Genomic DNA, 57671 nt, shown 5'->3' with positions numbered 1-57671 from the left:
CACCGAAGACAAGGGAGCACCCCGCATGGACGTCGTCGACGCACACTGCCACATCATCTCCGAGGACCCGACCGCATACCCGAAGACCCCGCTCGGGGGAAAGCAGTCGGAGTGGGCCGCGACCCGGCCCGTGACCGCCGAGGGCATGGTCAGTCGCATGGACGAGACCGGCATCGCTCAGGCCGTCCTGGTCCAGGCCACCACGAACTACGGCTACGACAACGCGTACGTCCTCGACAGCAGTCGGCGCCTGCCGGGGCGCTTCGTCGCCGTGGGCACGGTCGACCCGCTGCGGCCGGACGCCGCCACGAACCTCAAGGCCGCGGTCGGCGAGGGTGGTCTGGCCGGTGTGCGGCTGTTCACCAGCGGCAGCACCGTACCCACGCAGGGCGAGTGGTTCGTCGCCCCGGAGACGTTCCCCTTCTGGGAGCAGGCCGGTGAACTGGACCTGCCGGTCTGCCTCCAGATGCGCCTCGGGTCGGCCACCGGACAACTGGTGGAACTCCTGAAACGGTTCCCGGGCGTGAAGGTGCTCCTCGACCACATCGGCTACCCCGACATCGCCGCCTCGCCCGCCCGCGCCGGCGCCGAGGTCGCGGAACTCGCGGCCCACCCGGGCCTGCACCTCAAGCTCACCCATCGCAACCTTGAGCGGCTCCAGGACGCCGGAGAGCGAGCCGGGGACTTCCTCGGACCGGTCGTCGAGGCGTTCGGCGCCGAGCGGATCGCCTGGGGGTCGAACTGTCCGGCGGCCGAGCAGTCGCTGCCGGAACTCCTCGCCCTCGCCCAGGAGGTCCTCGCAGGGCTGCCGGAGCGCGACCGGCAGGAGATCTTCGCGGGTACGGCCCGGCGTCTGTACGCGTTCCCGGGCGGAAGCGGGAGCTGACCTGCCATGACGTCAGCTACTGTTCCCGCCTCGGTTCTCATTTTCACGGAAGGCAGAGGCGGTCGAGGTGGACAGCGAAAGCATTGGTGCCGAACCCGGGACGAAAACACCTGGCACCCGCTACAGCCATGCCTACGAGGGACTGCGCTCCCTGCTGCTGTCGGGGAGCATCGCACCCGACACGCGGCTGACCGAGGCGGACCTGACGCGGATGTTCGACGTGTCGCGGAGCACCATGCGCACCGCGCTGGCGCGGCTGACGCAGGAGGGCTACGTCACCGGCGAGGTCAACCGCGGGGTGCGCACCAGGAGCTTCTCCGTCGAGGAGGCTGCGGACATCCTGGAGGCCCGCGAAATTCTGGAGGCCGCGCTCGCGGGCAAGGCGGCGGAACGGGCCACGGCCCAGGAGGTCGAAGAACTGCGCACCACCCTTCAGGAGATGGAGGAGGCGCAGTCCCGTGGCGATCAGGACGCCTACTCGCGCGGCAACCGCAGCTTCCACCAGCAGATCAAGCAGGCCTCGCACCAGACGACCCTGGCCCGCGCCTACGACACGCTGCTCTACCCACTGGTGATGCGCCAGTACCGCAACCTCTCCGCGCAGCACCCGCGGACGGGGTCGTTCGAGGAACACCAGACCATCTTCCTCGCCATCGTCACCCGCAACCCCGACGCGGCGAACGCGGCGATGCGCCATCACGTCGGCTCCGCCCGCCGGGCGTTGCTGCTCGACAAGACCCCACACCCGCCCGGCAGCTGACGGGCGGCCGGGGCGGAAAGGACCACATGGGCCGCCCCACCGCGCTCACCGAAGCGGGACCCGTCGAAGGCATCCTCTGCCGGGACCGCACCGTCACCGCCTTCCGAGGCATCCCCTACGCCGCCCCGCCCGTCGGCGACCTGCGCTGGCGGTCGCCGCAGCCGCCACCGGCCTGGGAGGGGACCCGGCCGGCCGACCGGTTCGGCCCCATGTGCCCGCAGTCACCGACCGAGGCGGCCGCGACCGGCGTCGACGCGCCCATGAGCGAGGACTGCCTGAGCCTCAACATCTGGACGGGCGCGGCCCACCGTGAGGAGCGGCGCCCGGTCCTCGTCTGGATCTACGGTGGCGGCTTCCGCGAGGGCACCGGGGCGAACCCACGCTACGACGGTGAGAACCTTGCCCGCGACGGCCTCACCGTGGTCACCTTCAACTACCGCCTGGGTGCCTTCGGTTTCCTGGCCACACCCGAGCTGAGCGACGAGCCGGTACACCGGTCCTCCGGAAACTACGGGCTGCTCGACTGTGTCGCCGCCCTGCGCTGGGTGCGGGACAACATCGCGCACTTCGGCGGCGACCCGGACCGCGTCACCATCGCGGGCCAGTCCGCGGGCGCCGGCATGGTCAACTTCCTGGCCATGTCCCCGCTCGCCGAGGGCCTGTTCCACCGTGCGATCGCGCAGAGCCACGCCCGGCACGCACGTGATCCCGAACTCCGCCATCTGTCCACCTCCTACCGCCTGCCCGCCGACGCCGAGACCGCCGGTGACCGCTACGCACGGGCGCACGGCGCGAGTACGGCCCATCACCTACGGTCCCTGCACTGGCGGAAGCTGATCGACGGCAACCATCCGGTCGACACGAACGTCGACACCGGAGGCCTCACATCACCGCCGCTGTTCCGTCCTGTCCTCGACGGCTGGGCGCTGCCCGCCGGCTACGACGAGACGTACGCCAAGGGCCTGCAGAACGACGTCGACTACCTCACCGGCAACAACCTCGACGAGAGCGGTGCGGTACCGGAGACCATGGTCTCGGCCCTGCGCGGCGGGCGCAGGACCGTCCGGCCGGGCTCGCCCGCGGTCAACCTGACCCTTGAGCAGCACGTCACCGCCGCACACAGGAAGTTCGGCACGCTCGCGGAGGAGTTCCTGCGGCTGTACCCGGCCGCCACGGACGACGAGGCGGCACGGGCGAGCAGCCGCGCGGTACGCGACAACTCCCGCATCTCGACCTGCTTGTGGGGCGAGGACTGGTCCCGCCACGCCACCGGCACGTTGCACACCTACTTCTGGACCCACCGCACCCCGGCGCGGGACGGCGGCCCGAGACGGGCCGGCCACGGGTCGGAGATCGACTACGTCTTCCGCAACCCCGTCGGAGGCACCGGGGCGTGGACCGAGGAGGACCACACCATCGCGCGGACCGTCTCCGCGTACTGGACCAACTTCGTCGCCACCGGCGACCCCAACGGCAACGGCCTGCCGAGCTGGCCGGCCTTCTCGCCGGATGCCGCCGCCGTCATGGAGATCGGCGCGCACTTCCGGACGATCCCCGTCTCGGACCCGGCCCGCACCGATTTCTGGATCCGCTTCTTCAGTACTCAGCAAGCCTGGTGAACAAAGGAGTTCCCATGAACCACCGCATGAACCGCCCGTACCTGGTCCTGGCTGTCACCCTGTTGAGCGGTGCCGCATGCCTGACCGGCTGTAGTGGCGACGGCTCGACGTCGGTCGGCTCGGACGGCAAGACCACTGTCTCGGTGGGCGTGAGCGGCAACGTCTTCGACATGTCGATCCGCCTGGCGGAGGAGAACGGCTACTTCGACAAGCAGAACATCAAGATCAAGTATGTGACGCTGACCGCCGCCACCGGCACCTCGGCTCTGCAGTCGAATTCTGTGCAGTTCCTCAACTCCAGCCCGACCAGCTATCTGGCCGGCCTTTCCAAGGGCCTCCCGGAGCTGTCGGTCGCCACGAACGGAGGAGGCAACCCACTCGGCATCGCCGTCAGCACCGAGTTCGCGAAGAAGCACGGCCTGACCGCCGAGACCCCGGCGGCCCAGGTCGCCAAGGCCCTGGCCGACTCGACGGCCGGCGCCAGCTCCGCCAACACCAAGGCCGAGGCGGGAATTTTCCTCAAGGCCCACGGTGTCGACCCGGGCAAGCTGAAGTGGGTCTCACTGCCGAGCCCGGCCGCCGACAAGGCTGCCCTCACCAAGGGCGAGGTCGACTGGTTCATCACCTCAGAGCCGATTCCGCTGCAGGTTCAGCACGAGGGTGACGGCATCGTGGTGGCCGACCCGAGCAAGGTGCCCGAGTGGGCCTACGAGCAGGCGGGATACGGCCAGGTCGTGGTCGTGAAGGAGAGCTATGCGAAAGGCAATTCCGCCACGGTGAAGGGATTCGCCACCGCCGTACAGCAGGCCACCACCTATCTCGACACCCACGCCGCCGACGACAAGGCCGTCCTGGCCGCGGCGCGCGCGAGCCTGCCGGGCATTCCGGACGACGTGCTGAGCGAATCCGTCAAGCAGGTGGACTGGCCCGAGACCGCCGAGCAGGACGCCGCCGGATGGAAGAAGACCGTCGCCTTCGTGAAGGACGGCATCGGCGCGGTGCCGGACGCCAGCGTGTCCTCCGACAACTGGACCAACAAGTACCTGCCGTGACAGGGCCGACGCCGGACGGAAAGGAGCAGACCATGACAACGGTCACCGACAAGACCGTGACCAAGCCCGAGCCCGCCGCGGCGGGACGGCCCGCCAGGAAGGCGCACGCCGGCTGGCAGAGCACGCCCTCCGTCATCGCGCTGCGCATGCTGGTGATCGTCGCCGCCCTGCTTCTGTGGCAGGTGATGAGCGGCCCTGTCGTCCCCGAGTACGCGGTCAGCAAACCCACGGAGGTGTATGACGCGCTCACCACGATGCTCGGCTCCGCCGCCGGGTGGAACGACATCAAGGTGACCGCCGTCGAGGTGCTGGCCGGCTTCGGTCTCGGCGTCGCCGCCGGCACGGTGATGGGCTTGTTCCTGGGCTCCTTCCCGCTCCTGGGGCGGGTGCTCGAACCGCTGGTCGCAGCCGTCAACGGCATCCCGAAGATCGCACTTGCCCCGCTGTTCCTGCTGTTCTTCGGCATCGGACCCTGGTCGAAGATCACGATTGCCATGACCGGTGTCGCCTTCGTCGTCTTCTACAACATCTATCTGGGACTGCGGCTGCGGGAACGCGAACTCGTCGAGGTCGTCCAGGTGATGGGCGGGCGCAGGCACCACGTCCTGGGCTATGTGACGATACCGACGCTCGCCGCCCCGTTCTTCGCCGCCCTCAAGACGGGCGGACCCCTGGCGATCCTCGGCGTCATCGGCGGTGAGTTCATCGCCTCCTCCGAGGGCGTGGGGCACGAGCTGTTCACAGCGGCCCAGAACCTCGACGCGGCCTCCGAGTTCGCCGGCCTCATCGTCCTGGTGGCACTGACACTCAGCCTCAACGGTGTGCTGACCGCCCTGGACTCGTACGCCCTGAAGCGGCTCGGCCTCGCGGCCCGCCGTCGGCCCCAGCCCAAGAAATGAACCACGACCGCCCGGCCGGAAGACCGGAAGACCGGAAGACCGGAAGACCGGAAGAGAGGACAGTGCCCTCGATGAACGAACCGCCGTACGCCGCCGTGGGTGATGGGCCACCGTCACCCAGGACACCTACCCGCAGGACCGTGCTGGCAGCCGTCACCGCGTCGACCGCGGCAGCGGTGCCCCTGTTCGCCGCGACGTCGGCTCACGCCGCGCCGGCCCGGTCCAACGACCTGCTCTACCTCGGCACCTGGGGCCGGAGCCAGGTGCACGCCGTACGGTTCGACCCCGTCCACGGCACCATGACGCCCCTCGGGTCCATGGCCGAGGTCAGTTCGAACTGGGTCGCGGTCCACCCGACCCGACCGGTCCTCTACGTCGCGGCCGGCCAGCAGGGTGGCACCATCCGCGTCTTCCACATCGACGACGCCTCGGGGAGCCTCCGGCAGACCGGCGAGGTCGAGACACAGGTGGCCCCCGGCGCCGACGGCGGACTGTCGTACATCGGCTTGAACGAGGACGCGGACACGCTGCTGGTCGCCGACTTCTCGACCGGCTCCGCCGTGACGGTGCCGGTCGGCAGGCAGGGCGGGCTCGGAGCGGTCGCCTCCCGGGTCCACGGCACCGGGTCCGGCCCTCATCCGCGACAGACGGGGCCGCACCCGCACCACGTCGTCGTCGACCCGAGCCGTGGATTCGCTCTGATCGCGGACTTCGGCGCCGACCGGGTGTTCATCCACGACTACGACCGGGCGACGCACCGGATGTCCGCCGGCACCCCGGAGGAACCCCGGGCGTACGCGACAGCAGCCGGATCGGGCCCTCGGCGGCTGGCTTTCCATCCGAGCGGGCGTACGGTCTACCTGCTGAACGAGCTGACCGCGGACATCCAGGTCCTGCGGTGGGACCCGAGGGCGGGCACGCTGACGCCACGCCAGCTCCTGACGACGAACGCGCCGGGCCACACCGGCACCACGAGCGCCGCCGAACTGGCCGTCAGCCACGACGGCCGCCACGTCTACACCTCGAACCGCGGTGACAACGCGCTGGTCGTCTTCTCGGTCGACCCCGGGACCGGCCTGCTCACCGAGGCGCAGCGCCTGCCCTGCGGCGGCGTCACCCCGTGGAGCTTCACCCTGCACCCCGGGGGGCGATGGCTGTTCGTCGCGAACGAGGCCAGCAGTACGGTCGACCTCTTCCGTGTGGACCCGCGATCCGGGCGCCTCACGGACACCGGTACCTCCGTAGCCGTCCCCAACCCCGACTGCATCAGTGTCCGCTCTTCGCACGGTACGGCAGGTGCCACCCGCTCCTGAACACGTGACTCTGCCGGGCCGGACCGGTCACCCCCGGCCGGCCCCGGTGAGGTCGCGCCGCTTGGAGGACAGCGGCAGAGCGAGCATGGTGAGTCCGACAGCCACATCGTGACGGTACGCAGTCTCGCCAGGACGGCCCCGTCACCCGAGCTCTCGGCCGTCGCCCTCCCTCGCATGCCTCGAACACCCGGTTCCGCTCGGTTCGATTGTCTGACAAGAAGTGGCAATCCGCAGCGAGGCATCGCTGTGTGCGCCGCGTTTTTGCAGGATCTCTTGTGGGCGGATTTCCCCGGTGTTACGGTCACGCCCAACTTGTTCGACAATCCATACGGTGGACGTATGTGATCCGCGAACCGAGCGTCTCCCTGAAAGCCGAACTGAGCCGCAGCCGGCAGGGCTCCCACTCCTCCTGGGGCCGACGATCCCGTAGCGCGCGGTGGTTCTCCGGAGCGGTCGTACGTCCGTCGCCGATGAAAGGACCCAGACAGCGATGTCACCCGACATGAAGCGTCGAGCACTTCTCGCAGCCGGCGCGGGCGTCGCCGGCGCCGCGCTGCTGCCCAGGCCGTTCGCCGTGGCCGCGGCGGCCTCAGGCAAGAAGGGGGTGATGCTGATGAACCGTATCGGCCCCTCCTCGTCCGCCCTGTACCTCGCGAACGCCGACGGCTCCGACGAACGCGCGCTGCTGCAGAACGCGGCGTTCGACTACCACGCGACCTTCTCCGCCGACGGCGCCTCGGTGTTCTTCACGTCGGAACGGACGGGCGACGGCAACTCCTGCCTCTACCGGGTCGGAACAGATGGTTCGGGCGTTCAGCCCCTGGTGGTCAACTCGGCGATGAACGACTGGGCCGTGCCGTCGCCCGACGGCACGAAGGCGGCCTTCGTCACCACGAGCGGAGACCACAGAACACGGATCTGGTTGATCGACCTCACCACGAAGAAACTGACCAACCTGACAGGCACCGCGGCGCTCGCCGGCGACCCCGCGAGCCCGGACGGCCACTTCCGGCCCGCCTGGTCGCCCGACAGCCGGTGGATCGCCTTCTCCAGCGACCGCAACACCACCTGGCGCGGGCACGGCAACGGCACCGGCTGGGAGCACACACAGGAGCTGAGCGTCTACATCATCCGGCCGAACGGCACGGGCTTCCGCCAGGTCGCGACCCGGGACGGATACTGCCTCGGCTCACCGAAGTGGTCGCTCGACGGTTCCCGGATCGTCTTCTACGAGATATCCGTCGAAGGAACCTGGGGCGCGCACCGCCCGGAGGCCATCGGGACCGTGGAGTCCCAGATCGTCTCGGTCGACGTGGCTACCGGCGCGCGCGTCGAGCACACCTCCGGCCCCCACCTGAAGGTGGCACCCCAGTATGTGGGCGCGACGGAGATCGGTTACCTCGTCAAGGGTGGAGCCGACGAAGGGCTGGCCTATGTCTCGGGCACGCGGCCGTCCGTCAAGCGGGCGCTGCGCTCTCCGGTCTGGTCGCCGGACGGGGAATCGGTGATCTACGAGAAGCTCGACCACACGACGCGCGCACTCGACGCTCCGCTCCACAGCTGGAACGCGGACTGGGACTACCGCTTCTGCGACGTGTTCCCCGCGCTGTCCAAGGACGGGCGCCTCGCGATCACCGACAAGCAGCTCGGCAACTCCTCGATCGTCACCATGCGCGCGGACGGTTCGGACCAGAGGGTCGTATTCGACAGCTCGACCTCGGGCCTTGACCCGGCGATGGTCGCCAAGGGGCTGGCCGGCGCGTTCCGGCCCGCCTGGTCGCACGACGGCAAATGGATCGCGTTCGGCGTGGGCGGCTGGTTCCAGACACGGGCGACGAGCAGCGCCGTACTGGTGCGGGTGCCCAGCGACGGTTCCTCGCACCAGGTGCTCACGGACGGCACGGGCAACGCGGGCTTCCCGAGCTATTCGCAGGACGGCAACCGGATCGTCTACCGCGTGTGGGGCCAGGAAATGGGCCTGCGCATCCTCGACCTCAAGACCGGCGCGACGACCGTCCTCACCACCGAGTCCGACAACCTGCCCGACTGGTCCCGGGACGGCAAGCTCATCCTCTTCACCCGGAGGACGAGCTCCACCAACTTCGACGTATGCACCGTCAAACCTGACGGAAGCGGCCTGAAGGTCCTGACGAGCAGCGGCGCCAACGACGGTCACGCCGTCTGGAACTACGACGGCCGAATTCTGTACAGCAGCGGTATGTACGGCTTCCGGGAAGAAGCGGCGCTGTACGACGACACGTTCCAGCCCTACGGCCAGATCTTCAGCATGAACGCGGACGGTTCCGGCAAACAGATGCTGACCGACAGCCAGTGGGAGGACTCGATGCCGCTCTTCCTCACACAGGATGTTCTGTCCCAATGACCTGAGTGGCTGAGGTGGAACGCCCAGGGTGCCGGCACGGGTGGACGGTGGACGGTGCGGCACCGGGGAGCGGGTCTGCCGAACGAGCGGTGTGATGTGGCGACACCGTGGACATCGTCGCCCGGGCGGTGCTCCCGACTCCAATGGGCAGACTTGCGACCGATCTTCGTCGGTGAGTGCGGGGACATGGAGACCGCCTCGCGAGTTGCCCGGTGCGTGAAGAGCAAACAGGTCCGCGCTGCCATCCGTGGGTGCGCCGTCCCCGACCGGCCCGGCATTCGGCCGCGGACCCTGGAAAATGTGTTCGCCTATGCCGCGTGGCCGGGCAGCGGACCGGGCGCGGCGCCGGTCAGTGGTAGGCGTGGACGACGGCGTGTCCCTTGCCGCGGCCGATCATCCACTTGTTGACCGGGGTGGTGATCACGAAGGCGATGGCGAGTCCGCCCAGCAGGGTCGCCCAGAACAGTCCCTCGGACAGGTGGGCGTCCATGGCACCCGGGACGACGGCGACGATGCCGTTGTCGACGAGTTCCATGACGGCGATCGAGACGGTGTCGGCGGCCAGGGCCACCTTGAATGCCGCCTTGAGGTTGAGGCCGGCCCGGACCACCGCGAACAGGGTGAAGGAGTAGCCGAACAGGAACGCCAGCGCGATGGCCAGGATCATGGTGGGCACGTTGCCCCACATCAGGGCGGTGCCGATCACCATGCCGAGGATCTCGCCGATGGCACAGCCGGTCAGACAGTGCAGCGTCGCCTGCACGGCCATGGACCAGGACGCACCGCCGTGCGGGTGCTCGTGATGGTCGTCGTGATGGTCATCGGGGCGGCCGTGCTCATGGCCCTGGGCGGTGCCGGTGTGGTGCGGACTGTGTTCCATGTCGGTCATCCCGTGTCCCGTTCCGGTGTGCGACTGTTCCCTGCCGCGTACCCACAACGGAGCGGGTGGGACGACTCCGGGTGGCGGTCAGTCGGTGTCGAGCGGGTGTGCCGGTTCCGTTACGCCCGCCAAGGCGTCGCGCACGGTGAACCGTCCGAGCGCGGTCGCCACCGCGTCGGCGACCGTTCGGTCGAGCGCGGTCAGGGTCTTCTGCACGCTGCGGCCCGTCGCGCAGGCAGGGTCGGGGCCGTGCAGGCCCAGTACCGGAGTGTCGCCCTGGAGCAGCAGCCAGACCTGTTCGAGCGTGATGTCCGCGGGGTCGGCCGTCAGTTCCCATCCTCCGTGGACGCCTGAACGTGATCGGACCAGCCGCGCACCGCGCAGCGGTCCTAGTACGCGGCGTACGTAGACGGGATTGACGTTGGCACTCTTGGAGAGTTCCTCCGAGCTGACGGTGCGGCCCTCGGTGACGCCGGCCAAGTAGGTCAGTACGTGCACGGCGACGGCGAACTGGGTGTTGGTGGACCGGGCCATGCCACCATCCTGCCCTTCCGTAGCCGCCATGGCTACGTTTACTCGACCGCAGTCGCTCTGATCGCAGTCGGTGATCTCTCGTTCAGGCTCTCGTTCCGGCGCAGTAGAGGACATTTCCTGGCCGCTACCCGTGGAAAGTTGGTTTCCGAGCCGCCGAGGGACATCGCACCAGGTCCCGGGGCCGCGCCGGGCGCGAGGTTCGTTGCAGCGGCGCTCATTCGTCGAATCGAAGGCAAGGAGCAGACATGTCTGTCACGACCACCACCCATCTGAACTTCCGGGGTGCCGCGCGCGAGGCGCTGGACTTCTATCAGTGGGTCTTCGGCGGACGCACCGTCGCCGTCACCTACAAGGACGCCGGCAACGTACAGAACGAGAACGAGGTGGACTGGGTGATGTGGGGCGAGGTGGTCGCGGACAACGGCTTCCACATCATGGCCTACGACGTGCCCTCGCAACTGCCCTGGAACCAGGGCCAGAACCCGTTCTTCGTCTCCGTGCGCGGTGACGCCGCCGATGAGATCAGCGCCTTGTGGCACAAGCTCGCCGAGGGCTCGACGGTCGTGCGGCCGCTGGAGCCGGCGCAGTGGGCGCCGCTCTACGGCATGCTCACCGACCGGTTCGGCGTGACCTGGGTCCTGGACGTCACCGCCCCGTACAACGGCTGATCCGGCCGCCTGACATCGGACCCGCGTCCGGGCCGCCGCCGCAGCCACGCGTCGGCCCGGACCGCGTGCAGAACACGCAGAACGTGTAGAGAAGACGTTTGCACCATGATGTTCGGCAGGATGGGCAACCCGGACCACGACGACTGCGGGCGCATGATCCACCGGGCGTTGGGCGCGGGCGTCAACCTCGTCGACACCGCCGACGTGTACGGCTACAGCGAGACCGAAGAGATCGTCGGCAAAGCCCTCAAGGGGCGCCGCGACGAGGTGGTGCTGGCCACCAAGTTCAACGGGCCGATGGGCGAGGGCCCCAACCGCAGCGCAAGCTCGGCGCCGTCGAACAACTCCTGCCCGTCGCCGAACAGGCCGGCATGCCCCTCACCCACCTGGCCGTGGCCTTCGCCACCGCCCACCCGGACGTCACCTCCGCCATCATCGGACCCCGCACCATGGACCAACTGGAGGACCTCCTCAGGGGCGCCGGCACCACTCTAATCAAGCCAACGGGTGGCCGACGGGGGCAGGTTGGGCGCGGCAGACGTGCCCGAGCCGGGGCGTGAGGAATAACGTGGGCGCCCACGACCGGTGTTCGACGGTTTCGCGTTTCTCCCACTACGTACGCACAGGAGCGTCCATGACTGATGAGGCAGAGAACTCCGGGCCGGAGACGATCTCCAAGATCGACACCTCCGTACCGCAGTCGGCCCGGATCTGGAACTACTGGCTGGGCGGGAAGGACAACTACGAGGTCGACCGGCAGGCCGGCGACGCGTTCCGCGCCACCTTCCCAGGTATCGAGACCGGCGCGCGTGCCGCCCGGTACTTCCTCGCCCGCGCCGTTCGCCATCTGGCCGCCGAAGAGGGCATCCGGCAGTTCCTGGACATCGGCACCGGACTGCCCAACGTGGACAACACCCATCAGATCGCCCAACGGGTGGCCCCCGAGAGCCGGATCGTCTACGTCGACAACGATCCGCTGGTGCTGGCGCACGCCCGCGCGCTGCTCACCAGCACACCGGAAGGTGTCACCAACTACGTCGACGCCGACCTGCGCGAGCCGAGTGCGATCGTGCGGGAAGCCGCGAAGACGCTGGACTTCGACCGGCCGGTCGCTCTCATGCTGATGGGCATCCTGGGCCACATCGAGGACTACGACCAGGCACGCGCCATCGTGCGGCAACTGGTGGACGCGCTGCCGCCCGGCAGTTACCTCGTGCAGTACGACAGCACCGACACCAGTGAGGCCTACGTCGAGGCCATCCAGCAGTACAACGAGGGTGGCTCGATCCCGTACATCCTTCGCAGCCCCGAGCGGATCGAGGGTTACTTCGACGGTCTGGAGCTGCTCGAACCGGGTGTGGCGTCGTGCTCGCGCTGGCGTCCCGACACCGAGGCCCTGGGGCTGCCCGCCGAGGTGCACCAGTACGGCGGTGTCGCCCTCAAGCGCTGAGGCCGCCGGCGCACCCCCCGGCCGGGATCAGCTTTCCGGGATCAGGTTTCCTGGAGGATGCGGTGGAGGATCGTGGGTGTCTCCTCGGGTGCATCGGCTGCGAGGACCAGCTGGTCCATGGCATGGCGGTAGCGCTCGATCTCGGCCGGCTTGCCGGGATAGAGGGCGGTGGCGAGCTGTTCGAGGTGGACCACGTCGGGCAGCTGACCACCGGGCAGGCGCAGGATGGTGAACGGGCCGCCTTCGGCCGCGTAGCCGCCGGCGTCGAACGGGATGATCTGGACGCTGACCTGCGGGAGCCTGCTGATCTTGATGAGATGCCTGAGCTGGGCGCGCATCGTGTCGGAGCCGCCCACCGGGCGACGCAGCGCCGCCTCGTCGATCACGGCCCAGAGCTGGGCGGCCGTCGGCTGCCGGTGCAGGATCAGCTGACGCGTCATCCGCAGTCTGACGCGTCGGTCGAGTTCGTTCGGTTTGGCGTCCGGGTGGGCGAGCAGGATGGAGGCGCGCGCGTAGGCGGGGGTCTGCAGGAGGCCGGGAACGCGTTGGACCTCGAAGCAGCGGACGACATCCGCCGCCTGTTCGGCCCCGAGGTAGATGTGCATCCAGGCGGGCACCACGTCGCCGTAGTACCGCCACCAGGCGGAGGCGTTGGTCTCTTCGGCCAGCGTCAGCAAGGTGGCGCGCTCGGCGTCGTCCGTGACTTCGTAGAGCGTGAGCAGGTCGGCCACGTCACGCGGTTTGAACCCGTGGCGGCCGGCCTCCAGTCGGCTGATCTTGGACCGGGAGGCGCGGATGACATGCCCCGCGGTCTCGCGGGAGATCCCCTTCTCCTCCCGCAGTACGCGCAGCCGTGCGCCCAATATCAGACGCGGCACCACAGGACCGGCCGACCGGCCGGCCTGAATCCCGCTGTCGGACAGTGAATGGTCGGCCTCTGCGGTGCCCATGGGCATTCTCCCTGCGGTGAACGCAACTCTGCGCATCCGAATACTGTGCCACGTCATCATAAGGCGGCCGGTGTTCTTCCTGAGCGCCTCCGGATGAGCACCTCCGGTCCCACCGGCCGAAGTCCGGGGCCAGGCGCGCCCGGGTCAGGCCAGCCGCTCGAATCCGTCCAGCATGGCCGTGAGGCCGATGCCGAAGTGCTCGTCGATCTCCGTGTCGTCCGCCGCCCGGGCGAGGATGTTGTACGCGGCCGAGTCGGGCGACGGCTTCCTGCTGCGGCTCCGCGAACCGAGCCGCACCACCGCGAGGCTCTGGGCGTGGCCGATGGTGAACTCGCGCAGGCAGCGGGCGATCTGCAGGGCGTGCGCCGGAGAGAAGCCCGCGGCCCGGAGCAGCTCGATGAGCCGTACCCCCGTGTCGATGGACGCGCGGGAGCGCACCGGTCGGGTCGCGAAGACCGAGACGGCCTGCGGATGGGCGAGCAGGGTGTCCCGCAGCCGCAGGCAGTACTGCTCGGTGACGTCGCGCCAGGTGGAGTCCCAGGGCAGCGACTCCATGTCGAGTTCGTCGAAGAGCGCCTCGGCGACACCGTCGAAGAGTTCCTCCTGGTCCCTGAAGTGGCGGTACACCGCCATGGGATCGACCCCGAGACCCGAACCGAGCTTGCGCATCGAGAACTTGCCCAGGCCGTTGGCGTCGATGAGCGCCAGTGCCGCCGCGGCGATGTACGTCCGGTTCAGCGTCGGTCTGGCAGCGGGGGACGGCCGACTGCCCCCCGCGGTGTTCTTGTCGGTCGTCATGACGGGAGTGCGTCCAGAATCGTGGTCAGCCGCTGGGTGAATTCCGCCGGAAGCTGCTGGTAGACCGTATGGCCGCCGGGGAACTCCTCGCATGCTACGCCGAGCAGGCCGCTCAGGACGTGAGCGGGCCGGTGGTAGGGGCGCCCTTGACTGTCCCGGCCCGTGGCCAGGCACCAGGGGACGTCGACGTGTCGCAACGCCTCCAGGTCGGGCTGGTACGCGAAGCAGAAGTCGGGCAGTTCCCGCTCGATGAGCAGAGCGGAGTTCCCGAGCATCCGCGTCATCGTGTCGGGCTCGCGTCCGGTCGCCCGGCGCACGGGTCCGCCCGCGGCCAACAGCACGCGGGACGCCGCGGCGATCACGGCCTGCCCCCGCGGGGACACGAACATCCGCGGTGGCCGCGACAGCGTCATCGCGCCGAAAGCGGCCGACGCACGCAACGGGCCCTTCTCCCGGCCGAGCCGTTCGATGTCCTCAAGGGCCTTGCGCTCCGGGCTGTCGCAGGGCAGCACCTGGATGAGCGGTGGCTCGTGGACGACCGCGCCGAGCAGCCGTCCGGCGTGGTGCGCCAGCAGTTCCAGCGTGATGATGGCGCCCCCGCTGTTGCCGAAGACGTACGCCCGCTCGATGCCGTAGTGGTCCAGGATCGCGATCACGTCGTCCGCCTGCCGGGCCACGGCCACGGGCGCCGCCGGGTCGGCGAGCGGGCTGCGCGAGTTGCCGCGCCGGTCGAAGGTGATCACCGTGAACCGCTCGGCGAGCAGCGGTACGACGTCCTCGTACATCCCGGCGTCACCGCCGCCACCCGAGATGAGTACCAGCGCGGGGCCCTGCCCGAGCCGCTCCGTGTGCAGTCGCGCGCGGGAGACCAGCACGGTGCCCGTCCTCGCGGCCACCGCTCGTCCACGAGGCGGCTCGTGCTCGCTCATCCGACTTCTCATTTCGCTTGAGGCCCATGGCCTGACTCTGACTCTGTCTCTATATCTGTCTACGGCGTAGTTTTCATTTAGTCTACGATGTAGTTCGGCTACTTCGTGAGCGGGGGAATTCCAGTCATGAGTGCGGAAGCGGCGGACGGGAAGACTGTGCCGTCGGCGCCGGCAACGGGGGCCCGCAGGAGGCGGTTGTACGGGCGCGTGTACGCGGTGCTGATGTACACCGTCGCCGCGGCCTGTTTCGGGCAGGCGGTCCTGGCCGGCCAGTTCATGTCGGGCAGCTACGACGCCCTGCGGTGGCATCAGTACGGCGCGACGTTCACCGACGTACTCCTGGTCTGCGCGCTCGTCCCGGCCGCCCTGCTGCGGTGGCGTGGCAAGGGACGGATGTGGCCGTTCCTGTCGGCCCTCGGGCTGTTCGGGGCCGCCCAGGTGCTGAACAGCGCGGGCGCCGCCCGGCTGCTGTCCCTGCACATTCCGCTCGGCGTCGCGGTGATCGCGGGTGCCTTCGTGGTCGCCCTACGGGTCGGACGCGCCGGCGAGCCCGCCGGCACAGGGGCCTCCTCATGAGCGGTCGCCTCTCGCGGCGCTCCGTCCTTCTGGGCACCGGCGCCGCCGCGCTGGCCGTCGGCGGGGGCGGCGTGCTCGGCTTCGCCTTCCGCGGCACGGACTCCACCGGCACCCTGCTGACCAGCGAGGTCCCGCTGCCCGAGGCCTTCCGGAAGCCGCTGACCGTACCGCCCGTGCTGAGGCCGACCAGTACCACCGGCGGCACGGACACCTACGACATCACCCAGCGCCGGTCGACCGCCGAGATCATCGACGGAGTGCGCACCCCCATCTGGGGATACGACGGCATTCTCCCCGGCCCGACCCTGGTCACCCGGCGCGGCCGGAGAACCGTCGTGCGCCACCGCAACGAACTGCCCGTGCCCACCGTCGTCCACCTGCACGGCGGCCACAACGCGCCCCGGCACGACGGCTACCCGACCGACCAGATCCTGCCGACGAGCGGTGCTCACCACGGCCCGCACCACGGCGACGGCGACCTCAGCCGTGGCACCCGCAGCTACACGTACGACACCGACCAGCGCGCCGCCACCCTCTGGTACCACGACCACCGGATGGACTTCACCGGGCCGAGCGTCTGGCGCGGCCTCGCCGGGCTGCACCTGATCACCGACGACGAGGAGCGGGCCCTGCCGTTCCCGGACGGCGACCGCGACCTGCCCCTGGTCATCATGGACCGGTCCTTCGACCAGGACGGCGGGTTGCGCTACCCCAGCGTCGACGCAGACCTGACCGCCACCCCCGGCGTCACGACCCCCTACGAGGCGGGCGTCCTCGGCGACGTGATCCTCGTCAACGGAACCGCTTGGCCGTACAGGGAAGTCGACGCCGTACGCCACCGGCTGAGGCTGCTCAACGCCTCCAACGCCCGCCGCTACCGGCTGCGCCTGGACCCGGCCCCGGACGGCGTGGACGAGCCCCTGGTCCAGGTGGCCTCGGACGGCGGCCTGCTGGCCAGGCCGCTCACCCACCCGTACGTCGACCTTGCCTCGGCCGAGCGCCAGGAGGTCGTCGTGGACTTCTCCCGCTACCGCGTCGGCCAGCGGGTCCGGCTGGTCAACGACTTCGGCGAGGGACCGACGCGCCAGGTCATGGAGTTCCGTATCGCCCGCAGAGCCAAGGACGAGAGCCACGTGCCGTCCGAACTCTCGGTGATCGAGCCCCTGGACGCCGGACGAGCCGTCAGGGAACGGGACATGGTCTTCCGGTCCGAGGCCATCGGCGACCGGCACGGCTGGACCATCAACGGCGAGCCGTTCTCCGTCGACCACATCCACGCCGCGCCCCGCCTCGGCGACACCGAGATCTGGAACCTCTACGCGGACTTCCACCATCCGATCCATCTGCACCTGGTGCACTTCCAGGTGCTGGGACGCGGCACGAAGAAACCAGGACGCTTCGACCACGGCTGGAAGGACACCCTGGACCTGCGGCCCACGGAACAGGCCCGGATCATCACGCGGTTCGACGGCCACCGCGGCAAGTACGTCTTCCACTGTCACAACCTGGAGCACGAGGACATGATGATGATGGGCAACTTCGAGGTCCGCTGACCGGGACCCGCCCGGGACGCGAGGTGCGCGCCGAGCGGCAGTCGAGCAGTGCTCCAGGCCCGTTCATGGCGGCGCGCATACGTTCGGCGTGCCGCTCCGAGCGCAGGCTGTCCGCCGCCGGCCGCACCGGGCGGTCGAGGAAGAGCCACGGGCCCGCGGCGGCCGTCGTGATCACCCACCGTCTGGAGAGGCGATGACCATCAAAGAGTGCCGCGTCTGCGGCAACCGCACGCTGCTGCCGATACTCGACCTCGGCGCGCAGGCCCTCACCGGCGTCTTTCCGCGCACCCGCGACGAGGCTGTCCCCACCGTCCCTCTCGAACTCGTCCGGTGCTCCCCGGACGGCTGCGGCCTCGCCCAGCTGCGGCACACCGCCGACTTCGGGCTGATGTACGGCGAGGGCTACGGATACCGGTCCGGCCTCGGCGAGTTCATGATCCGGCACCTGGGCGGCAGGGCCGCCCTGCTCACCGAACTCGTCGGCCCGGGCCCGGGCGACCTCGTCCTGGACATCGGCAGCAACGACTCCACCCTGCTGCGCGCCTACCCGAGCGACGGGCCCACCCTGGTCGGCATCGACCCGACGGGTGACAACTTCCGCGAGTACTACCCCGAACACGTCACGCTGATCCCGGAGTTCTTCTCCCGTGACGTGTTCACCGGTCACTTCGGCCGGCGCAAGGCCAGGGTCGTCACGTCCATCGCCATGTTCTACGACCTGCCGCGGCCCCTGGAGTTCATGCGGGACGTCCACGACATCCTCGACGACGACGGAGTGTGGCTGCTGGAACAGAGCTACCTGCCGGCGATGCTCGAAGCCACCGCCTATGACGTCGTGTGCCACGAACACCTTGAGTACTACGCCCTGCGCCAGATCGAGTGGATGGCCGAACGCGCCGGACTCACCGTCCTCCGCGCGGAGCTGAACGAGGTGTACGGCGGCAGCCTCTGCGTCGTCCTCGCCAAGAAGGGCACACGCCACCACGTCGACGAGGCGGGCGTCGCCGCCATCCGCGCCCGCGAGTCCGCACTCGGCCTGGACACCATGGCGCCCTTCGAGGCCTTCGCACGGCGGGCCGCCCGATACCGCGACGGACTGCGGGACTTCCTCGACACCTCCCGCGCGGCGGGAAAGCTGACCGTCGGATACGGCGCGTCCACGAAGGGCAACGTGATCCTGCAGTACTGCGGGATCACCGAACGGGACCTGCCGTGCATCGGTGAGGTCAACAAGGACAAGGACGGCTGCTTCACACCCGGCACCGGTATCCCCGTCGTCACCGAGGCCGAGGCCAAGTCACGCCGCCCCGACCAGTTGCTCGTGCTGCCCTGGATCTATCGCGACGGATTCGTCGAGCGGGAACAGGCGTACCGGGACGGCGGTGGCAAGCTCGTCTTCCCGCTGCCGGAACTCAGCGTCGTCTGACACCTCCTGACACCTCCTGATGCCTGATTGTCCGGTGGCTCCTCGCACGGAGGTGATCGGCGACCGGGGCCGGCGCGAGGTTCCTGCGGCACAATGAACGCATGTCAGCCGGTGCGGTCGTCAGCGTCCTCGGACCGCTGCGGATACGGGCCACGGACGGCGCTGCCGCCGAGGTGCGCGGAGCCCGGCTGCAGACGCTCGTCGCGGTCCTCGCGCTGGCCGCGGGCCGGGAGGTGGCCCGCTCCGACCTCCTCGAAGCACTGTGGGACGACGACCTGCCGTCCGCCCCGGACAACGCGCTCCAGGCACTGGTCTCCCGGCTGCGGCGGACCCTTCCGGGCCTTGCCGTCGAGTCGAGCCCGACCGGCTACCGGCTCCTCGTGCGGCGGGACGACGTCGACGCGCTCCGCTTCGAATCGCTCGTCTCGGCCGTCGGCGCGGTGCGGGGCGACCCGGAGCGGCGCGCGGCCCTGCTGCGCGACGCACTGGCCCTGTGGCGCGGTCCGGCCCTGGCCGGACTGACCACCACCGGGGTCGTACGCGCCCACGCGACGCGGCTCGAAGAGCTGCGCAGACGGGCGCGGGAGGAGCGGATCGACGCGGACCTCGCGCGGGGCGGCGCCGCCGGACTCGTCGCCGAACTCGCGGGCCTGGTCTCCGAGGACCCGCTCCGCGAGACGTCACGGGTCCAGCTGATGCGCGCGTTGCACGCGGCGGGCCGGCGGACCGAGGCGCTCGCCGTCTACGAGGACGCGAGGACCCAGCTGGTCGAGGCCTACGGGATCGACCCCTCCGCGGAACTCCACCAGGCCTACCTGGACGTCCTGCGCGGCGACCGGCCGCCTCCGAAGCCCCGAAGGACCGTGCCCGGGCGGCGCCTGCCCGTGCCGCTCACCGAACTCGTCGGCCGGGAGGCCGATGTCGAGCGGATCCAGGAGCTGCTCGGGCGTGCCCGGCTGGTCACCGTGGCCGGTCCCGGTGGCGTCGGCAAGACCCGGGTGGCCCTGGAGTCGGCCCGCCGTATCGGCGAATCCGGCACCGGCCACCACGTCTTCCTGGCCGAACTCGCGACCGTCACCGATCCGGTGAACGTGCCCCGCGCGATCCTGGACGCCACGGGAGCCGGAGAGGCCGGACTGCTTTCCGCACCGGGATTCGAGACCGTTCGGGGCGCCGTGCTGCGTCGGCTGACCGGTCTGCTCGCCGAGGAACGGGCGCTGCTCGTCCTCGACAACTGCGAACACGTCGTCGGCGCCGTCAGCGAGACAGCCACCGCGCTGCTCGCCCAGTGCCCCGACCTGCGTGTCCTCGCCACGAGCCGGCAGCCGCTCGGCGTCAGCGGCGAGCGGCTGCACCACCTCCACGGGCTCGCGCTGCCCCGGCGGACCGCCGACGCCGCCGACAGCCCCGCGGTACGGCTCTTCGCCGACCGCGCCACCGCCGTACGCCCCGCGTTCGCGCTGGACGAGCGCACCGTGGAACCGGTCGTCGCGATCTGCCGGGCGCTCGACGGGCAGCCGCTGGCCCTGGAACTCGCCGCCGCCCGGCTGCTGTCCTTGTCCGTCGGGCAGATCCGCGACCGGCTCGACGACCGATTCCGGCTGCTGGGATCCGAGGGAGCCACCACCGACGTCCGACAGCGCACTCTGCGGGCCGTCATGGACTGGACCTGGGACCTGCTGGACGACGCCGAGCGCACACTGGCCCGTCGGCTCGCGGTCTTCGTGGGCCGCGTCGACCTCACGCTGATCGAGCGGGTGTGTGCCGGAGAAGGACTCGACGCCGCCGACCTCGACCCGCTGCTCTCCGCCCTGGTCGCCAAGTCCGTCGTGCAGACCGAGGAGACGGCGGAGGCGGACGGGCGGATCGGCTACCGCATGCCCGAGACCGTACGGCTGTACGCCGCCGAACAGCTCGCCGCGGCGGGCGACGAGACGGCGCTGCGGCTTCGCCACGCCCGGACGCTGCTGTCGATCGCCGAGAGCGCCGAACCGAAGCTGCGCCGCATCGGACAGGGCACCGAACTCGCCGCGCTGACCGGGCTGTTGGACGACTTCCACGCGGCCCTGCGCTGGTCCGTGGACGCCGCGCCACCGGAACTCGCGCTGCGACTCGTCGCCTCGCTGGAGTGGTTCTGGCTGCTGAGCGGACGCCGCGCCGAAAGCATGGAGTGGACACGTCGCGCACTCGCCGTGCCCTGCGGGACCCGGCCCGTCGAACGGGCGATCGTCTGTGCCGTCGGGGGACTGCGGGGCGGGGCACTGCTCGGGCAGCAGGAAGGTGTCGGGCACCTTTTCGAGGCGCTGGCGCTGATCCAGGACCTCAACGAGCGGAACCGGGAAGGGGCGGACCACCCCGTTCTGGTGCTTGCCGCGGTCCTCGGCCCGCTCGCCTCCGGGGCGCCGGAGCTCGTACGGGAACAACTGCGCGCCCTCAACGGCCATCGTGACCCGTGGATCGCTTCCTTCGCCCGGATGCTCGGTGCCCGGATGCTCGCCAACGCCGGGCAGCCGCACGCCGCGCGGGACGAACTGCGTGGCGCGCTCGACGGGTTCCGCACCATCGGCGAGCGCCTCGGGCTGACGTACACGCTCTCCGCGCTCGCCGAGGCGGAGAGTGCCCGGGGCGACCACGTGGCCGCGATCGGCGCGATCGAGGAGGCGCTGCGCGCCGTGACCGAGCTGGGTGTCGCCGAGGACCGGCCGATGCTCATGGTCCGGCTCGCGGTCGAACACGCCCGTGCCGTCGCCTCGGACCGGGCCGAGGCAGATCCGGCGGAGCTCGGCCCGGCGGAGATGGGCCCGGCGGAGGCCGGTCTGGTGGAAGCCGCCGCGGAGGCCTCCCGGCTCGGCCTCGGTGAGGTCCTGGGCGTCGCCTATCTCGCGCTGGGTGACCTGCACCGCACCGGCGGCAGCCTCGTCGAGGCCCGCCGAGTGCTTGACCGGGCCCTCGCCGAGGTCACGGCGCACGGGACGGGAATCGGCTACCGCCCGGCCGTTCTCACCAGCCGGGGGCACCTGGCGGTCGCCGAAGGCCGGCTTCCCGCCGCGCTGGAAGCCTGCACGACCGCACTGGAACTCGCCCGGCAGGTCGACGAGGCCCAGCTCACCGCCCGTGTGCTCGTCCTCGCCGCGGACATCGCACTCGCCCGGGCCGAGCCCGAGTCCGCCGCCGTCCTCCTGCGGACCGCGGCCGCCGTCCGGGGCCAGCGGCTCGACGCCGACCCGGACGTCCGCCGGATCGCCCGAACGACCCGGGCGGCCCTGGGCGACGACCGGTACGAGGCCGCGAGACCCGTGGCCCTCGACGGGATCGAGCCGCTGGTCGTGGGCCTCAGCGCCCGACCGGTGCTGCCGCCAGTTCCGTGAGCAGGGGTACCACCGCGCTCGGCGCCGGCAGCCGGGACATCTCCTCGGCCAGCGACTCGGCGGCCGACCGGTGACCGGGAGAGGACAGCACCTCCTCCAGCGCCACCCGCAGCCCACTCGGGGATTCCTCGCGCAGGGCGATGTCCGGATCGAGTACGACACCGGCGCCGCGCGCGGCAACCCGCTCGCCGACCGCCGCCCACGAAGGGTTGGGCTGGGCGACGATCAGCTGCGGCACCCCGAACGCGAGACCCGTCAGGGCGGTTCCGGCGCCGCCGTGGTGCAGGAGCGCGTCGCAGCCCCCGAGGAACAGGTCCAGCGGCACCGGGCCCGGGACGCGAACGGCGGCGGGCAGGCCGGCCGCGTCCCGCGGAACGGCCGTGACGACCGACTCCAGGTCACGTACGGCCGCCAGTTCACGCATCAGGGACTCCCAGACGACGGGCCGGGTCAGCATCGACGTCTCACCGCCGAAGGAGACGCAGAGCCGGCGGCCGGTGCGCGGCCGGGCCGCCCAGTCGGGCGGCGAACCCGCCCCGTTGAACGGCACGAACCGTATCGGCTGGGAGGCCGACGCCTCCGGGCACTGCAGAGTCGGCGGGCACGGGTCCAGCACCAGCGAGGGCAGCGCCGGGCCCTCTTCGACGCCGCGCCGGGCCGCCACCCCGGCAAGCGCCTCGATGGCTCGTGGAACGGACTGGGAACTGATGCGGTCCGGCCCCCAGCGGTGCAGCACCGCCGGGACACGCAGCGCCGCCGCCACGATCAGACCGCTGAACTCGATCGGGTCCACGAGGAGCAGATCGGGCCGCCAGTTGCGGGCGACGGCCAGGTGTTCGTCCAGGACGCCGTCCACACGCTGCCGCCAGCGTTCCTGAAGGAGCGTCCAGTCCGGCCCCGTACCGGCGAGCCCCGAGGGCGCCGCCGACCTCCGCACCCGCCTGCCCGGAGGTTCGCTCACGGCGGCTCCCGAGAGTCCGGCAGCCGCGGCGCGCTCCACCACCGGAGCACCACCGGCGACCAGGACCTCGTGCCCGGCCGCCCGAAGGGCCCAGGCGACCGGGACCATGGACATCAGATGGCTCGGCACCAGTGCGACGATGAGCACTCTCATACCTGAACTCCCTTACCGCTCACGGTGATAGGCGCGCAGGGCCAGCGGGGCGAAGACCACGAACAGGACCGCAGAGGCGATCAGCGTCCTGGTCACCGGTTCCGCCACGGGTCCGCCGACCAGGAGACCGCGGATCGAATCGGCCAGCATGGACACCGGATTGACCTTGACGACCGCCTGGAGCCAACCCGGCATGGTCTCCACCCGCACGAAGGCATCGCTGATGAAGGTCAGCGGCAGCATCAGGCCGAAGGCGAGAGCCTGCACGTTCTCCGGGTCCTTGGCGAGCAGCCCGGCCAGCACCGAGGCCCACGACAGCGCGAAGGAGAACACCAGGAGGAGCAGGAACATCGGAATCAGCCGGTTCCAGCTCGTCTCGATCCGGAAACTCAGCAGCATCCCGCAAGCGAGCAACAGCACCACCGACCACACGAGCATGACGTAGTCCGCGAGGATCCGGCCGATCAGCGGTGCCGTACGGGAGATCGGCAGACTGCGGAAGCGGTCGAACAGTCCTTTGGCCACATCGGTGTTCATCCCGATCGCGGTGCGCGCGGTGACCAGGACGGTGCTCTGCACGATCAGCCCGGGGACCACGAACTGCAGATACGCGTGGCGTGAGCCCGCCATCTGCCCCGCGAGCACGTAGGCGAAGAGGAAGACGAAGATGACGGGCTGGATGCCGACCTCCACCAGCGTCTCCGGACTGTGCTTGATCTGCACGAGCTGGCGCCAGGCGACCGTGGCGCTCTGCCGCACCGCCGCGGCCGGGCCCCGGCGGCGGGCAGACCTTGCTGCGGGCTCGGCGATGGCCGTCATACCGGTGCTCCCGTCACTGTGAGCTGCTTGAAGACCTCGTCGAGACTCGGTTCCCTGATGGAGAGTTCGGCGACCTCGATCCCGGCCTCGTCGAGACGTCGTACGACCGTGGACAGAGCCGCCGTGTCCCGCACGCGCGCCTTGACCAGCCGGCCGTCGATCGTGTGCTCGCCGATCACCTCGGTCACCAGCGCGGCCACGCGCGCCAACTCCGCGCCGTCCAGCGGACGGACCTGCAGGGTGGGCCGGCCGACCTCACGCTTCAGCGTCTGCGGGGTGCCTTGAGCCACGACGGAGCCGTGGTCGATGACCACGATGTCGTCGGCGAGCCGGTCCGCCTCCTCCAGGTACTGCGTGGTGAGCAGGACGGTCACGCCCCGGCGCACCTCCCCGCGGATGATCTCCCACAACTGGTCGCGCGCGTTGGGGTCGAGACCCGTCGTCGGCTCGTCCAGGAAGATCACCTGTGGCTCGCCGACCAGACAGGCCGCGAGGTCGAGGCGCCTGCGCATGCCGCCCGAGTACGTCTTGGCGGGGCGGTCGGCCGCGTCGGAGAGACCGAACCGCCCGAGCAGGTTCAGCGCCGTACCGCGGGAGTCCGCGCGGGACCTGCCGAGCAGCCGGCCCAGGAAGAGCAGGTTCTCGACGCCGGTGAGACTGTCGTCGACGGCGGCGAACTGGCCCGTGAGGCCGATGACCTCGCGTACCCGGTCGGGGGACCTGACCACGTCGTGACCGTGGACGAAGGCCTGCCCGGCGTCGGGCCGCAGAAGCGTGGCGAGGATACGGACGACCGTGGTCTTGCCCGCGCCGTTGGGCCCGAGCAGCCCCAGCACGGTCCCCGCCTCGACGTCGAGGTCCACGGAGGTGAGCGCGGCCGTCTCACCGAAGCGTTTTGCCAGGCCATGAGCCTGGATCGCGGAGGTCACAGGATTTCCCTTCTCTCTCCTCCCGAACCGGACGTCCCGGTCCTGGGACGTCCCGGCCCCGGAGGGATCGGTCGGATGCTAGGAACAGCCACTGGCACGCCACTGACAGCGCGCTGACACGCATCCGGGGGCCGAGTGTGCGGGCCGGTCCTGGACCGACGTTCCAGCCCCGCTTGAGCCCCGCCGACGAAGCTTGGCGGGACATCAGGCGCCGACCGGGCGCCGCAGGCTCCGGGCGAGGTGACACGTATGCGCGTGCTGTTCACGACCTGGGCGGCACCGGGGCACTTGTTCCCGATGATCCCGCTCGCCTGGGCGTTCCAGGCCGCGGGCCACGAGGTCCGGATCGCAGGACCCCCGTCCTGCCAGGCCGCCGTCGTCCGAGCAGGACTGTGCGCCGTGAGCGTCGGCGACCAGGCGGCCCTCGCCGCGGTGCCCAGGCCGCCGGAGCTCGCGGCCTGGGGCCGCCCGGCCCGCTGGCCCAGGGGATGGTCGGCACACCTCGATCTGCTGGACCCCGACCGGCGCCGGGTGATCCGCGCCCTGTACGAGAAGCAGTGCGCCGTCGCGGAGCTGATGCTCGGCGATCTGATCGCCTTCGGCCGCTGGTGGCGCCCGGACCTCGTCGTCCACGACGTGCTCGCGATGGCCGGACCCGTGCTTGCCGCCGTGCTCAAGGTGCCCGCCGTCGGCCACGGCTGGGAGGTCGGCAGCACGCTGCACCCACCGACAGGGGACCGGGACGCGGAACCGCTGCCCGCCTATCGCGAACTCTTCGAGCGGTACGCCGACGAGGTCACCGATCCGGTCGGCTGGGTCGATCCGTGCCCGCCGTCCGTGCGACCTCCGGACGGACCCCCCGTGCGGCGGCTGCCCGTGCGGTGCGTGCCGTACAACGGATCGGGCCGTCACCCCGGCTGGCTCCACGAGCGGGGCCGGCCCCGACGGGTGTGCGTGACCGCCGGGGTCGCCGGAGCGCGCTACCGCGATCCCGGCGGACCCGACGTCCTCACACTGACCCTGCGGTCGCTGGCCGCCACGAACGCCGAGATCGTCCTGGCGCCCGCAGGCCCGGTCGACGAGGAAGAGCTGCCGGCCAATGTGCGGATCGCCCGTGATGTGCCCTTCCGCATGCTGCTGCCGACCTGTGACCTCGTGGTCCACCACGGCGGCGCGGGCACGGCTCTCACCGCGGCCGTGCTCGGCGTACCGCAGCTCGTCGTGCCGCCGTCCCCGATCTGCACGGAGATCGGCCACGGCATCGTCCGGGCCGGCGCGGGGGCGATGCTCGACCGGCTCGACAGCAGCGAACTGCTGCTGAAGACGGCCACCGACATGCTTGAGGCGCCCGACGCCTACCGCGAGGCCGCAGGGCGGGTGCGCTCGGAGACGGCGGGGCTGCCGTCGCCGAGCGCCTTGGCGGACGAGCTCGCGCAGTGGTGAGGCCCGACGCCGTGCACGTCGTCGTCGTCGGTGGGAGCGGCTTCCTCGGGCGGCACATCTGCGCGGCCTTCCAGGCCCGCGGTGCCCGCGTCCTGTCGCTCGCCCGCCGGCCCGCGCCCGGCGTACCCTCCGCGCGGATCGACGTGATCGACGCGGAGCCGGCCACCGTGGGTGACCTTTTCGTCGAACACGGTACGACCGTTCTGGTGAACGCCGCCGGAGCGGTCTGGGGGTACGACGGGCAAGCGCTGGAGGAGTCCAACGTGTGGCTCGTGGAGCGGCTGCGAGACGCGGTGGCCAAGGTGCCGCACCGCGTTCGTATGGTGCAGCTCGGCTCGGTGTTCGAGTACGCGATGCCCACGCCGGGGAGGAAGCTGACCGAGGACGCTCCGTCGAACCCGTCCACCGCCTACGGCAGGAGCAAGCTGCGCGGCAGCGAGATCGTTCTCGACGCCACCCGGGCGGGCCTGCTGGACGGGGTGGTGCTGCGCGCGACGAGTTGCGCCGGGCCCGGACTGCCGTCCTCCAGTCTGCTGGGCCGGACCGTCGCGGAACTGCGCGACGCCGCCGTGCGCGGCGAGCCCGCGGTGATCCGGCTGGCGCCGCTGACCGCGGAGCGCGACTTCGTGGACTGCCGAGACCTCGCGGCCGCCGTGACCGCTGCCGCGACCGCCCCGGTTGTCGGGCGGACCGTCAACATCGGCAGCGGCACGGCGGTGAGCGTACGCCGGCTGGTGGACCTGCTGGTCTCCGCGAGCGGCGTGCCCGCGACGATCGTCGAGGATGACACCTCGACCGGGCGCAGTGCCGGGGTCGGATGGCTCGCCGTGGACACCGGGCTCGCCGAGCGGCTGCTCGGCTGGCGCCCCCGGCACGGCTTGGCCTCGACCGTCCGGGCCATGTGGAGCGAGGCCACCATCAATGTCGAGGAAGGGTCTGACTGAGCCGATGGACATACGCAGCGCACTGCTGGAACTGACCCGGAAATTCCATCAGGAGCAGACCGAGGAGAGCTTCGTGCCGGGCCGGACCGACATCCTCACCTCGGGCGCGGTGCTCGACGAGGAGGACCGGGTCGCCTTCGTCGGGGCGGCCCTGGACATGACGATCGCCGCCGGAGCGCGGGCGCGTACCTTCGAGAGCCGGTTCGCCCGTGCGATGAAGGTACGGAAGGCGCATCTGACCAACTCCGGCTCCTCGGCCAACCTTCTCGCTCTCAGCGCGCTCACCTCGCCCCAGCTGGAGGACGCGCGCCTGGTCCCCGGCGACGAGGTGATCACAGTCGCCACGGGCTTTCCCACGACTGTCAACCCGGTGCTGCAGAACGGCCTGGTGCCCGTCTTCGTCGACATCGAACTGGGCACCTACAACACGACCTTGGAGCGGATCGAGCAGGCCATCGGGCCGCGCACCCGCGCCGTCATGGTCGCGCACGCACTGGGCAACCCGTTCCAGGCGGCCGAGATCGCCGAGCTCGCCGCTCAGCACGATCTCTTCCTCATCGAGGACAACTGCGACGCCGTCGGTTCGTACTACCAGGGGCGGCTCACAGGGACGTTCGGCGACCTGTCGACCGTCAGCTTCTATCCCGCCCACCACATCACGATGGGGGAGGGCGGCTGTGTGCTCACCGGAAATCTGGCGCTCGCGCGCATCGTCGAGTCGATGCGGGACTGGGGGCGCGACTGCTGGTGCGAGCCGGGCGAGGACAACCGCTGCCTGCGCCGTTTCGACTACAGCTTCGGCACGCTGCCCCAGGGGTACGACCACAAGTACGTGTTCTCACACGTCGGTTACAACCTCAAGAGCACCGACGTGCAGGCGGCGCTCGGGCTGAGCCAGTTGCGCCGTCTGGAGGACTTCGGCGCGGCGCGCCGGCGCAACTGGCAGCGGCTGCGCGAGGGGCTCCAGGACGTGCCGGGACTGTTGTTGCCCGAGGCGACGCCGGGCAGCGATCCGAGCTGGTTCGGCTTCGTCCTCACCGTGCTGCCCGACGCGGCGTTCACCCGTAGCGCCCTGGTGGCCTTTCTGGAGGACCGGAAGATCAGGACCCGTCGTCTGTTCGCGGGCAACCTCACCCGTCATCCCGCCTACGAGGGCCGGAACTTCCGTGTGGCCGGCGAACTGACCAACAGCGACGTCACCACCGAGGCGACGTTCTGGATCGGGGTGTACCCCGGTATCACCCCGGAGATGGTGGACTACATGGTCGCGTCGATACGGCAGTTCGTGGCCGCGGCCTGACCGAGTGCCTGTGCGGAAGGGGGGGGCGGCCGACGGCCGCCCCCCCCCTTCCGCACAGGCTGGGTCACTCCTCGCCCAGCGCGTGTCTCGCCCACGCGTCCGCGTTCACATCCGGCTGCAGAGCGGCGTGCCCCGCCATGCAGTGCACGTCCCGCCACACGCGCTGGATCGGGCTCGACCGGGCCTGGCCCCGGGCGCCGCTCATCCGCAGCAGCCCGTTCACGGCGTCGAGGAGCAGGTCCACCGCGGTGGAGTAGTCGCGCGTGGTGCTCAGCGTCAGGGCGTGGGTGACCTCGGCCTCGTCGGCCTCGGCCGCGGCGCGCTCGACGAGCAGCCGGGCCGCGCCGACGCTCGCCGCCGCCCGGGCGAGGGTCAGGCGGACGCCCGGCCGTGAGCTGGTCCTGACGCCGTTCACCTCGACGCGTTTCGCGGTCCACTCCGTCCACGCGTGCAGCGCCCCCTCGACGGCGCCGATCCCGGGTGCCACGAAGAACAGTCCGTTGATCAGCTTGAGCGGCACACGATGCAGGCGCGGGGCGGCGGCGTCCGGCTCGCCCGTCAGCACGGTGTGGTGGGCGAAGCTGCGGTGCGTGGGGACGAAGACGTCGTCGACGAGCAGACTGTTGCTCCCGGTGCCGCGCAGTCCGACGTTGTGCCAGGTGTCGAGCACCGTATAGGCACGGCTCGGCAGCACGAAGTGGCGCAGCGCGGGCGCGTCGTCCGCCCCACGGACCATACCGCCCACCATCGTCCAGTGTGCGTGGTCCACCCCGCTGGCGAAGTCCCATGTGCCGCTCAGCCGCCAGCCGCCCGGTACCTCACGGACGACCCCCGAGGGAGCCAGTGACCCGGCGAGCGGCACATCGGGTCCGTCGCCCCACAGTTCGTGCTGTCCCTCTTCCGGAAGATGCGAGCACATACGGCCCACGGCCGCGAGCACCCCGCCGCACCAGGCGGCCGACATGCAGCCCGCGCCCACCGTGGCAAGTGCCTGTGCGAGATCCTGGACCGCGCCCCGCCGGGCGGCGGAGCCGCCCCACCTCTCGCCCACCAGGTGCCGGGCGAATCCGGCGTCCACCAGTGCCTCGGCGACGGCGGGCGAGAGCCGGTTGCCGGAGTCCGCGGCCGTCGCGGATTCGGCGGCCAGTTCAGCCGCCCTGCCCGCGGCCGCCGCCAGCGCGGTGTGCGTCGGTGGTGCGCCGGCCGTCGTGTGCGCCGACCGGGTCGTGGGTGTCATGTTCGTCGTGGGCATGAGTGTCCGCCTTTCTGGCCTGACTGCTGTGGGTTCCGGTCTGCAGGCCGTGGAAGGCGCGGGCGAAATGGACCAGCGGCTGTCCCGCGAAGACCTCGCAACGGCACACCAGGCCGACCAGGATCACGTGGTCCCCGGCGTCGATCCGGCGGTCGAGCAGGCATTCGATGCGGGCGAGTACGCCGGCCAGCAACGGCACCCCGCGCAGGCCCTCGGAGGCCGGCAGACCGTCGTACTTGTCGATGTCCTTGGTGGCGAACCGCCGGGCCAGCTGTGCCTGGTCGTCCCGCAGGAGGTGGACGGCCATCGCGTCCGCCGTCGCGAAGGCCGGATGGCAGTCGGCCCCGCGGTCCAGACACACCAGCACCAGCGGCGGATCCATCGACAGGGACGAGAAGGCCGTGGCGGTGAACCCGCGCCGTACTCCGCCGGAGTCCACCGTGGTCACGACGGCGACTCCGCTCGGCCACCGGGACAGCGAGTCACGCAGCAGGTTCCCGTCGACGCCGGTGTACGCGGTGGTCACGGCGCACCGCCAGGACCGGCCGGGTCCGCCTTCCGCAGGGCGGCGGCACGGACCGAGTCGACCAGTTCCGCCTGCCGCACGGCGGCCGTGCGTTCCGCGGCCGAGTTCCCGTCGCCCTTGACCAGGGACACGAACCGGGCTGCGATGTTGGCGAACTGGTCGTCGGCCGGCAGCGTCAACTCCTCGATATGGTCCTGCCGTTCGATCCGCAGTACGGGACGGTGATCCGGTGGAGGGGCGAACGCGCGGTTCAGGGTGATCCGTCCGGTACCGCCCCACAGGGTGTAGGCCGAGCGGTAGGAGTGCCGCAGGCCGAAGGAGACATGGGACGTGACGCCGCTCATGCCGCGCAGCAACGCGTCACCGGCGACGTCGACGCCGGTCTCGTCGTCCATGTCCAGGGTCGCGCCGATCACCGACAAGGAGCCGCCCAACAGCAGTTGGGTGACCCGGAGGGTGTAGACGCCGGCGTCGAGCAAGGAGCCCCCGCCGAGTTCCGGCCGGTACCGGATGTCCTGCGAGGGCAGCGGCGGAAACCCGAACTCGGCGCTCACTCCGCGCAGTTCGCCGATGTCGCCGCGCGTCAGGAGGCCGGTGACGGTGGCGTGCTGGGAGTGGTGGAGGAACATGAAACTTTCCATCAGCACCAGCCGCCCCCGCTCGGCGAGTCCCGCCAGCTTCCGCGCCTCCTGTGCGCCTGTCACCATGGGCTTCTCCACCAGGGCGTGCTTGCCCGTCTCCAACGCCCGCGCGGTCCACGGCGCGTGCAGCGAGGGAGGCAGCGGCACGTAGACCGCGGCGATGTCGTCGCGTGCCAGCAGCCGTTCGTAGCCGTGCACCGCATCCGCGTCGAACCGCTCCGCCGCCGCCTCGGCGCGGGCCTTGTCGCGACTGGCGACCGCGGCGATCTTCACCACGGGGGTGCGCGCCATCGCGGGCAGCATCCGGCGCATGGCGATGCCCCCGCACCCGAGGACCCCGATCCGCAGCGGCGCCCCGTGCCCGCTCACCACAGGCCGTGCAGGCATGCCACGAGGCTGCGCGCCTGGACGTTGAGGTAGCGGCCGTGCCGCAGCAGGCGCGTCACCTGATCCACCGTCAACCACCGGTGACCTGGCGGCTCTTCGACGGGAAAGCCGTCCTCCACCTCGATCACCGCGTAGCGGCACTCCGCGTGGTGGAAGCGGCCGCCTTCCTCGGACTGCACCGCGTCGAAACGCACCCGCTCCCGCGGGGCGCCGGTGACATAGTCCAGAAACGCCGGCCGGTGGCCGTCGGGCAGACCCCGGTAATTGTCCGGAGTGCACTGCACGGTGGGAGCCAGCTCGACACCGTGCGGATGGCCGCCTTCGGGCCGGGCGTGCAGCAGGGCGTGGAGCACCCCGCCGATGTTCTTCACCAGCAGCACCGCCAGGCCGAGGCCGTGCGGGGCCAGCAGCGGCTGTGTCCAGTTGAGCACCTCGCGGCTGCCCGCCGTCACCCGGGCGCCGATGATCGAGAAGTGCCGTTCGTCCGTGTGGCTGATCGTGTCCGCGGTGCGGTGCCAGTCTTCGACCCGGTCCAACGGGATGCGCTCGGCGCGCAGTTCGTGACGGGCGGTGGCGTCGGTGAACCAGCTCAGCACCGACAGCATGGTGTGCAGGCTTCCCTCGTCCGGCGCCATGGAGCGGCGCAGACCCGCCTGGAACTCCCTGTGCGGTCCCGGCGACGCCGCCCCGGTCGGACGGGCGAACGGCATACAGGCCAGTACCGTCCTGGCATCCATGTTCACCATGTTGTCCAGGCGCAGGAGTTCCTGGATCTCGCCGATCGTCATCCAGCGGTAGTCGTCGTGCGGCGGTACGTCCTCGGTCGTCTCGACCACGATGTTGCGGTTGCGCTTGCCGAGGAACCAGGAGCCCTGCTCGGACTGGAGGACGTCGACGAGCACCTCCGACCGTCCGGGATCGGTGAAGTACTCCAGATACCGGACGCGCGAACCGCGGTGCACCCGCTTCTGGTTGCTCCGGGTGGCCTGCACGGTCGGCGAGAGCTGGACGACGTTCACGTTGCCGGGCTCCATCTTGGCCTGCATCAGACAGTGCAGGACGCCGTCGAACTCCTTGACGACGAAACCGAGCATGCCGATCTCGGGCTGGTTGATGATGGGCTGGTCCCAGCGTGGCACCATCCCGTAGTCGGAGTGCACCCGGCGGCCCTCGACCGTGAAGAACCGCCCGCTGCGGTGGACCAGATCGCCGGTGTCCGGCTGGAAGGACCACTCTTCGAGGGCGTCGAAGGGGACCCGTGTCACCTCGAAGGTGTGTGCGTCCCTGCGCTCGGACAGCCATTCCAGTGCGGTCTTGACGGACGAGCGGTCCTTTCCGGCCGCGCCCGATTCCGTGAATCGGGCCGACGGGTCCGGGCCGTCCCTCGTGAGCAGACGGTCGATGGCCATGGGGTCACCTCACGATCGTGGTAACGAGCAGATTCCGCAGCACCTTCTTGTCGGGCTTGCCGACGGGCGTGTGCGGCAGATCGGCGAGGATCTCCAGTCGCTCGGGGATCTTGAAGGCGGCCAGACCGCGCTCGGTGAGCGCCGCGGCGACATCCTCCAGAGCGAGCGTGTGGCCCTCGTGCACGCGGACGAACAGACAGACCCGCTCCCCGACGTCGGGGTCGGGCGCCGGCACCGCGGCCACCTCCGCCACCTGGGGCATTTCCTGCACCAGGGTCTCTATCTCCCCGGCCGCGATCTTCTCGCCGCCCCGGTTGATCAGATCCTTGACCCGGCCGCAGACCACGACATGGCCCCCTGGGGTGATCCGCACCTGGTCGCCGGTGCGGTACCACCCGTCGGGCGTGTACGACAGGGCGTTCTGGTCCGGTACGCCGTAGTAGCCGCGCGGTGTGTAGGGGCCGCGCGTGAGCAACTCGCCGATCTCGCCGGGGCCCACCGGCGCACCGTCCGGGCCGACGACGAGAAGTTCGTCGTACGCGCTGATCGGCGCGCCCTGGGTGCCGTGGGCCACCTCGTCCGGGGCGTCCGGAGCGGTGTAACAGATGAGTCCCTCGGCCATCCCGTACACCTGCTGCACACGGCAGCCGAGCGCGGGTCCGATCCGGGCGGCAAGCTCTGGTGACAGCACCGATCCCCCCACGTGCACATGGCGCAGCGTGGACAGATCTCGCCCGCAGCCGGCTGCTGCCTCCGCCCACTTGAGGGCGATCGCCGGCACCGCCGACGTGGTGGTCACGCCCTCCCGCTCGATCGCCTCGAACACCGCCTCGGGCCGGGGCGAGGGCAGCAGAACGACTCGCCCGCCGGCCGACAGCGTGCCGAGGATCCCCGGACTGGCGAGCGGGTAGTTGTGCCCCGCGGGCAGGACCGCGAGGTACACGGTCTCCGCCGTGATGCCGCAGGCCGCGGCGGACTGCCGGATGTTGTACTCGTAGTCGTTGTGGGTCCGGCCGATCACCTTGGGCAGACCCGTGGTGCCGCCGGAGAGCAGGAACAGGGCCACGTCCGTGGCGCCCGGGGCCGACTCGTCCAGTCGCCCGCGCCGGGCGGCCGTGTCGCCGTCCGGCCGCAGCAGGGCGCGTACGTCGACGCCGCCCGGTCGTACGGTGTCGCCCACGACCAGCACCAGTGGGTCGCCCGGCAGTGTGCCGGCGACCCGATGGGCCAGGTCCTGATGGTCGTAGCCGCGCCATTCGTCCGGCACGAATAGGGCCTTGGCGTCCACATGGGCGCCGATGGAAGCCAGTTCGTACGCGCGATGGGGCGGCAGCATCATCACCGGAGCCACCCCCAGCCGGAAGCAGGCGAGGGTGACGACGACGAACTCCCAGCAGTTGGGCAGCTGTACGAGAACCGTGTCGCCGTCGGTCAGCCCCCGGTCGGCCAGCGCCTCGGCCAGGGCATCTGCCGAGGCCGCCAACTCCCGGTAGCTGAGCCGCTGTTGGCCGTCGACGACCGCGGTGCGGCCACCCCAGGCGTCGGACCAGTCCCACATCGACGAGCCCAGCGGGCGGCCGCGCCAGCAACCGGCCTCTGTGTAGCGGAGAGCCACGTCGGCGGGCCAGGGCACGAATCCCTCGTGCTTGACCGGGTGTCTCGTCCCTTCGATCCTCATGGCGTGCTCCCTTCGTCGGCCGGAGTGGGGTCGGGGATGCCGACGCGCTGGGCGAGGAGGTCCGCGACCGCGTGGACGGTGGGCCGGTCCCAGAAGAGCGTCGCCGGCAGCGGCATCCTGAACTGCCGTTCCAGGCCTCGCCGGATGCGTACGGTCATCACCGAGTCGAGGCCCATCTCGGTCAGTGCCCGGTGCGGATCGACCTCGGACGCGCCCAGGTGGGTCTCGGCGGCGACCTGGCGGCTCACCTCCGAGGTGAGGAACGCGCGCAGCTCGTCGCCCGCGAGGCCGGCCCAGGGCGCCTCGGTCTCCTCGTCCGACGCGTCGTCCGGAGCGTCCGTCGGCACCTCGCTCAGGAGCGGAGGCCGCCGCTGCCCCGGTTCCGGCGGCAGCGTGCGCAGCACGGCGGCGTACGGGAGGTCGTAGCGCTCGGCCAGCTCCCAGGAGGCGAAGGCCTCGGGGGCCGTCACGTCCGCGGTGCCGTGCGCGGCCAGTTCGGCGTCGATGACCTCCGAGGAGGTCGACATTCCCAGGCCCCGCCACGACGTCCAGCCGAAACTGACGGTGCCCGTGTCCCCGAGGGCACGGCGGTGGGCCGCGAGCGCGTCGAGGAAGGCGTTGCCTGCCGCATAACTGGACTGACCCGGCAGGCCGAGCAGTTGCCCGCAGGACGAGAACAGCACGAGGAAGTCCAGGCTGCCGGGCGGGAAGAGGCCGTGCAGCACCCACGCGCCCTCGGTCTTCGGCCTGAGCACCGTGCGCAGAGAGGCCTCGTCGAGCGACCGCAGTGGACGGTCGTCCAACACCCCCGCCGCGTGCACGACACCCCGGACGGGCGGCAGGCCGAGCGCGGCCGGCGCGAGCAGCTTCTCCGCGGCGTCGGCATCGGAGACGTCCAGTGCGACGGTGACGACGGTGGTCCCCATCCGTTCGAGGGACTTGACCGACTCCACCTGGGCCAGCACCCGAGGATCGGTGACCTCGTCCCACTGGTCCCGCGACGGCAGCGCCCGCCGCCCGGACAGAACGATCCGGCGCGCGCCGCGACCGGCCAGCCAGTGGGCCACCTCAAGTCCGAGGGCACCGAGCCCACCCGTGATCAGATAGGTGCTGTCGGGGCGGCAGGCAACCGGCGGGCGTACCGGCTCGCCGTCCAGCAGGGCGAGCCTCGCGACCTCCGGCCTGCCTTCGCGTAGGGCCAGGATGTCCTCGCCGTGGGCCGTGCCGAGGAGATCGACGAGCCCGGCGACGTCCCGGGGCGAGGACCCGATGTCCACCAGCCCGCCCCACAGGTCCGGATGCTCCCCGGCGATGACGCGGCCCAGACCCCACAGCGGCGCATGGGACAGGGAGGCCTCGTCGGCACTCTCCCGCACGCCCTGGGTCACGCACCACAGCCTGGGCGGCTGCGCGGAGGCGGCCGCGGCGAGTCGTTGGGCGGTTCGCGCGAGGAGCCACGACGCTCGTACGGATGACCTGCCGACGGGCTCACCGGGCAGGCCGGGGGCCGGTACGACGACCACGGTGTGGCCGCTCGTCAGCTCGCTCGCACGCAGTTCCTCGGGAGCGGAGGCGATCCGGTGCGGCACACCCTCGCCGACCAGGCGCCGGCTCAGGCGCTTCACCAGATCGCGGTCGTCGCCGACGAGTACCACGGTCTGGTGCGAGCCGGGATCCGTCGGTCCGAGCGGCCGCCACTCCATACGGTGGACCAGTCGGCGCGGACTGGTGACGGCGCCCGTGTCGTCCTCCAGCAGGCCGTACCGCAGTTCCGCGAGCCGGCCCACGGGGGCCCCGTCCGTGTCGCTGATGTCCACGTCGACGACGTTCTCGCCGGTGATCCGCACGGTGATCCGGGCCAGTGCGGGGGACGGTCCTTCGAGGGTGACCCGCCTGATGTGTGCGGGCATGCGCAGCACCGGCGGTCCGGGAAACACCACCGACGCGGTCGACAGGGCGGCGTCCAGGACCGGGGCCCAGGTCGCAGGGGCCTCGTCCGATGCCGGGTCGGCACGGACCACGGCAGTCAAGGCGCCGTCCGCGCGCCGTAGTTCGTCGATCCGCCAGGGAAAGCCCATGGCGGCGACACCGAGTTCGGCGAGGCGGTCCACGACGTACCCGGCCGGCAGCTCCTCGTGGGCGGCGACCGGTGCCGCCTCGCGGAGCGCGCCGCGCGGTTCGACGGTCGCCGTGGTGTGGGTGATCAGACCGTTGTCGTCGTCCGCGTCCCCGACGGGACGGGAGGTGAGCCGGATCGTGCCGTCCTGACTGACGACCTGGAGTTCGCGAGGCCGGGTCAGTGGCACCGCCACCGGCACCCGCAGCGCCACATCCGCGAGATCCGGTGGGGTGCCGCCCTGTGCGGCGGCGGTGAGGAAGGTGTTGAGCAGGACCGCCGCGGGGACGATCTCCACCCCGCGGACCGGGTGGTCGCCGGGGTAGGGGCGGCTGTCGTGGTCGAGATGCGTCCGCCAGCTCCGTGCCGGGGTCGTGCCGTACAGGGTGGTCCGCCCGCCCAGCAGCGTATGCCCGGTGACGTCATGGCGGTCGGCGGCGGCCGAGCGGGGCGGCGGTTCCTGGAGCCAGTGGGGCCGGCGTTGCCAGGCAACGCCCGGCAGGTCGGCCACGGCGGCGTCGGGCCAGGAGCGCGACCAGTCCACGGCGGCGCCGTGGCAGTACAGCTGACCGAGGTTGGCCAGCAGCGTCTCGCGCTCGGGGCGGCGGCGGCGCAGCGAGTGGGTGGTGAAGGCGTCGTCGACACCGAGGTGGTCCAGTGTCTCGTTGACCGAGTGTTCGACCACCGGGTGTGGGGACACTTCGAGGAAGAGCCGGTAACCGTCCTCGACGGCAGCCTGGACGGCCTGCCCGAACCGTACCCGGCCACCGAGGTTGGCCGCCCAGTAGCGGCCGTCGCGCGCCGCGGTGTCCCGCGGGTCGTCCAGGGCGGTCCCGTAGACGGGGATCCTGGCGCGGGACGGCGTGAGGTCGGCGGCGGCCGCCGCCAGGTCGTCCAGCAGCGGGTCCATGTGCGGACTGTGGAACGCCACGTCGGAGTCGACGGCCCGCACCGCGACGCCGTCGGCACGCCACCGCCCGCTGACGTCGGCGACGGCGGGAATGTCCCCGGAGATCACGGTGGAACCCGGTGACGCGGTGATCGCCACGGTCACGTCCCGGCGCCCGGCCAGCCGGAGTTCGGTCTCCTCGGCGGTCAGGCCCACCATCGCCATGGCTCCCTTGCCCGCCACCTTGCGCAGCAGCAGCGAGCGCCGGCACACCAGCCGTGCGCCCTGTTCCAGCGTCAGCACCCCGGCCGTCACGGCGGCCGCGATCTCACCGACCGAGTGGCCGAGAACGGCGTCGGGCCGCAGCCCCCGCTCCTGCCAGAGGGCACTCAGCGAGGTCTGCACGGCGAAGATCAGCGGCTGCACCACGTCGACCGGATGAGCGGCGTCGTCGAGGAGCGCCGCCCGGGGCGAGATTCCCAGTTCCGCCAGGAACACGGGTTCGAGCCGGTCGACGGTCTCCGCGAACACCGGCTCCCGCGCGAGCAGCTCGCGCGCCATACCGGTCCACTGCGAGCCGTGCCCGGAGAACACCCAGACCAGACCGCCCCCGGCCGACGTCTGCACCGATCCGGTACTCAGCCCCGGTGCGTCACCCGTGTCGGCGAACTCCCTCAGCCGGGCGGCCAGTTGCTCCTGGCCGGCGGCCACGACGGTGGCACGGTGCGGCAGATGGGAGCGCCGCCGCGCCAGGGTGTGACCCACCTCCGCGACGGAGGCCGGTGCGTCGAGCCGGTCGGCGAGCTTGCCCGCGTATTCCCGCACGGCGGCTTCGCCCGCACCGGACAGCGGGTACAGGGCGAGTTCCGGCTGCCTGCCTTCCGGCACCTCGTCGTCGAGCGTCCGGTCCGGTGGTCCGATGTCCGGTGCCTGTTCCAGGACGACGTGCGCGATCGTACCGCCGTAGCCGTATCCGGAGACCCCCGCCCGCCGGGGACCGCCGGCCGTCTCGGGCCAGGGCGTCGGTTCGGTGACCACGCGCAGGCCGGAAGTCTCCCAGGGGACGGCCGGGTTGGGCTCGTGGAAGTTGAGGCTCGGGGGGATCTCGGCGTGCCGTAGCGCCAGGACCGCCTTGATGACTCCGGCGATGCCCGCCCCCGCCTCCAGATGACCGATGTTGGGCTTCACCGACCCGATCAGGCAGGGCTGTTCGCGCGGCCGGTCCACACCGAAGACCGAGGCCATCGCCCGCGCCTCCAGCGGATCGCCGGCCGGGGTCCCCGTGCCGTGCGCCTCCACGTAGCCGACCGTCGCCGGGTCCAGACCGGCACGCTCGTACGTCCTGCGCATCAGGTGGGCCTGCGCCTCACCGTTGGGCGCCATGATGCCGCTGGTCCTCCCGTCCTGGTGCACCGCACTGCCCCGGATCAGTGCGAGGACGCGGTCACCGTCGCGGCGGGCGTCCGACAGCCGCTTCAGGACGACGACTCCGCCGCCCTCACCACGCCCGTAGCCGTCGCCGCTCGCGTCGAACGACTTGCACCGTCCGTCGGGAGCCGTCGCCCCCGCGGCGTCCAGCACCAGTGACAGACCGGGCGACGCCATCACGAGTACGCCACCGGCCAGCGCCACCGGGCACTCACGGTCGCGCAGGCTCTGCACCGCGAGGTGGACGGACACGAGCGAGGAGGAGCACGCGGTGTCCACGGCGACGCTCGGGCCGTGCAGATCCAACACGTAGGACACCCGGTTGGCGACCCCGCAGTAGGCACCGCCGATGCCGGTCCACGCCTCGATGCGGGGCAGGTCCTCCAGCATGCGGCGCCCGTAGTCGTCGGACCCGACACCCATGAACACCCCGGCGTCGGAGCCCGCGAGATCGCGCGGCGGGATACCGGCGTGCTCCAGCGCCTCCCAGGCCAGTTCGAGGACGATGCGCTGCTGCGGGTCCATGAGGGCGGCTTCGCGCGGGGTCACCTCGAAGAAGTCGGCGTCGAAACCCTTGATGTCGTCGAGGAACGCGCCGTACCGGGTCACACCGCCCACCGCCGCCGCGTTCTCGCGGTCGAGGGAGCCGTACCACTCCCAGCGGTCGTCGGGCACCTCGCCGATGGTGTCCCGGCCCTCGCGCAACAGTGACCAGAACTTCTCGGGCGAGTCGATGCCGCCGGCGAACCGGCAGGCGAGACCCACCACCGCGATGGGTTCGGGGGCCGTCATCGTCGCGTCCACGAAGGCACGTCGGTGATCTCGAACATCGCACCCGCCACGGTCATGCCGGGACCGAGCCCGTACATGAGGTAGTGGTCACCCGGGCCGAGCTTCCCGTCGAGCAGCAGCCGGTCGAGGGCGACGAGCTGGTCACTGACACCCAGGTGCCCGATGTCACGGCCGACCTCCCAGGTGGTGCGCTCCGCCGGCAGCCCGAGCAACGGCAGCAGCCGCTTCTCGATCGTGGTGCGCGAGGTGTTCATGTAGCTCAGATACGTGACGTCCTCGACGCCGAGCCCGGTCGCGGCCGTCCACCGGTCGTACAGGTCCTGGTGGGCCTTCATGAGCAGAGGCCGCATCTGTTCGCCCTCATGCTTGAGGAAGTGCTGATTGCGCAGGGAGAAGTCGAGCCGGCGCCCGATGGTGGCGCCCGGCGGGAACATCGGCTCGCCACCGCGGTGCATTCCCTCAAGTTCGGGGACGGCGATGCAGTCGACCCACAACAGTTTCGCGAAGCCGGGCTCCTTGCCCAGCAACAGCGCACTGGCACCGTCGCCGACGAGCATGCCACCGCCGGTGGCCCGCCACCGGTCGATCAGTGGGGTACCGAAGTTCTCCGCACCCACCAGCAGCGCGTCCGAGGACCGCGGATTGCCGCGCAGAAAACCGGCGGCGAGCTGCAGGGCGCTGAACACGCCGGTGCAGCCGTGCCGCAGCTCCACCGCCAGGGCCTCGCCACCCAGGTGCCGCTGCACGTACGACTGCGGCCCCCAGCCGTCCGGACCCTGGTGCCACACGCTCGCGTACAGGATCAGGTCGACCACCGAGGGGTCGACCCCGGAGCGCTCGAACAACTGGCGCGCAGCCCGGACCGCGAGCTCCGGGGCGGGTACGTCGCCGGCGACCCGCACGCCCGTCAGCTGGCCGTCCGCCACGTCCTCGACATCGAGGCGCCCCTCGGCCACCGCCTGCCGGGTACTGACCGGCTCCGGCAGGTGTACCCCGAGAGACCGCACGTACAGGTCTTGTCCTTGCACTGAACTCTCCTTCTGCTGTGAGCCATGGGCTGCTGCGAGCCCCGAAGGTGCGCCTACTTGTGCCCGACGACGAGGGAGTGGCTGAATCCGAGGTCGTCATAGCGCTCGACCCGGGAGAACCCCGCGTCACGGATGGCCTTGTCCATGTCCCGGGGGGCGTACGTCATGCCTTCGCCGGAGGCGAGGGTGAGGAAGTACGGCGAGACCAGACCGCCGCTCATCGAGCCGGTGCCTTCGTCGTTCGACACGAAGTTGTAGACCAGGCAGACTCCGCCGGGCGGCAGGGCGTCGTAGCACTTGCGCAGAAGCTGAGTGTTCCGCTCCAGTGACCAGATCTCGAAGATGTGGAAGAACATGACCGCGTCCGCGCCCTCGGGCAGCGGGTCCGTGAACAGGTCGCCCGGCCGGAAGTGCATCCGCTTGCTCAGCTCGGCGTCCTCCGTGCGCTGGGCCGCGATCTGCGTGACGCTCTCCTGGTCGAAGACCGTCACCTCCAACTGCGGGTAGCGGCGCGCCAGTTCGATGCTGTTGGTCCCGTCGCCGCCGCCGATGTCGATGACATGACGCACCCCGGAGAAGTCGTACCGGTCCAGGATCTGCGCGAAGGCCTTCTTCGAGGCGTCGCCCATGTTCCGGTAGAACACCTCCTGCAGCTCGGGGTGGGCTGTGAGCCGCTCGTACAGGGTGGTCCCCGGGCCCTGGATGTGGCGCAGGCCGACGTTGGTGTTCTGCCGCATCGACTCCGAGAAGTCGCCCATCGCCTGGTTGATGATGTCGGCCTGGATGTCCACCAGAGGACCGAGGAACCGAGGGCTCGCCCTGAGCAGCTTGCGTCGTGCCATCTCGCTGTTGACGTAGGTGTCGCCCTCCTTCTCCAGCAGACGCAGCGAGGCGAGACCGAGGAGCAGGATGCGGGCGGGCTGCGGCTCGACGCCGATCGCCTTCGCCACCTGCTCGATGTCCATGCCCTCGGCTGCCTCCAGGTGCTCGAAGAGCTCGAATTCGAGTGCCGTCCGCAGAAGTTCGAACGCGGTCGTGCCGTGAATGATGATCCGGAGGTAGTCGGCTTCCGTGACGGTGATGGTGCCGCTGGCCATGGACGTCCCTTCCGAGCGTGGAAGGCGAGCGGTCGCTCGCGGGCCACACCGTCGCAAAGCCGTCTAGCGCGCGCCTCGACGCCCACTCGAATCGAATCGAGTGGTACAGCCTTCGATCTGCGTTCGAGGTTGCCTCAAGTGACGCCACGAATGCTTCGGGACGCGGCATCGAACAACGGATCAACTTCAAACATCGGGGGATGAAGAGGATGGCGCGAGAAGTAGTCATAACCGGTGTCGGCGTGGTCGCTCCGGGAGGCATCGGCAGCAAACCGTTCTGGGACCTGCTCGTCTCCGGCCGCACCGCGACCCGCACCATCACCCACTTCGACGCCTCGCCCTACCGCTCGACCATCGCCGCCGAGTGCGACTTCGACGCGGCGGCGGAAGGCCTGACGAGCGAGGAGGCCGGCCGGCTCGACCGGGCCACCCAGTTCGCGGTGGTGGCGACGCGGGAGGCCGTCGGCGACAGCGGCCTCGACGCGGCGGAACTCGACCCGTACCGCACGGGCGTCACCATCGGCAGCGCGGTCGGCTGCACGACGAGCCTGGAACGGGAGTACGCCGTCGCCAGCCACGGCGGCCGCGACTGGCTCGTCGACCCGGACCTCGCGGTCCCCCACCTCTACGACTACTACGTACCCAGCTCGATGGCGGCCGAGGTGGCCTGGACCGTCGGCGCGCAGGGCCCGTGTTCCGTGGTCTCCACGGGCTGCACCTCAGGGCTCGACGCCGTCGGTCACGCGGTACGGCTCATCGAGGAGGGCTCCGCGGACGTCATGGTCGCCGGCGGCACCGACGCCCCCATCTCGCCCATCACGGTCGCCTGCTTCGACGCGATCAGGGCGACGACGCCCCGCAACGACGAACCGGCCACCGCCTCCCGCCCGTTCGACCGCAGCCGCAACGGGTTCGTGCTCGGTGAGGGCTGCGCGGTCTTCGTCCTGGAGGAGCGGGAGCGCGCCCGGGCCCGCGGCGCCCATGTCTACGCGGGCGTCGGCGGATTCGCCTCCCGGTGCAACGCCTTCCACATGACGGGGCTGCGCCCGGACGGCAAGGAGATGGCGGCAGCCATCGAGACCGCCCTCGTGGAGGCCGGGGTCGCCGCCGACGAGGTCAGCTACATCAACGCGCACGGCTCCGGCACCAAGCAGAACGACCGGCACGAGACCGCCGCGTTCAAGAAGGCGCTCGGCGCACACGCCCACCGCACGCCGGTCAGCTCCATCAAGTCGATGATCGGTCACTCGCTCGGCGCGATCGGCTCCGTCGAACTCGCGGCCTGCGCGCTCGCCATCGAGAACGGCGCGATCCCGCCGACGGCGAACCTGCACGAGCCCGACCCGGAATGCGACCTCGACTACGTGCCGCTGGTCGCACGGGAGGCACAGCTCGACGTCGTCCTCAGCGTGGGCAGCGGATTCGGCGGCTTCCAGAGCGCCATGGTGCTGACCGGGCCGGGCCGGGCGGAGCGGTGAACGCAGCCGTCGTCACCGGCATCGGGGTCGTCGCGCCGAACGGCATGAACACCGAGGAGTACTGGAACGCCACCCTCACGGCACGTTCCGGCATCGGCCGCATCACCCGCTTCGCTCCCGACGGCTACCGCGCCACGCTGGCCGGCGAGATCCGCGGGTTCGACCCCGCGGCCCACCTCCCCGGCCGGCTCGTCCCGCAGACCGACCACTCCACGCGGCTCTCACTCGTCGCCGCCGACGAGGCCGTCCGCGACGCGGGCCTGGACATCGGTGAACTCCCCGAGTACGGCGTCGGCGTGGTGACCGCCAACAGCGCCGGCGGCTTCGAGTTCGGCCACCAGGAACTCGACAACCTGTGGCGCAAGGGCCCCGAGTACGTCAGCGCGTACCAGTCGTTCGCGTGGTTCTACGCGGTCAACACGGGCCAGATCTCCATCCGGCACGGTCTTCGCGGGCCCGGCGGAGTGCTGGTCTCCGACGAGGCGGGCGGCCTCGACGCGCTGGCCCAGGCCAGGCGGCTGCTGCGCCGCGGCCTGAGCGCCGTGGTCACCGGTGCCGTGGACGGCTCCCTGTGTCCCTGGGGATGGATCGCCCAGACCGCCACCGGACAGCTGAGCGCCGCCGAGGACCCACGGCTCGCCTACCGCCCCTTCGACGAGGAGGCCGCGGGATTCGTACCCGGCGAGGGCGGCGCGATGCTCGTCCTTGAGGACGAGGCGGCGGCCCGCAAACGCGGCGCACCCGGGGTCCGCGGCAGAATCCTGGGACACGCCGCCACCTTCGGCCCCAAGCCGGGCACCGTACCCCCCGACGACGCGACGGCACTGCGCAGGGCGATCGAACTCGCCCTGGCCGACGCCGGCGCCGACGCCCGCGACATCGACGCCGTCTTCGCCGACGCGGCCGGCGTCCCCGACCTCGACCGGGCGGAGGCCACCGCGCTCACCGCGGTCTTCGGCGGGCGTGAGCTTCCGGTCTGCGTCCCCAAGACCCTGACCGGCCGACTGTGCGCGGGAGCGGGGCCGCTCGATGTCGCCACCGCCCTGCTCGCGCTGCGCGACGGCGTCCTTCCCCCCGCCGTCCACACCCGTCCCTCGCCCCGGTACGGCCTGAGCGTGGTCGTCGGCCGGCCACGTGAGCTCCGTATGCGTGCCGTGCTGGTCGTCGCCCGAGGCCTCGGCGGATTCAACTCCGCGATGGTCGTCGGCGGATCGCACTGAGCCGTACTCCGCTCAGCAACCTCAAGGAGGCATCGCCATGCCCGATCTGACCCTCGACGAGCTCGCCCGCATCCTGCGCGACTGCGCGGGTGAGGGCGAGAGCGCCGGCCGCGACGGCGAGTTCGCGGATCTGCCCTTCACCGACCTCGGGTACGACTCCGTGGCGATCCTGGAGACGGCCGCACGCCTCAAACAGGAATACGGCGTCGTGCTGACCGACGACGAGGTCATGGAGATCGGCACGCCGGGCCGGCTCCTCGAACTCGCCAGGCGGCAGATAGCCGGGGCCTCATGACCGCCCCGGCCGACACGGACCGGCCCGCCACCGGCTGGTGGCTGTGCGACCACTGCCGGCGCCCCGTCTACGCCAAGCGGCTCGCCCGCACCGGCGGCGTGTGCCCGGAGTGCGGGCACCACCGGAGGCTGTCGGCCCGGGAACGCCTCGGCCAGCTCCTCGACCCGGGCTCGGCCGAGCCGCTGCGCGTGCCGTACGTCGTGGACGGCGGCCACGACTTCGTCGACACCCGGCCCTATCGGGAGCGCCTGGCCGAGGCACGCGCACGCACCGGCCTCGACGACGCGGCGATCGCGGCGCGCGGCCGGGTCGTCGGCACGGACGTCGCGGTCGTCGTCATGGAGTTCGGGTTCATGGGCGGCAGCCTCAGCGGCGGCGTGGGCGAACTCATCACGCTCACCGCGGAGACGGCCCTGGCCGAACGGCGATCGCTGATCCTCGTCTGCGCGTCCGGCGGAGCGCGTATGCAGGAGGGACTGATGTCGCTGATGCAGATGGCGAAGACCAGTCAGGCCCTGCTCGCCCTCGACGAGGCGGGCATCCTCACCATCTCCGTGATCACCGATCCGGTCTACGGGGGAGTGGCGGCGTCGTTCGCCACGCTCTGCGACGTGATCGTGGCCGAGCCCGGCGCCCGGATGGGCTTCGCAGGACCCCGCGTGATCGAACGCACCATCGGCGAGCGGCTGCCGGAGAACTTCCAGCGTGCGGAGTTCCTGCTGGAGCACGGGCAGGTCGACGTGGTCGCGCCGCGGGGCGAACTGCGCGCCACCCTGGGGCGGTTGCTGGGCGTGCTGGCGCCCGGGGCCGGGAAGCACCGGGACACGGGACCCGGCGGGCGGGACTCCACCCTGCTCACCGACCCGGACGAGGTACCCGACGTGGACCCCTGGCAGGCCGTCCGGCTCGCCCGGAACCTCGACCGCCCCACCACGCTCGACTACATAGGCCTCCTCGTCGAGGACTTCCAGGAACTGCACGGCGACCGGCTCGGCGCGGACTGTCCGGCCACCGTCGGCGGCGCCGGCACTCTGGGCGGCCGGCCGGTGATGGTCATCGGCCAGCAGAAAGGTCACACCGCGGCCGCGCTGCGCGAACGGAACTTCGGCATGCCCGTGCCCGCCGGATACCGCAAGGCCGCCCGGCTGATGCGTCTCGCGGCCAAGGCGGGCGTCCCGGTACTGACACTGGTCGACACCAGCGGCGCGTACCCCGGCGTCGAGGCCGAACGCGGCGGCCAGGCCGCGGCCATCGCGGAGAACCTGCGGCTGATGTCCGGGCTGCCCGTGCCGATCGTCGCCGTGATCGTCTCCGAGGGCGGCAGCGGCGGAGCCCTCGGCCTCGCCGTGGCCGATCGGGTGCTGGCGCTCAGCAACGCCGTGTACTCGGTGATCAGCCCCGAGGGATGCGCGGCCATCCTGTGGCGCGACCCCGACGCGGCGCCCCGGGCCGCACGTGAACTCGGACTGCACGCACGCGCTCTGCTCGCCCAAGGGGTCGTCGACGGAGTCGTCCCCGAGCCCGGCGACGGTGCCCAGAGCGACCACCAGGAGACGGCCGAACGCCTCGCCGCTGCCGTACAGCCCCTGCTGGACCAGCTGGCGGACCTGACCACCGAACAACTGCTGGCCCGACGCAGAGCGCGCTTCCGCGCGTTCGGCGGCCGGCCCGCCCGACGCCCGGTGCCGGAGAGGTAGGGGGAGATGTCCATGCCCGACAGCGTCGCCGCACTCGACAGCCTGATGAACGACGGACGCCCGGACACGCTTCCGGCGCTCCTGGAGGCAGCCAGGACCAGCATGATCGAGCTGTTGTCCCAGACTCAGGTCCCGCCCGCGGCGGTCCGCGTCACCGTCGGTCCGGTCACCATCGAGATGGACTGGCCGGCCGGCGCGCCCGAAGCGGCCACGGCGCCCGGAGCACCTGCCGCCCCGGCGTCGGCGCCGCCGGCGAAGGCCGCGGCGCAGCCGGCCGAGGGACCCGCCCTCGACCACGTCCACGCCCCCACGGTGGGGGTCTTCTACCGGGCACCGGAACCCGGCGCCAAACCCTTCGTGAGCGAGGGCGACACGGTCGTGCCCGGGCAACAGGTGGGCGTCGTCGAGGCGATGAAGCTGATGATCCCCGTCGAGTCGGACCGGCACGGCACCATCGACGAGTTCCTGCAGCCCAACGGCGCCCTGGTCGAGTACGGCGATCCGCTGTGCTCCCTCGTCCCGGCCGACGGGCGGTGAGGCGCCGTGTTCCGCACCGTCCTGATCGCCAACCGGGGTGAGATAGCCCTGCGTGTCGCGCGCGCCTGCCGGGAACTGGGCATCCGCGTCGCGGTGGTGTACTCCACCGAGGACACGGACAGCGAGGTCGTACGCTACGCCGACGAGGCGGTCCGGATCGGGCCCGGCGCGGCGCAGGCCAGTTACCTCAGCATCCCGGCCGTCGTCGAGGCAGCCCGGCGCACCGGTGCCGACGCCATCCACCCCGGCTACGGGTTCCTCTCCGAGAACGCCGACTTCGCCGAGGTGTGCGCCGCCGAGGGCATCACCTTCATCGGTCCGCCACCGGACGTGATGGAGGCGCTCGGCGACAAGTCCACCTGCCGCGCCCTCATGGCGGACGCCGGTCTCCCGCTGCTCCCCGGCACGCTGGAGCCCGTCTCCTCGCCCCGTGAGGCCGAGGCGCGCGCCGCCGAGATCGGCTTCCCCGTGGTCGTCAAGGCGGTCGCCGGCGGTGGCGGCCGCGGTATCGGAGTGGCATACAGTGCCGCCGAGTTCCCCACCGTCTTCCGGGAGACCCGCCGTCACGCGGCCGCCGTCTTCGGGGACGGGCGGGTCTATCTGGAGCGCTACCTGGAGTCCGCGCGGCACGTCGAGATCCAGGTGCTCGCCGACCGGTTCGGCAACGTCGTCCACCTCGGCGAGCGCGACTGCTCGGTGCAACGCCGCCACCAGAAGCTGATCGAGGAGGCTCCGGCACCCGGCCTGGACGAGGACGTCGTCGCCGCGATGGCCGAACACGCCGTCCAGGGCGCCAAGGCGGCCCGGTACGTGGGCGCGGGCACCTTCGAGTTCCTCTACGACGGCAGTGGCCGCTTCTACTTCATGGAGGTCAACTGCCGGATCCAGGTGGAGCATCCGGTCACCGAACTGGTCACCGGTGTCGACCTGGTCCACGAGCAGCTGTGGATCGCCGCGGGCCACCCGCTGCGGATCGGCCAGCAGGACGTCGTGCCCCGCGGTTGCGCGGTCGAATGCCGCATCAACGCCGAGGACGCCGGCCGGGAGTTCGTGCCGACCCCCGGGCTCATCGACGAACTCACCATGCCCTCGGGCCCGTTCGTACGCGTGGACACCCACGTGCGCCAGGGCTCCCGCATCTCCGTCTTCTACGATCCGCTGCTCGCCAAGGTCACCGTCTGGGCACCCGACCGGCAGCGCGCGCTGGCCCGCATGGGCCGGGCGCTGGACGAGGTCCGGGTCGAGGGCAAGGGCCTGCGGACCACGACGGACTTCCTCCATTCGGTCATCGACAGCGGTGAGTTCAGCACGGCCCGGCACGACACCGGGCTCGTCGGCCGGCTCCTGGAGCCGGCAGCGGCTGCCGAGGGAGCCGGCGTCACGGCTCCTTCGCAGGTGCAGGAGCCACCGAAAGCCTCGTAGGGAAGGTTCAGCTCATGAAAGCGCTCGTGCTTTCCGGCGGTTCGGGAACCCGGCTGCGGCCGATCACTCACACGCTGGCCAAACAACTCGTGCCGGTGGGCAACAAGCCCGTGCTGTTCTACGGCCTGGAAGCGATCGCCGCCGCGGGGGTGACCGAGACCGGCATCGTGGTGGGCGACACCCGTGCCCAGATCGAGGCCGCCGTGGGCGACGGCTCGCGGTTCGGTCTCGACGTCACCTATGTGTGGCAACGGGAGCCGCTCGGTCTGGCGCACGCCGTGAAGACGGCCCGCGACTTCCTCGGGGACGACGACTTCGTGCTGTACCTGGGCGACAACGTCGTCCTCGACGGCATCACCGACTTCGTGGCGCGTTTCCGGGAGTGCCGGCCCGCCGCGCAGATCCTGCTGGCCAGGGTCGACGACCCGCGTCAGTTCGGCGTGGCCCAGGTCGCCGCAGACGGAAGGGTGACGGGACTGCAGGAGAAACCCCGCCACCCCCGGAGCGACCTCGCCGTGGTCGGCGTGTACCTCTTCAGCGCGGCCGTCCACAAGGCGGTCGCCGAGATCGAGCCCTCGGCCCGTGGCGAGCTGGAGATCACCGACGCGATCCAGTGGCTCATCGACCACGATCTGCGCACGGACGCCGGCGTCATGACCGGCTACTGGAAAGACACCGGCAACGTGCCGGACATGCTGGAGGTCAACCGCCTGGTGCTGCGGTCGCTGGAGCCGTCGACCGCCGGGCTCGTCCTCGACAGCGAGATCAGCGGCCAGGTCGTCGTCGGCCCCGGAGCCCGGGTGACCGGTTCCTCGATCGTCGGCCCCGCGGTCATCGGCGCCGGCACGACCGTCACCAACTCCCGTATCGGACCCAGTACCTCCATCGCCGAGGACTGCCGGATCGCCGACAGCTGGATCCGCGACTCGATCGTCATGCCCCGTGCCTCGATCACCGGAGTACGGCCTCTGGAGTCCTCGTTGATCGGACAGGACGTGGAGATCGCCCGCACTCCCGGTCCTTCGGGCGCTCACCGGCTGGTCCTCGGGGACCGCAGCCAGGTGCGGGTCGCGTCATGAGCGGCCCACGGATCCTTGTCACGGGCGGCGCCGGATTCATCGGCTCGCACTATGTACGTGCTGTCCTGGCGGGCGAATATTCCGCTTATGTCGGTGCTGAGGTGACAGTTCTCGATAAGCTCACCTATGCCGGAAACCCGGCCAATCTGGCGGGCACGGATTGTGAACTCGTCTGGGGCGACCTGTGCGATCCCGAACTGCTGGCTAAAGTGGTACCCGGCCATGACGTGGTCATAAATTTCGCGGCGGAATCGCACGTCGACCGGTCCATCGCCGGCTCCGCGGATTTCGTACGGACGAATGTGCTCGGTGTTCAGGCCCTGCTGCAGGCCTGTTTGGAGGCCGGCACCTCGCGCATCGTGCAAATCTCCACGGACGAGGTATACGGCACCATCGATTCCGGATCGTGGGACGAGGACGCCGCGCTCCGGCCCCGTTCGCCGTATGCGGCGTCCAAGGCCGGCGGTGACATGGTGGCCCGCGCCTACGCGGTCACCCACGGCCTGCCCGTGTCGATCACCCGGTGCGGCAACAACTACGGCCCCCGGCAGTACCCCGAGAAGGTCGTCCCGCTCTTCATCACCCGGTTGCTGGCGGGCCGGAAGGTGCCGCTCTACGGGGACGGGAGCAACGTACGCGACTGGGTACACGTCGAGGACCACTGCCGCGGCGTGCAGCTCGTCGCCGAGCGTGGGGCGCCGGGCGAGGTCTACCACGTGGCCGGCACCGCCGAACTGACCAACCGTGAACTGACGGAACGCCTCCTGAGCGCGTGCGGCCGTGACTGGGACATGGTCGAGTACGTCGCGGACCGCAAGGGCCACGACCGCCGCTACAGCCTCGACGACAGCAAGTTGCGCGCGCTCGGCTTCGCCCCGAGGGTCCCCTTCGGCGAGGGCCTGGCCGGGACGGTCCGCTGGTATGCGGACCACCCGGAGTGGCGTATCGGTCCAAGTGCCGGGCAAGGAAAGGGGGTGTCGGCATAAAAAGGCGGTGTTCATTCCGCAAGTGTGCAGCCGGTGTAATGCGGGCGAGCCATATTCAGCTGTGCGTGTCGAACGCAAAGACATGGACAAGATGCGGATTCATCATCGTCCCGTGATAATCTAAGTCGACTCGGATTGCCTTAGCAGCAGTGACTGCGGGGGTAGTTGTTCTTGGCCATCCTGGGGGTAGCAAGATGAAGCTCGGCGTTCTCGGCACTTTAACAATCAACGATGTCGAAGTGGCGGAAATCCTGACGGCACCCAAGCCACGCAGCGTCCTGGCGATGCTGATGCTTGAGCCCGGCCGTGCGGTGTCCACGGCATCGCTGATCCAGGAGCTCTGGGACGAGCGCCCACCGCGCAGCGCGTCCACGACGCTCCAGACGTACGTTCTGCAGCTGCGCCGCATGTTCCGCGACATCTCACCCGCGGGTGGCGGGTCCCCGGCGGACGCGCTCGTCACGCGCGTGCCGGGGTACCTGCTGCAGGCGGACCACACCGAACACGACCTCAGCGCGTACGAGACGCTGGCCGAGCAGGGCCAGAAGCACCTGGAGCAGGGCGACAACGAGCGGGCCGAGGAACTGTTCTCGCGTGCCCTCGAACTGTGGCGCGGCGCCCCGCTGAGCGACGTGCGTCCCGGACCGCTGCTGTACCCGCAGATCTGCGGGCTGGAGGAGAGCCGTCTGGCGGCGACGGAAATGCGGATCGAGGCCAACCTGCGGCTCGGCCGGCACCGTGAGGTGCAGGGCGAACTGACCGTTCTGGTGGGCAGTTACCCCCTTCACGAGGGGATCCGCGTCAAGCACATGCTGGCCCTGTTCCGGGCCGGCCGGCTGTCCGCCGCACTCGACTCGTTCCACGAGTACCGGCACCGGCTGGTGACGGACCTGGGCCTGGAGCCGTCCCCGCGGATACGGGGTCTCCAGCAGGCGATGCTCTGTTTCGATCCCATGGCGGACTCGCTGGCGATCCTCGACCGCGTCGCGTCCGGCGCCTCCCGGTGAACACGTAACCAGGCGGGACAGCAGGCGAGTCGGTTCGGGCGCGTTCGTCCGGGGGGCGGGACCCCGGACGGAGGCGACGATCCGTGTCCCGGCACTGTCAGCCGGTGTCTCCGGGTCGCTCGGGCACCCGACTGTCGATCATGTGCAGATAAGGGCCCACCGGCCGCACGTCGGTCACGGTGAGGCCCGCCTCCTGCACCAGGCGCAGCAGACTCTGCCGCAGATGCTTCCTGCCGTCGACGTTGAGCAGCAGCAGGAGGTCCATCGCCGTGGTGAAGCCGGTCTCCGGGCTCCCGTCGACCAGGTTCTCCACCACGACGACCCGTCCACCGGGGCGGGCGGAGGTGGCCACATTGCGCAGCGCGGCCACGGTGTTGGCGTCGTCCCACTCCAGGACGTTCTTGAGGATGAAGACGTCGGCCTCGACCGGCACCGACTCGCGGCAGTCGCCCGCCACCAGCCGGCAGCGGTCGCCGAGCGCACCGTCGTCCCGCAGCCGCGGGTCGACGTCGGTGAGTACACCCGGCAGATCGAACAGGGCGCCCCGGAGCGACGGGTCGCGCTCCAGGACCGTCGCGATGAGGTCGCCGTGGCCGCCCGCGACGTCCACCACGGTGAGTTCGCCGCGCAGGTCGAGCGCCGCCGCGATCGCCGCCGAGGAGAGCCGGCTGGCCTGCGTCATGGCCCGGTTGAAGACCTCGGCGGATTCCGGCGCGTCCTCGTAGAGGTAGGTGAAGAAGTCCTTGCCGTGCACCTCGGCGAAACCGCCCTTGCCGGTGCGCACGGCGTCGGCCAGGCGCGGCCACACGGTCCACGTCCAGGGTTCGGTGGCCCACAGGACCATGTCGCGCAGGCTGCGCGGGGTGTCGGTACGCAGCAGGCGCGAGACCGCCGTGTGCGCGTAGCCGCCGCCCTGGGCGGCGAAGACGCCCTGTGAGCTGAGTGCGCGCAACAGCCGGTCCAGCGTGCCGGATTCGGCGTTGACCGCGTGTGCCAGCTCGGCGGCGGAGGCGGGTTCCTCGCCGAGCGCGTCGGCGACACCCAGCTGCGCCGCGGCGCGGAGGGCGGCCGCGTGGCCGGCGGCGAGGGCGAGTCGGCGGAGGTTCGTCACGGCTTCGAGAGCGGGAGCTGTCATGACCGAAGCATCGGCAACCGCCCTGGACCGCAACTGGACCCCTGGTCGAAACCGCCCACAGCCCGTCCGCCCACAGCCCGCACCGGCCACGGACCGCGCGGCCGGCGGTCCGGCCCCGCGCACGAGGACCACCTCTCCGTACGCTCCGGCCCCGCTCCAGCAGCGATCGACCGTCCTGCGGCACGGTGACGGGACTCGACTCAACCGCCGGGCCCCGCATGGCGAGCGGCCCGCGGTGGCCCGGACACCGAGGGGAAGAGCACCGTGCCGAAACCGCACATGAGCAGCGAAGTGCAGCCACTGCCGGGCCTGAAGGGCAAGAGCGCCCTCGTCGTCGGAGGCACCCGCGGCGTCGGTCGCGCCGTCACCGAGAAACTCGCCGCGTCCGGCTGCGACGTCATCGCCACCTACGCCCATTCGGTGCCGGACGCCGAGGCACTCCTCGCCGACCTGTCGGACGCCCCGGGAAGCCTCACCACCGTGCGCGGCGACGCACGCCGCGCCTCGACCCTGCCCGAGCTGATGCGCGAGGTGCGTGAGCGCCACGGCCGCCTCGACGTCCTCGTCCACTCGGTCGCCTCGGCGCACCCCATGCCGACGCTCGGCATGCGCCTGACCGACGTGTACGCCGACACGGCGAGCGCGCTCGTGCCGCTCGCGGCGTCGGCGGGACCGGCCGCGGACCTGATGCCCGAGGGCGGCCGGATCATCGTCGTGTCGGCGAGTGTCGCCCGCGGCGTGGCCCCCCACCTGGTCAGCCTGGGGGTGGCCAAAGCCGCTCTGGAGAGCCTGGTCCGGTTCGTGGCCGTGGAACTGGCGGGCCGGGGAGTGACGGTCAACGCGGTCTCCGCATCCAAGATCGACAAGGGGGCGGGGACCACACGCCCGGAGGTGGCCCGAGCCATCGGTGCGCGCACTCCCGCGGGGCGGCTCGCCACCCCCGGGGACGTCGCGGACGCCGTGGCGCTGCTCTGCCTGCCCGAAGCCCAGTGGATCACCGGTCAGGTGGTCTCGGCCGACGGCGGCCTCGGCCTGCTGGCCTGACAGGAGACAGAGATGGAAGAGTCAACGGACGTCTGTGTGGTCGGCGGCGGACCGGCGGGCATGACCCTCGCCCTCCTGCTGCTGCGGTCGGGAGTACGCGTCACCGTCGTGGAACGCAGCTCCTCCCTCAACCGTGAGTACCGCGGCGAGATCCTGCAGCCCGGCGGCCTCGCCGTGCTCGACGAGCTCGGCGTCCTGCAGAGCGCGACGGACCGCGGCGCGCACGTTCTGGAACGGTTCCGGCTCGTCGAGCACGGCCGGGTGCTGATGTCGTTCGACTACCGGAAGCTGCCGCCGCCGTACAACTATCTGCTCAGCCTGCCGCAGGATCACCTCCTCGCCGAACTCCTCGACAGATGCCAGGACTTCCCGGGTTTCCGCTACCTCGTGGCACGGGTGAACGGCCTGGTCCGCGAGGGCGGGAGGTGCCGCGGCGTCCGGGCCGGCGCCCAGGACCTGACGCACACCGTGCGGGCCGCCTGCGTGGTCGCGGCCGACGGACGCCACTCGCAGGTCCGCCGGCTCGCGGGCATCGACCACGTCCGCCAGGACGTCTTCGACCAGGACGTGGTCTGGTTCCGGCTGCCCGGCGAGGAGCGCCTCGGCGAGGTCATGGTGAACCGCGCGGGCGGCAACCCCGTGCTCGCGTACGACTCGCACCCGGGCGCCCTCCAGATGGGCTGGACCCTGCCCAAGGGGGAGTGGAAACGGCTCGCCCCGCTGGGCATCGGGGAGGTGCGCCGACGCATCTCGACCGCGACCCCACAGTTCGCGGACCGGGTGGAGCAGGCCCTGCGCAGCTTCGCCGACGTCTCGTTGCTCGACGTGTTCGGCGCGTCCGCCCAGCGCTGGACCGACGACGGACTCGTCCTCATCGGCGACGCCGCGCACACCCACGGTCCGCTCGGCGCCCAGGGCATCAACCTCGCCGTGCAGGACGCGGCCCTGCTCCACCCGATCCTGCTCGCCGCCGTCACGGACGGCGACACGAGCGCCGCACGACTGCGTGAGTTCGAGGAGATCCGCCGGCCGCACATCAACGCGGTGATGAAGTTCCAGGCCGTCCAGAGCCGGATGATGCTCTCCGCCGACAGCCTGGCCACCTTCCTGCGCCCCAAGCTCGCCCGTGTCGTCATGCACACACCGATCGGCGCCAAGTTCACCCGGCGGATCGCTTTCGGAGCTCCGGGCATCCGCGTCGCCAGCAATCTCTTCACCGCCCAGCAGAAAGAGTGACCGCCGATGAGACTGGTCGACCTGTCGTCCCCCGTCGACGCCCGGGGCTGGGAACCCGAACCGGTGACCCACGAGGTGATCACGCCCGCGGAGGGCGCCCGGCACATGGCCGATGAGATGCGGGAGCACTTCGGCATCGACTTCGACCCGAGCGTCCTCGACGACGGCGAACTGCTGTCCATCGACACGCTGCGGCTCACCACCCACACCGGTACGCACATCGACGCGCCCGCCCACTACGGCACCCGCGCCTCCTACCGTGAGGGACCACCGCGCACCGTCGACGAGCTCCCCCTCGAATGGTTCCACCGCCCCGCCGTTCTCCTCGACCTCACGGACGCGGAACCCGGCGTGGTCGGCGCGGACCGGATACGAGCCGAACTGGACCGTACGGGCGTCGAGCCGGCGCCGCTGGACATCGTGCTCCTGCACACCGGAGCCGACCGGTGGGCCGGCACGGAGAAGTACTTCACCCACTTCGTCGGCCTCGACGGACCCGCGGTGCATCTGCTGCTCGACCTCGGGGTGAAGGTCATCGGAACCGACGCGTTCAGCCTGGACGCCCCCTTCGGCGACATCCTGCGCCGCTACCGGCGGACCGAGGACCGGTCGGTGCTGTGGCCCGCCCACTTCGCCGGGCGCGACCGGGAGTTCTGCCAGATCGAGCGCCTCGCCAACCTGGACCGGCTGCCGCGCCACGGCTTCACCCTCTCGTGCTTCCCGGTGAAGATCGCCGGGGCCGGGGCCGGCTGGACCCGCGCGGTCGCTTTCATCGACGACAACGAGGGCTGAGGGACATGACCCACGACACACAGGCCACCGCCGACGAACACCGGGAGAGCACCGACGGGTCCCCGGCGGCGTACTCCTTCGTCGACCCGTCCGGCATCTCGCTGCGGCAGCGACTCATGCTCCTCGCCAACGGCCAGCGCTTCTCCGCGGTCGTGTACGCGCTGGCCGAGATGAACGTCGCCGACCAGCTGGCCAAGGGGCCTCGCACGGCCGGTGAACTCGCCGACGCGGTGGGCGCCGACGAGACCGCGCTCTACCGGATGCTGCGCTGTGCCGCGCTTCTCGGCGTGTTCCGGGAGCTCGACGGACGGCGGTTCGCGCTCACCCCCCTCGCCGAGGGGCTGCGCACCGACCTGCCCGACGGGGTGCGCGACGCCGTCCTGCTCGACGGATCCGGCTTCTTCTGGGGCGCGTTCGGGTCGATCCTCCACTCGGCACGGACCGGCCGCCCCGGCTTCGACGCGGCGAACGGGATGTCCTTCTGGGAGTACCTCCAGGGCCACCCGGAGGCCGGTGCGGTCTTCGACGACGCCATGACCACCATCAGCCGCCGACTGGGCGGGCTCTACCTGGACCGGGTGGACTTCTCCCGGTTCCCGGTCCTCGCCGATGTCGGCGGCGGCCGCGGCTACTTCCTCGCCGAGATCCTCCGCCGCAACCCGGACATGCGGGGTGTGCTGTTCGACCGGCCCCAGGTCACCGGCACCGCGGGGGAGTTGCTCACCGAACGTGAGGTGGCCGACCGCGTCGAGGTCGTCGGCGGCGACTTCTTCACCGATTCGGTCCCGGCAGGCTGCGACGCGTACGTCCTCAAGACGGTGCTGCACGACTGGCCCGACGACAAGGCCGTGGCGATCCTGCGCCGGGTACGCGAGGCCATCGGCGACTCCGAGGCGCGGCTGCTCGTCCTCGAACAGGTCGTGGCGCCCGGCAACGTCTGGGACACGGCCAAGTTCCTGGACGTGGACATGCTGGTGGTGATGGGCGGCCGCGAGCGCAACCTCGACGAGTGGCGGGCACTGCTCACCGCCGGCGGATTCGAGCTGGACTGCACGCCGGCCGTCGGTGACTGGGCGGTTCTGGAGTGCAGGCCCAACTGACCTCGCCTCGCCGGAGGCACCTGCTCGAAACGCACCGTGGACACCCGCTCGACGCAGCCGTCGGCACCCCGACCAGGAAGGCAGGACCGCATGACCGACACGACCCTCGACGCGGCGCCCGCACAGGACGCGCTCTACGCCGAAGTGCAGCAGTTCTACGCCCGCCACATGCAGCTCCTCGACAGCGGCAGGGCCGACGAATGGGCCCTGACCTTCACCGAGGAGGGCGAGTTCGCCCCCGAACACCGGCCCGAACCCGTCGTCGGGCGGGCCGCACTCGCCCGGGCGGCGCGCGTCGCCCACGAGGCACTGGTGGCCGCGGGCGAGGTGCGCCGGCACTGGCACGGCATGGTCGCGGTCGAACCCGCGGCCGACGGAGCGGTGCACGTGCGGTGTTACGCGCTCATCATCGGCACGGTGGCGGGAGGCGAACCGCAGTTGCGGATGAGCTGCGTCTGCGAGGACGTCCTCGTCCGTGAGGAGGGCGAGCTCAAGGTCAGCCGTCGGCGAGTCACCAAGGACGGGGTGAGCGCGCCCGGCTGAGAAGTACGTCAGCACTGGGAGGNNGGCCCCTCCCAGTGCTGACGTCAGTGGTCCTCGACCGCGCTGTAGAGGTCCGCGTCGGGGGTGGCGAGGCCCGCGAGACCGCGTACCCGCTTGCGGAACTCCTCGCTCTGTACGGCCTTCTTGTGCGAGTCGGCCTCGTCCCAGTGGGCGGTCTCCACGAAGATGTTCGGCTTGCTGACCGAGCGGTACACCTCATGGCTGATGAAGCCCGGTTGTGCCTGCATGTAGGCGCTGACCTCG

Annotated in this window: 49 protein-coding genes and 1 pseudogene (1 of these 50 only partly in view); 32 read left to right on the top strand and 18 right to left on the bottom strand. The window is 70.9% G+C overall.

Features of this window, described 5'->3' with window-relative positions; all coding sequences use genetic code 11:
- Positions 1–25 precede the first annotated feature (25 nt).
- From AOK01_RS04950 to AOK01_RS04920, 7 genes are all read left to right on the top strand, one after another.
- Entirely contained in the window at positions 26–886 is an 861-nt protein-coding gene (locus AOK01_RS04950; protein WP_055508789.1) for an amidohydrolase family protein, read from the top strand.
- Positions 887–953: 67 nt separating this feature from the next.
- Positions 954–1646, top strand: coding sequence for a GntR family transcriptional regulator (locus AOK01_RS04945; RefSeq protein WP_079103162.1), 693 nt, complete (start codon positions 954–956; stop codon positions 1644–1646).
- A 26-nt stretch (positions 1647–1672) separates the two neighbouring features.
- On the top strand, positions 1673–3265 hold the full coding sequence (locus AOK01_RS04940) for a carboxylesterase/lipase family protein (protein ID WP_055508787.1): 1593 nt from the start codon (positions 1673–1675) through the stop codon (positions 3263–3265).
- 14 nt (positions 3266–3279) lie between these two features.
- The gene (locus AOK01_RS04935; protein ID WP_055508785.1) at positions 3280–4317 is read left to right on the top strand and encodes an ABC transporter substrate-binding protein; all 1038 of its coding nucleotides are present in this window, start codon (positions 3280–3282) and stop codon (positions 4315–4317) included.
- A gap of 32 nt (positions 4318–4349) precedes the next feature.
- Entirely contained in the window at positions 4350–5216 is an 867-nt protein-coding gene (locus tag AOK01_RS04930) for an ABC transporter permease (RefSeq protein ID WP_055508783.1), read from the top strand.
- A 71-nt stretch (positions 5217–5287) separates the two neighbouring features.
- Complete coding sequence (locus AOK01_RS04925) at positions 5288–6529, top strand: lactonase family protein (RefSeq protein ID WP_079103161.1); 1242 nt, start codon at positions 5288–5290, stop codon at positions 6527–6529.
- 490 nt (positions 6530–7019) lie between these two features.
- Entirely contained in the window at positions 7020–8912 is a 1893-nt protein-coding gene (locus AOK01_RS04920; RefSeq protein ID WP_213862052.1) for a PD40 domain-containing protein, read from the top strand.
- A 349-nt stretch (positions 8913–9261) separates the two neighbouring features.
- Here AOK01_RS04920 and AOK01_RS04915 read toward each other — a convergent pair whose 3' ends face one another.
- A complete protein-coding gene (locus tag AOK01_RS04915; RefSeq protein ID WP_055508850.1) occupies positions 9262–9792 on the bottom strand; it encodes a DUF4396 domain-containing protein in 531 nt (176 codons plus the stop codon).
- Positions 9793–9879: 87 nt separating this feature from the next.
- The gene (locus AOK01_RS04910) at positions 9880–10326 is read right to left on the bottom strand and encodes an Rrf2 family transcriptional regulator (RefSeq protein WP_055508781.1); all 447 of its coding nucleotides are present in this window, start codon (positions 10324–10326) and stop codon (positions 9880–9882) included.
- 245 nt (positions 10327–10571) lie between these two features.
- Here AOK01_RS04910 and AOK01_RS04905 point away from each other — a divergent pair, with 245 nt between their 5' ends.
- The 4 genes and pseudogenes from AOK01_RS04905 (at position 10572) to AOK01_RS04895 (ending at position 12444) form a co-directional block, all read left to right on the top strand.
- Positions 10572–10994 (top strand): VOC family protein, encoded by a 423-nt coding sequence (locus tag AOK01_RS04905; RefSeq protein ID WP_055508779.1) that lies wholly within the window; start codon positions 10572–10574, stop codon positions 10992–10994.
- A 105-nt stretch (positions 10995–11099) separates the two neighbouring features.
- Positions 11100–11324 (top strand): annotated as a pseudogene (locus AOK01_RS46410) (aldo/keto reductase); the annotation flags it as partial.
- Between the two features lie 41 nt (positions 11325–11365).
- Positions 11366–11554 (top strand): hypothetical protein, encoded by a 189-nt coding sequence (locus tag AOK01_RS46405; RefSeq protein ID WP_245702089.1) that lies wholly within the window; start codon positions 11366–11368, stop codon positions 11552–11554.
- A 74-nt stretch (positions 11555–11628) separates the two neighbouring features.
- Positions 11629–12444 carry an SAM-dependent methyltransferase gene (locus AOK01_RS04895; protein WP_055508775.1) on the top strand — a complete coding sequence of 272 codons (816 nt, stop codon included), beginning with the start codon at positions 11629–11631 and terminating at the stop codon, positions 12442–12444.
- Between the two features lie 41 nt (positions 12445–12485).
- Here the strand turns inward: AOK01_RS04895 and AOK01_RS04890 are convergent, their stop codons facing one another.
- The 3 genes from AOK01_RS04890 to AOK01_RS04880 all read right to left on the bottom strand — a co-directional run bounded on the left by AOK01_RS04890 (position 12486) and on the right by AOK01_RS04880 (position 15121).
- A complete protein-coding gene (locus AOK01_RS04890; RefSeq protein ID WP_055508773.1) occupies positions 12486–13394 on the bottom strand; it encodes a helix-turn-helix domain-containing protein in 909 nt (302 codons plus the stop codon).
- A 144-nt stretch (positions 13395–13538) separates the two neighbouring features.
- On the bottom strand, positions 13539–14192 hold the full coding sequence (locus AOK01_RS04885; protein WP_055508771.1) for a TetR/AcrR family transcriptional regulator C-terminal domain-containing protein: 654 nt from the start codon (positions 14190–14192) through the stop codon (positions 13539–13541).
- Positions 14189–15121 carry an alpha/beta fold hydrolase gene (locus tag AOK01_RS04880; RefSeq protein WP_157871184.1) on the bottom strand — a complete coding sequence of 311 codons (933 nt, stop codon included), beginning with the start codon at positions 15119–15121 and terminating at the stop codon, positions 14189–14191. Before AOK01_RS04880 ends, AOK01_RS04885 begins: the two co-directional genes overlap by 4 nt.
- Before the next feature lie 126 nt (positions 15122–15247).
- Here AOK01_RS04880 and AOK01_RS43345 point away from each other — a divergent pair, with 126 nt between their 5' ends.
- The 4 genes from AOK01_RS43345 to AOK01_RS04860 all read left to right on the top strand — a co-directional run bounded on the left by AOK01_RS43345 (position 15248) and on the right by AOK01_RS04860 (position 22044).
- A complete protein-coding gene (locus AOK01_RS43345; RefSeq protein WP_157871183.1) occupies positions 15248–15697 on the top strand; it encodes a hypothetical protein in 450 nt (149 codons plus the stop codon).
- Positions 15694–17250, top strand: a complete 1557-nt coding sequence (locus AOK01_RS04870; RefSeq protein WP_055508764.1) for a multicopper oxidase family protein — start codon at positions 15694–15696, stop codon at positions 17248–17250. The genes AOK01_RS43345 and AOK01_RS04870 overlap by 4 nt, the downstream gene beginning before the upstream one ends.
- A 193-nt stretch (positions 17251–17443) precedes the next feature.
- On the top strand, positions 17444–18676 hold the full coding sequence (locus AOK01_RS04865; RefSeq protein ID WP_055508761.1) for a class I SAM-dependent methyltransferase: 1233 nt from the start codon (positions 17444–17446) through the stop codon (positions 18674–18676).
- Positions 18677–18777: 101 nt separating this feature from the next.
- Positions 18778–22044: an AfsR/SARP family transcriptional regulator gene (locus tag AOK01_RS04860; protein WP_055508759.1), complete on the top strand. Its 3267-nt coding sequence runs from the start codon at positions 18778–18780 to the stop codon at positions 22042–22044.
- On the opposite strand, the gene AOK01_RS04855 is transcribed toward AOK01_RS04860, so the two are convergent.
- Genes AOK01_RS04855 through AOK01_RS04845 form a run of 3 tightly spaced genes read right to left on the bottom strand, consistent with a single transcriptional unit; the run spans position 22010 to position 24906 of the window.
- Positions 22010–23158, bottom strand: a complete 1149-nt coding sequence (locus tag AOK01_RS04855) for a nucleotide disphospho-sugar-binding domain-containing protein (protein ID WP_055508757.1) — start codon at positions 23156–23158, stop codon at positions 22010–22012. The genes AOK01_RS04860 and AOK01_RS04855 overlap by 35 nt on opposite strands.
- 12 nt (positions 23159–23170) lie before the next feature.
- Entirely contained in the window at positions 23171–23977 is an 807-nt protein-coding gene (locus tag AOK01_RS04850) for an ABC transporter permease (RefSeq protein WP_055508755.1), read from the bottom strand.
- Positions 23974–24906 carry an ATP-binding cassette domain-containing protein gene (locus AOK01_RS04845; RefSeq protein WP_055508753.1) on the bottom strand — a complete coding sequence of 311 codons (933 nt, stop codon included), beginning with the start codon at positions 24904–24906 and terminating at the stop codon, positions 23974–23976. The genes AOK01_RS04850 and AOK01_RS04845 overlap by 4 nt, the downstream gene beginning before the upstream one ends.
- Positions 24907–25155: 249 nt before the next feature.
- Here AOK01_RS04845 and AOK01_RS04840 point away from each other — a divergent pair, with 249 nt between their 5' ends.
- The 3 genes from AOK01_RS04840 to rfbH are packed head-to-tail and all read left to right on the top strand — an operon-like array spanning position 25156 to position 28593.
- Positions 25156–26349: a nucleotide disphospho-sugar-binding domain-containing protein gene (locus tag AOK01_RS04840; RefSeq protein ID WP_055508751.1), complete on the top strand. Its 1194-nt coding sequence runs from the start codon at positions 25156–25158 to the stop codon at positions 26347–26349.
- Positions 26343–27293 carry an NAD-dependent epimerase/dehydratase family protein gene (locus AOK01_RS04835; protein WP_055508749.1) on the top strand — a complete coding sequence of 317 codons (951 nt, stop codon included), beginning with the start codon at positions 26343–26345 and terminating at the stop codon, positions 27291–27293. The genes AOK01_RS04840 and AOK01_RS04835 overlap by 7 nt, the downstream gene beginning before the upstream one ends.
- 4 nt (positions 27294–27297) lie before the next feature.
- Positions 27298–28593, top strand: coding sequence for a lipopolysaccharide biosynthesis protein RfbH (gene rfbH / locus AOK01_RS04830; protein ID WP_055508748.1), 1296 nt, complete (start codon positions 27298–27300; stop codon positions 28591–28593).
- Between the two features lie 64 nt (positions 28594–28657).
- Here the strand turns inward: rfbH and AOK01_RS04825 are convergent, their stop codons facing one another.
- From AOK01_RS04825 to AOK01_RS04790, 8 genes are read right to left on the bottom strand one after another with little or no spacing between them, the layout of a single operon-like run.
- Positions 28658–29845 (bottom strand): acyl-CoA dehydrogenase family protein, encoded by a 1188-nt coding sequence (locus AOK01_RS04825; protein WP_079103157.1) that lies wholly within the window; start codon positions 29843–29845, stop codon positions 28658–28660.
- Complete coding sequence (locus tag AOK01_RS04820) at positions 29742–30371, bottom strand: flavin reductase family protein (RefSeq protein ID WP_063792722.1); 630 nt, start codon at positions 30369–30371, stop codon at positions 29742–29744. The genes AOK01_RS04825 and AOK01_RS04820 overlap by 104 nt, the downstream gene beginning before the upstream one ends.
- Positions 30368–31399: a Gfo/Idh/MocA family protein gene (locus tag AOK01_RS04815; RefSeq protein WP_055508744.1), complete on the bottom strand. Its 1032-nt coding sequence runs from the start codon at positions 31397–31399 to the stop codon at positions 30368–30370. The genes AOK01_RS04820 and AOK01_RS04815 overlap by 4 nt, the downstream gene beginning before the upstream one ends.
- The gene (locus AOK01_RS04810) at positions 31378–32808 is read right to left on the bottom strand and encodes an NDP-hexose 2,3-dehydratase family protein (RefSeq protein WP_055508742.1); all 1431 of its coding nucleotides are present in this window, start codon (positions 32806–32808) and stop codon (positions 31378–31380) included. The genes AOK01_RS04815 and AOK01_RS04810 overlap by 22 nt, the downstream gene beginning before the upstream one ends.
- A 4-nt stretch (positions 32809–32812) precedes the next feature.
- Positions 32813–34486, bottom strand: coding sequence for a (2,3-dihydroxybenzoyl)adenylate synthase (locus AOK01_RS04805; RefSeq protein ID WP_055508739.1), 1674 nt, complete (start codon positions 34484–34486; stop codon positions 32813–32815).
- The gene (locus tag AOK01_RS04800) at positions 34483–39711 is read right to left on the bottom strand and encodes a type I polyketide synthase (protein ID WP_055508848.1); all 5229 of its coding nucleotides are present in this window, start codon (positions 39709–39711) and stop codon (positions 34483–34485) included. The genes AOK01_RS04805 and AOK01_RS04800 overlap by 4 nt, the downstream gene beginning before the upstream one ends.
- Positions 39708–40739 carry a ketoacyl-ACP synthase III family protein gene (locus AOK01_RS04795; protein WP_055508737.1) on the bottom strand — a complete coding sequence of 344 codons (1032 nt, stop codon included), beginning with the start codon at positions 40737–40739 and terminating at the stop codon, positions 39708–39710. Before AOK01_RS04795 ends, AOK01_RS04800 begins: the two co-directional genes overlap by 4 nt.
- A 53-nt stretch (positions 40740–40792) precedes the next feature.
- On the bottom strand, positions 40793–41836 hold the full coding sequence (locus AOK01_RS04790; protein ID WP_055508735.1) for a methyltransferase: 1044 nt from the start codon (positions 41834–41836) through the stop codon (positions 40793–40795).
- A gap of 209 nt (positions 41837–42045) precedes the next feature.
- On the opposite strand from AOK01_RS04790, the gene AOK01_RS04785 reads away from it, so the two are divergent.
- The 9 genes from AOK01_RS04785 to AOK01_RS04745 all read left to right on the top strand — a co-directional run bounded on the left by AOK01_RS04785 (position 42046) and on the right by AOK01_RS04745 (position 51557).
- Positions 42046–43314 carry a beta-ketoacyl-[acyl-carrier-protein] synthase family protein gene (locus tag AOK01_RS04785; protein WP_055508732.1) on the top strand — a complete coding sequence of 423 codons (1269 nt, stop codon included), beginning with the start codon at positions 42046–42048 and terminating at the stop codon, positions 43312–43314.
- Positions 43311–44534, top strand: coding sequence for a ketosynthase chain-length factor (locus AOK01_RS04780; RefSeq protein ID WP_055508730.1), 1224 nt, complete (start codon positions 43311–43313; stop codon positions 44532–44534). Before AOK01_RS04785 ends, AOK01_RS04780 begins: the two co-directional genes overlap by 4 nt.
- 37 nt (positions 44535–44571) lie before the next feature.
- On the top strand, positions 44572–44829 hold the full coding sequence (locus AOK01_RS04775; RefSeq protein ID WP_063792721.1) for an acyl carrier protein: 258 nt from the start codon (positions 44572–44574) through the stop codon (positions 44827–44829).
- On the top strand, positions 44826–46526 hold the full coding sequence (accA, locus tag AOK01_RS04770; protein ID WP_055508729.1) for an acetyl-CoA carboxylase carboxyl transferase subunit alpha: 1701 nt from the start codon (positions 44826–44828) through the stop codon (positions 46524–46526). The genes AOK01_RS04775 and accA overlap by 4 nt, the downstream gene beginning before the upstream one ends.
- Positions 46527–46538: 12 nt before the next feature.
- Positions 46539–47063 carry an acetyl-CoA carboxylase biotin carboxyl carrier protein gene (locus AOK01_RS04765; protein WP_063792726.1) on the top strand — a complete coding sequence of 175 codons (525 nt, stop codon included), beginning with the start codon at positions 46539–46541 and terminating at the stop codon, positions 47061–47063.
- A 6-nt stretch (positions 47064–47069) separates the two neighbouring features.
- Positions 47070–48485, top strand: coding sequence for an acetyl-CoA carboxylase biotin carboxylase subunit (locus AOK01_RS04760; RefSeq protein ID WP_055508724.1), 1416 nt, complete (start codon positions 47070–47072; stop codon positions 48483–48485).
- 14 nt (positions 48486–48499) lie between these two features.
- Positions 48500–49564 carry a glucose-1-phosphate thymidylyltransferase gene (locus AOK01_RS04755; RefSeq protein WP_055508720.1) on the top strand — a complete coding sequence of 355 codons (1065 nt, stop codon included), beginning with the start codon at positions 48500–48502 and terminating at the stop codon, positions 49562–49564.
- Positions 49561–50550 (top strand): dTDP-glucose 4,6-dehydratase, encoded by a 990-nt coding sequence (gene rfbB / locus AOK01_RS04750; protein WP_055508718.1) that lies wholly within the window; start codon positions 49561–49563, stop codon positions 50548–50550. The genes AOK01_RS04755 and rfbB overlap by 4 nt, the downstream gene beginning before the upstream one ends.
- 194 nt (positions 50551–50744) lie before the next feature.
- On the top strand, positions 50745–51557 hold the full coding sequence (locus AOK01_RS04745) for an AfsR/SARP family transcriptional regulator (RefSeq protein WP_063792720.1): 813 nt from the start codon (positions 50745–50747) through the stop codon (positions 51555–51557).
- 97 nt (positions 51558–51654) lie between these two features.
- On the opposite strand, the gene AOK01_RS04740 is transcribed toward AOK01_RS04745, so the two are convergent.
- Positions 51655–52692 carry a methyltransferase gene (locus tag AOK01_RS04740; RefSeq protein WP_055508714.1) on the bottom strand — a complete coding sequence of 346 codons (1038 nt, stop codon included), beginning with the start codon at positions 52690–52692 and terminating at the stop codon, positions 51655–51657.
- A gap of 279 nt (positions 52693–52971) precedes the next feature.
- Here AOK01_RS04740 and AOK01_RS04735 point away from each other — a divergent pair, with 279 nt between their 5' ends.
- From AOK01_RS04735 to AOK01_RS04715, 5 genes are all read left to right on the top strand, one after another.
- Positions 52972–53736: an SDR family oxidoreductase gene (locus tag AOK01_RS04735; protein WP_055508712.1), complete on the top strand. Its 765-nt coding sequence runs from the start codon at positions 52972–52974 to the stop codon at positions 53734–53736.
- 12 nt (positions 53737–53748) lie between these two features.
- Positions 53749–54972 (top strand): FAD-dependent monooxygenase, encoded by a 1224-nt coding sequence (locus AOK01_RS04730; RefSeq protein ID WP_055508709.1) that lies wholly within the window; start codon positions 53749–53751, stop codon positions 54970–54972.
- Positions 54973–54978: 6 nt separating this feature from the next.
- Positions 54979–55764, top strand: coding sequence for a cyclase family protein (locus AOK01_RS04725; RefSeq protein ID WP_055508707.1), 786 nt, complete (start codon positions 54979–54981; stop codon positions 55762–55764).
- Between the two features lie 5 nt (positions 55765–55769).
- Positions 55770–56864 carry a methyltransferase gene (locus AOK01_RS04720; protein ID WP_079103156.1) on the top strand — a complete coding sequence of 365 codons (1095 nt, stop codon included), beginning with the start codon at positions 55770–55772 and terminating at the stop codon, positions 56862–56864.
- A 90-nt stretch (positions 56865–56954) separates the two neighbouring features.
- Complete coding sequence (locus AOK01_RS04715) at positions 56955–57407, top strand: nuclear transport factor 2 family protein (RefSeq protein WP_055508704.1); 453 nt, start codon at positions 56955–56957, stop codon at positions 57405–57407.
- 44 nt (positions 57408–57451) lie between these two features.
- Here AOK01_RS04715 and AOK01_RS04710 read toward each other — a convergent pair whose 3' ends face one another.
- Positions 57452–57671, bottom strand: the 3' portion of a protein-coding gene (locus AOK01_RS04710) for an antibiotic biosynthesis monooxygenase family protein (protein WP_055508703.1). The gene runs 65 nt beyond the window's last position; only the last 220 of its 285 coding nucleotides appear in the window; the start codon falls outside the window, past its right edge; its stop codon occupies positions 57452–57454.

The organism is Streptomyces aurantiacus (assembly GCF_001418335.1).
Classification (GTDB): domain Bacteria; phylum Actinomycetota; class Actinomycetes; order Streptomycetales; family Streptomycetaceae; genus Streptomyces; species Streptomyces aurantiacus.
The sequence above is the reverse complement of the archived record's forward strand: the minus strand, read 5'-3'. Positions and strand labels throughout refer to the sequence as shown.

Coding starts and splice junctions, on each gene's coding strand:
- AOK01_RS04950 (WP_055508789.1), top strand. CDS start 26: ATGGACGTCGTCGACGCACACTGCCACATCATCTCCGAGGACCCGACC.
- AOK01_RS04940 (WP_055508787.1), top strand. CDS start 1,673: ATGGGCCGCCCCACCGCGCTCACCGAAGCGGGACCCGTCGAAGGCATC.
- AOK01_RS04935 (WP_055508785.1), top strand. CDS start 3,280: ATGAACCACCGCATGAACCGCCCGTACCTGGTCCTGGCTGTCACCCTG.
- AOK01_RS04930 (WP_055508783.1), top strand. CDS start 4,350: ATGACAACGGTCACCGACAAGACCGTGACCAAGCCCGAGCCCGCCGCG.
- AOK01_RS04925 (WP_079103161.1), top strand. CDS start 5,288: ATGAACGAACCGCCGTACGCCGCCGTGGGTGATGGGCCACCGTCACCC.
- AOK01_RS04920 (WP_213862052.1), top strand. CDS start 7,020: ATGTCACCCGACATGAAGCGTCGAGCACTTCTCGCAGCCGGCGCGGGC.
- AOK01_RS04915 (WP_055508850.1), bottom strand. CDS start 9,792: ATGGAACACAGTCCGCACCACACCGGCACCGCCCAGGGCCATGAGCAC.
- AOK01_RS04910 (WP_055508781.1), bottom strand. CDS start 10,326: ATGGCCCGGTCCACCAACACCCAGTTCGCCGTCGCCGTGCACGTACTG.
- AOK01_RS04905 (WP_055508779.1), top strand. CDS start 10,572: ATGTCTGTCACGACCACCACCCATCTGAACTTCCGGGGTGCCGCGCGC.
- AOK01_RS46405 (WP_245702089.1), top strand. CDS start 11,366: ATGCCCCTCACCCACCTGGCCGTGGCCTTCGCCACCGCCCACCCGGAC.
- AOK01_RS04895 (WP_055508775.1), top strand. CDS start 11,629: ATGACTGATGAGGCAGAGAACTCCGGGCCGGAGACGATCTCCAAGATC.
- AOK01_RS04890 (WP_055508773.1), bottom strand. CDS start 13,394: ATGGGCACCGCAGAGGCCGACCATTCACTGTCCGACAGCGGGATTCAG.
- AOK01_RS04885 (WP_055508771.1), bottom strand. CDS start 14,192: ATGACGACCGACAAGAACACCGCGGGGGGCAGTCGGCCGTCCCCCGCT.
- AOK01_RS04880 (WP_157871184.1), bottom strand. CDS start 15,121: ATGAGCGAGCACGAGCCGCCTCGTGGACGAGCGGTGGCCGCGAGGACG.
- AOK01_RS43345 (WP_157871183.1), top strand. CDS start 15,248: ATGAGTGCGGAAGCGGCGGACGGGAAGACTGTGCCGTCGGCGCCGGCA.
- AOK01_RS04870 (WP_055508764.1), top strand. CDS start 15,694: ATGAGCGGTCGCCTCTCGCGGCGCTCCGTCCTTCTGGGCACCGGCGCC.
- AOK01_RS04865 (WP_055508761.1), top strand. CDS start 17,444: ATGACCATCAAAGAGTGCCGCGTCTGCGGCAACCGCACGCTGCTGCCG.
- AOK01_RS04860 (WP_055508759.1), top strand. CDS start 18,778: ATGTCAGCCGGTGCGGTCGTCAGCGTCCTCGGACCGCTGCGGATACGG.
- AOK01_RS04855 (WP_055508757.1), bottom strand. CDS start 23,158: ATGAGAGTGCTCATCGTCGCACTGGTGCCGAGCCATCTGATGTCCATG.
- AOK01_RS04850 (WP_055508755.1), bottom strand. CDS start 23,977: ATGACGGCCATCGCCGAGCCCGCAGCAAGGTCTGCCCGCCGCCGGGGC.
- AOK01_RS04840 (WP_055508751.1), top strand. CDS start 25,156: ATGCGCGTGCTGTTCACGACCTGGGCGGCACCGGGGCACTTGTTCCCG.
- rfbH (WP_055508748.1), top strand. CDS start 27,298: ATGGACATACGCAGCGCACTGCTGGAACTGACCCGGAAATTCCATCAG.
- AOK01_RS04825 (WP_079103157.1), bottom strand. CDS start 29,845: ATGCCCACGACGAACATGACACCCACGACCCGGTCGGCGCACACGACG.
- AOK01_RS04815 (WP_055508744.1), bottom strand. CDS start 31,399: ATGCCTGCACGGCCTGTGGTGAGCGGGCACGGGGCGCCGCTGCGGATC.
- AOK01_RS04810 (WP_055508742.1), bottom strand. CDS start 32,808: ATGGCCATCGACCGTCTGCTCACGAGGGACGGCCCGGACCCGTCGGCC.
- AOK01_RS04805 (WP_055508739.1), bottom strand. CDS start 34,486: ATGAGGATCGAAGGGACGAGACACCCGGTCAAGCACGAGGGATTCGTG.
- AOK01_RS04800 (WP_055508848.1), bottom strand. CDS start 39,711: ATGACGGCCCCCGAACCCATCGCGGTGGTGGGTCTCGCCTGCCGGTTC.
- AOK01_RS04790 (WP_055508735.1), bottom strand. CDS start 41,836: ATGGCCAGCGGCACCATCACCGTCACGGAAGCCGACTACCTCCGGATC.
- AOK01_RS04785 (WP_055508732.1), top strand. CDS start 42,046: ATGGCGCGAGAAGTAGTCATAACCGGTGTCGGCGTGGTCGCTCCGGGA.
- AOK01_RS04775 (WP_063792721.1), top strand. CDS start 44,572: ATGCCCGATCTGACCCTCGACGAGCTCGCCCGCATCCTGCGCGACTGC.
- accA (WP_055508729.1), top strand. CDS start 44,826: ATGACCGCCCCGGCCGACACGGACCGGCCCGCCACCGGCTGGTGGCTG.
- AOK01_RS04765 (WP_063792726.1), top strand. CDS start 46,539: ATGCCCGACAGCGTCGCCGCACTCGACAGCCTGATGAACGACGGACGC.
- AOK01_RS04755 (WP_055508720.1), top strand. CDS start 48,500: ATGAAAGCGCTCGTGCTTTCCGGCGGTTCGGGAACCCGGCTGCGGCCG.
- rfbB (WP_055508718.1), top strand. CDS start 49,561: ATGAGCGGCCCACGGATCCTTGTCACGGGCGGCGCCGGATTCATCGGC.
- AOK01_RS04745 (WP_063792720.1), top strand. CDS start 50,745: ATGAAGCTCGGCGTTCTCGGCACTTTAACAATCAACGATGTCGAAGTG.
- AOK01_RS04740 (WP_055508714.1), bottom strand. CDS start 52,692: ATGACAGCTCCCGCTCTCGAAGCCGTGACGAACCTCCGCCGACTCGCC.
- AOK01_RS04735 (WP_055508712.1), top strand. CDS start 52,972: ATGAGCAGCGAAGTGCAGCCACTGCCGGGCCTGAAGGGCAAGAGCGCC.
- AOK01_RS04730 (WP_055508709.1), top strand. CDS start 53,749: ATGGAAGAGTCAACGGACGTCTGTGTGGTCGGCGGCGGACCGGCGGGC.
- AOK01_RS04725 (WP_055508707.1), top strand. CDS start 54,979: ATGAGACTGGTCGACCTGTCGTCCCCCGTCGACGCCCGGGGCTGGGAA.
- AOK01_RS04720 (WP_079103156.1), top strand. CDS start 55,770: ATGACCCACGACACACAGGCCACCGCCGACGAACACCGGGAGAGCACC.
- AOK01_RS04715 (WP_055508704.1), top strand. CDS start 56,955: ATGACCGACACGACCCTCGACGCGGCGCCCGCACAGGACGCGCTCTAC.